Annotated in this window: 57 protein-coding genes; 9 read left to right on the top strand and 48 right to left on the bottom strand. The window is 33.1% G+C overall.

What is annotated here, in order from left to right; genetic code table 11:
* Window positions 1-143 precede the first annotated feature (143 nt).
* The 5 genes from ACFCYN_RS19325 to ACFCYN_RS19345 all read right to left on the bottom strand — a co-directional run bounded on the left by ACFCYN_RS19325 (window position 144) and on the right by ACFCYN_RS19345 (window position 3,435).
* The gene (locus ACFCYN_RS19325; protein ID WP_375951118.1) at window positions 144-926 is read right to left on the bottom strand and encodes an SDR family NAD(P)-dependent oxidoreductase; all 783 of its coding nucleotides are present in this window, start codon (window positions 924-926) and stop codon (window positions 144-146) included.
* 117 nt (window positions 927-1,043) lie between these two features.
* Complete coding sequence (locus ACFCYN_RS19330; protein WP_375951120.1) at window positions 1,044-1,211, bottom strand: DUF4083 family protein; 168 nt, start codon at window positions 1,209-1,211, stop codon at window positions 1,044-1,046.
* A 190-nt stretch (window positions 1,212-1,401) separates the two neighbouring features.
* Complete coding sequence (locus ACFCYN_RS19335; RefSeq protein ID WP_069034156.1) at window positions 1,402-1,812, bottom strand: Fur family transcriptional regulator; 411 nt, start codon at window positions 1,810-1,812, stop codon at window positions 1,402-1,404.
* A gap of 7 nt (window positions 1,813-1,819) precedes the next feature.
* A complete protein-coding gene (locus tag ACFCYN_RS19340; RefSeq protein WP_172443849.1) occupies window positions 1,820-2,656 on the bottom strand; it encodes a metal ABC transporter permease in 837 nt (278 codons plus the stop codon).
* Window positions 2,653-3,435, bottom strand: coding sequence for a metal ABC transporter ATP-binding protein (locus ACFCYN_RS19345; protein ID WP_172443848.1), 783 nt, complete (start codon window positions 3,433-3,435; stop codon window positions 2,653-2,655). The genes ACFCYN_RS19340 and ACFCYN_RS19345 overlap by 4 nt, the downstream gene beginning before the upstream one ends.
* Window positions 3,436-3,701: 266 nt before the next feature.
* Here ACFCYN_RS19345 and ACFCYN_RS19350 point away from each other — a divergent pair, with 266 nt between their 5' ends.
* Window positions 3,702-4,571: a YitT family protein gene (locus tag ACFCYN_RS19350; RefSeq protein WP_172443847.1), complete on the top strand. Its 870-nt coding sequence runs from the start codon at window positions 3,702-3,704 to the stop codon at window positions 4,569-4,571.
* Window positions 4,572-4,648: 77 nt separating this feature from the next.
* Here the strand turns inward: ACFCYN_RS19350 and ACFCYN_RS19355 are convergent, their stop codons facing one another.
* The gene (locus ACFCYN_RS19355) at window positions 4,649-5,575 is read right to left on the bottom strand and encodes an ABC transporter substrate-binding protein (protein WP_375951123.1); all 927 of its coding nucleotides are present in this window, start codon (window positions 5,573-5,575) and stop codon (window positions 4,649-4,651) included.
* A 377-nt stretch (window positions 5,576-5,952) separates the two neighbouring features.
* Here ACFCYN_RS19355 and ACFCYN_RS19360 point away from each other — a divergent pair, with 377 nt between their 5' ends.
* The 3 genes from ACFCYN_RS19360 to ACFCYN_RS19370 all read left to right on the top strand — a co-directional run bounded on the left by ACFCYN_RS19360 (window position 5,953) and on the right by ACFCYN_RS19370 (window position 7,197).
* Window positions 5,953-6,204: a DUF2624 family protein gene (locus ACFCYN_RS19360; RefSeq protein WP_172443845.1), complete on the top strand. Its 252-nt coding sequence runs from the start codon at window positions 5,953-5,955 to the stop codon at window positions 6,202-6,204.
* A 117-nt stretch (window positions 6,205-6,321) separates the two neighbouring features.
* Complete coding sequence (locus ACFCYN_RS19365) at window positions 6,322-6,621, top strand: hypothetical protein (RefSeq protein WP_098119999.1); 300 nt, start codon at window positions 6,322-6,324, stop codon at window positions 6,619-6,621.
* 228 nt (window positions 6,622-6,849) lie between these two features.
* Complete coding sequence (locus tag ACFCYN_RS19370) at window positions 6,850-7,197, top strand: hypothetical protein (RefSeq protein ID WP_172443844.1); 348 nt, start codon at window positions 6,850-6,852, stop codon at window positions 7,195-7,197.
* Window positions 7,198-7,492: 295 nt separating this feature from the next.
* On the opposite strand, the gene ACFCYN_RS19375 is transcribed toward ACFCYN_RS19370, so the two are convergent.
* Both ACFCYN_RS19375 and ACFCYN_RS19380 read right to left on the bottom strand, forming a co-directional pair.
* Complete coding sequence (locus ACFCYN_RS19375; protein ID WP_375951125.1) at window positions 7,493-8,386, bottom strand: deoxyribonuclease IV; 894 nt, start codon at window positions 8,384-8,386, stop codon at window positions 7,493-7,495.
* A gap of 203 nt (window positions 8,387-8,589) precedes the next feature.
* Window positions 8,590-9,897 (bottom strand): DEAD/DEAH box helicase, encoded by a 1,308-nt coding sequence (locus ACFCYN_RS19380; RefSeq protein ID WP_172443842.1) that lies wholly within the window; start codon window positions 9,895-9,897, stop codon window positions 8,590-8,592.
* A gap of 224 nt (window positions 9,898-10,121) precedes the next feature.
* Here ACFCYN_RS19380 and vrrA point away from each other — a divergent pair, with 224 nt between their 5' ends.
* A complete protein-coding gene (gene vrrA, locus ACFCYN_RS19385) occupies window positions 10,122-10,925 on the top strand; it encodes a VrrA/YqfQ family protein (RefSeq protein WP_375951128.1) in 804 nt (267 codons plus the stop codon).
* Between the two features lie 81 nt (window positions 10,926-11,006).
* Entirely contained in the window at window positions 11,007-11,951 is a 945-nt protein-coding gene (locus tag ACFCYN_RS19390) for a 4-hydroxy-3-methylbut-2-enyl diphosphate reductase (RefSeq protein WP_172443840.1), read from the top strand.
* Between the two features lie 48 nt (window positions 11,952-11,999).
* Here ACFCYN_RS19390 and ACFCYN_RS19395 read toward each other — a convergent pair whose 3' ends face one another.
* The 22 genes from ACFCYN_RS19395 to ACFCYN_RS19500 all read right to left on the bottom strand — a co-directional run bounded on the left by ACFCYN_RS19395 (window position 12,000) and on the right by ACFCYN_RS19500 (window position 32,530).
* Window positions 12,000-13,118 carry a Nif3-like dinuclear metal center hexameric protein gene (locus ACFCYN_RS19395; RefSeq protein ID WP_375951130.1) on the bottom strand — a complete coding sequence of 373 codons (1,119 nt, stop codon included), beginning with the start codon at window positions 13,116-13,118 and terminating at the stop codon, window positions 12,000-12,002.
* Window positions 13,115-13,822: a tRNA (adenine(22)-N(1))-methyltransferase gene (locus tag ACFCYN_RS19400; RefSeq protein ID WP_375951132.1), complete on the bottom strand. Its 708-nt coding sequence runs from the start codon at window positions 13,820-13,822 to the stop codon at window positions 13,115-13,117. The genes ACFCYN_RS19395 and ACFCYN_RS19400 overlap by 4 nt, the downstream gene beginning before the upstream one ends.
* A gap of 105 nt (window positions 13,823-13,927) precedes the next feature.
* Window positions 13,928-14,284, bottom strand: coding sequence for a cytochrome c550 (gene cccA, locus ACFCYN_RS19405; RefSeq protein ID WP_098119991.1), 357 nt, complete (start codon window positions 14,282-14,284; stop codon window positions 13,928-13,930).
* A gap of 784 nt (window positions 14,285-15,068) precedes the next feature.
* Window positions 15,069-16,187, bottom strand: coding sequence for an RNA polymerase sigma factor RpoD (gene rpoD / locus ACFCYN_RS19410; protein WP_056474947.1), 1,119 nt, complete (start codon window positions 16,185-16,187; stop codon window positions 15,069-15,071).
* A gap of 29 nt (window positions 16,188-16,216) precedes the next feature.
* A complete protein-coding gene (gene dnaG / locus ACFCYN_RS19415; RefSeq protein WP_375951134.1) occupies window positions 16,217-18,025 on the bottom strand; it encodes a DNA primase in 1,809 nt (602 codons plus the stop codon).
* A gap of 521 nt (window positions 18,026-18,546) precedes the next feature.
* Entirely contained in the window at window positions 18,547-19,359 is an 813-nt protein-coding gene (locus ACFCYN_RS19420) for a pyruvate, water dikinase regulatory protein (RefSeq protein WP_098171106.1), read from the bottom strand.
* Window positions 19,360-19,379: 20 nt separating this feature from the next.
* A complete protein-coding gene (gene ccpN, locus ACFCYN_RS19425) occupies window positions 19,380-20,018 on the bottom strand; it encodes a transcriptional regulator CcpN (protein ID WP_098171107.1) in 639 nt (212 codons plus the stop codon).
* A gap of 97 nt (window positions 20,019-20,115) precedes the next feature.
* Window positions 20,116-20,901, bottom strand: coding sequence for a DNA repair protein RecO (gene recO / locus ACFCYN_RS19430; protein WP_375951137.1), 786 nt, complete (start codon window positions 20,899-20,901; stop codon window positions 20,116-20,118).
* A gap of 27 nt (window positions 20,902-20,928) precedes the next feature.
* Window positions 20,929-21,072, bottom strand: coding sequence for a YqzL family protein (locus ACFCYN_RS19435; protein WP_172443834.1), 144 nt, complete (start codon window positions 21,070-21,072; stop codon window positions 20,929-20,931).
* A gap of 319 nt (window positions 21,073-21,391) precedes the next feature.
* Window positions 21,392-22,300: a GTPase Era gene (era, locus tag ACFCYN_RS19440; protein WP_375951139.1), complete on the bottom strand. Its 909-nt coding sequence runs from the start codon at window positions 22,298-22,300 to the stop codon at window positions 21,392-21,394.
* Window positions 22,293-22,691 (bottom strand): cytidine deaminase, encoded by a 399-nt coding sequence (locus ACFCYN_RS19445; RefSeq protein WP_098119984.1) that lies wholly within the window; start codon window positions 22,689-22,691, stop codon window positions 22,293-22,295. The genes era and ACFCYN_RS19445 overlap by 8 nt, the downstream gene beginning before the upstream one ends.
* 44 nt (window positions 22,692-22,735) lie before the next feature.
* Complete coding sequence (locus ACFCYN_RS19450) at window positions 22,736-23,116, bottom strand: diacylglycerol kinase family protein (protein WP_375951141.1); 381 nt, start codon at window positions 23,114-23,116, stop codon at window positions 22,736-22,738.
* Window positions 23,097-23,573, bottom strand: a complete 477-nt coding sequence (gene ybeY, locus ACFCYN_RS19455; RefSeq protein WP_375951143.1) for an rRNA maturation RNase YbeY — start codon at window positions 23,571-23,573, stop codon at window positions 23,097-23,099. Before ybeY ends, ACFCYN_RS19450 begins: the two co-directional genes overlap by 20 nt.
* A gap of 9 nt (window positions 23,574-23,582) precedes the next feature.
* Window positions 23,583-25,685: an HD family phosphohydrolase gene (locus tag ACFCYN_RS19460; protein WP_375951145.1), complete on the bottom strand. Its 2,103-nt coding sequence runs from the start codon at window positions 25,683-25,685 to the stop codon at window positions 23,583-23,585.
* Between the two features lie 75 nt (window positions 25,686-25,760).
* A complete protein-coding gene (locus ACFCYN_RS19465; RefSeq protein ID WP_098119981.1) occupies window positions 25,761-26,723 on the bottom strand; it encodes a PhoH family protein in 963 nt (320 codons plus the stop codon).
* A 3-nt stretch (window positions 26,724-26,726) separates the two neighbouring features.
* A complete protein-coding gene (yqfD, locus tag ACFCYN_RS19470; protein WP_375951147.1) occupies window positions 26,727-27,914 on the bottom strand; it encodes a sporulation protein YqfD in 1,188 nt (395 codons plus the stop codon).
* A gap of 48 nt (window positions 27,915-27,962) precedes the next feature.
* A complete protein-coding gene (gene yqfC, locus ACFCYN_RS19475; protein WP_098120095.1) occupies window positions 27,963-28,211 on the bottom strand; it encodes a sporulation protein YqfC in 249 nt (82 codons plus the stop codon).
* 684 nt (window positions 28,212-28,895) lie between these two features.
* A complete protein-coding gene (locus tag ACFCYN_RS19480; RefSeq protein ID WP_098119979.1) occupies window positions 28,896-29,345 on the bottom strand; it encodes a GatB/YqeY domain-containing protein in 450 nt (149 codons plus the stop codon).
* Between the two features lie 14 nt (window positions 29,346-29,359).
* Window positions 29,360-29,533: a 30S ribosomal protein S21 gene (gene rpsU / locus ACFCYN_RS19485; protein WP_003152957.1), complete on the bottom strand. Its 174-nt coding sequence runs from the start codon at window positions 29,531-29,533 to the stop codon at window positions 29,360-29,362.
* Between the two features lie 161 nt (window positions 29,534-29,694).
* The gene (gene deoC, locus ACFCYN_RS19490; protein WP_375951149.1) at window positions 29,695-30,366 is read right to left on the bottom strand and encodes a deoxyribose-phosphate aldolase; all 672 of its coding nucleotides are present in this window, start codon (window positions 30,364-30,366) and stop codon (window positions 29,695-29,697) included.
* 134 nt (window positions 30,367-30,500) lie between these two features.
* Window positions 30,501-31,718 carry an SLC45 family MFS transporter gene (locus ACFCYN_RS19495; protein WP_375951151.1) on the bottom strand — a complete coding sequence of 406 codons (1,218 nt, stop codon included), beginning with the start codon at window positions 31,716-31,718 and terminating at the stop codon, window positions 30,501-30,503.
* Window positions 31,719-31,918: 200 nt separating this feature from the next.
* Complete coding sequence (locus ACFCYN_RS19500) at window positions 31,919-32,530, bottom strand: sterol desaturase family protein (RefSeq protein WP_375951152.1); 612 nt, start codon at window positions 32,528-32,530, stop codon at window positions 31,919-31,921.
* Window positions 32,531-32,687: 157 nt separating this feature from the next.
* On the opposite strand from ACFCYN_RS19500, the gene ACFCYN_RS19505 reads away from it, so the two are divergent.
* Window positions 32,688-32,999 (top strand): hypothetical protein, encoded by a 312-nt coding sequence (locus ACFCYN_RS19505; RefSeq protein WP_375951154.1) that lies wholly within the window; start codon window positions 32,688-32,690, stop codon window positions 32,997-32,999.
* Between the two features lie 59 nt (window positions 33,000-33,058).
* Here ACFCYN_RS19505 and ACFCYN_RS19510 read toward each other — a convergent pair whose 3' ends face one another.
* The 12 genes from ACFCYN_RS19510 to ACFCYN_RS19565 all read right to left on the bottom strand — a co-directional run bounded on the left by ACFCYN_RS19510 (window position 33,059) and on the right by ACFCYN_RS19565 (window position 42,200).
* Complete coding sequence (locus ACFCYN_RS19510) at window positions 33,059-33,517, bottom strand: RDD family protein (RefSeq protein ID WP_375951156.1); 459 nt, start codon at window positions 33,515-33,517, stop codon at window positions 33,059-33,061.
* A 164-nt stretch (window positions 33,518-33,681) separates the two neighbouring features.
* On the bottom strand, window positions 33,682-34,392 hold the full coding sequence (locus ACFCYN_RS19515) for a WxL domain-containing protein (RefSeq protein ID WP_375951158.1): 711 nt from the start codon (window positions 34,390-34,392) through the stop codon (window positions 33,682-33,684).
* A 360-nt stretch (window positions 34,393-34,752) separates the two neighbouring features.
* On the bottom strand, window positions 34,753-35,595 hold the full coding sequence (locus ACFCYN_RS19520) for an SAM hydrolase/SAM-dependent halogenase family protein (protein ID WP_375951160.1): 843 nt from the start codon (window positions 35,593-35,595) through the stop codon (window positions 34,753-34,755).
* A gap of 278 nt (window positions 35,596-35,873) precedes the next feature.
* A complete protein-coding gene (locus ACFCYN_RS19525; RefSeq protein ID WP_098119971.1) occupies window positions 35,874-36,053 on the bottom strand; it encodes a tudor domain-containing protein in 180 nt (59 codons plus the stop codon).
* Between the two features lie 4 nt (window positions 36,054-36,057).
* The gene (locus ACFCYN_RS19530) at window positions 36,058-36,354 is read right to left on the bottom strand and encodes a ferredoxin family protein (protein WP_025568180.1); all 297 of its coding nucleotides are present in this window, start codon (window positions 36,352-36,354) and stop codon (window positions 36,058-36,060) included.
* Window positions 36,355-37,650, bottom strand: coding sequence for an FAD-dependent oxidoreductase (locus ACFCYN_RS19535; RefSeq protein WP_172443822.1), 1,296 nt, complete (start codon window positions 37,648-37,650; stop codon window positions 36,355-36,357).
* Window positions 37,634-38,674, bottom strand: coding sequence for an electron transfer flavoprotein subunit alpha/FixB family protein (locus tag ACFCYN_RS19540; RefSeq protein ID WP_375951162.1), 1,041 nt, complete (start codon window positions 38,672-38,674; stop codon window positions 37,634-37,636). Before ACFCYN_RS19540 ends, ACFCYN_RS19535 begins: the two co-directional genes overlap by 17 nt.
* On the bottom strand, window positions 38,675-39,502 hold the full coding sequence (locus ACFCYN_RS19545; RefSeq protein WP_375951163.1) for an electron transfer flavoprotein subunit beta/FixA family protein: 828 nt from the start codon (window positions 39,500-39,502) through the stop codon (window positions 38,675-38,677).
* A 153-nt stretch (window positions 39,503-39,655) separates the two neighbouring features.
* Window positions 39,656-40,510: a VOC family protein gene (locus ACFCYN_RS19550; RefSeq protein WP_375951165.1), complete on the bottom strand. Its 855-nt coding sequence runs from the start codon at window positions 40,508-40,510 to the stop codon at window positions 39,656-39,658.
* Window positions 40,507-40,866: a DoxX family protein gene (locus tag ACFCYN_RS19555; RefSeq protein WP_172443819.1), complete on the bottom strand. Its 360-nt coding sequence runs from the start codon at window positions 40,864-40,866 to the stop codon at window positions 40,507-40,509. The genes ACFCYN_RS19550 and ACFCYN_RS19555 overlap by 4 nt, the downstream gene beginning before the upstream one ends.
* 450 nt (window positions 40,867-41,316) lie before the next feature.
* The gene (locus ACFCYN_RS19560; protein WP_025568186.1) at window positions 41,317-41,766 is read right to left on the bottom strand and encodes an RrF2 family transcriptional regulator; all 450 of its coding nucleotides are present in this window, start codon (window positions 41,764-41,766) and stop codon (window positions 41,317-41,319) included.
* Between the two features lie 230 nt (window positions 41,767-41,996).
* Window positions 41,997-42,200, bottom strand: coding sequence for an alpha/beta-type small acid-soluble spore protein (locus tag ACFCYN_RS19565; RefSeq protein ID WP_056474875.1), 204 nt, complete (start codon window positions 42,198-42,200; stop codon window positions 41,997-41,999).
* A gap of 296 nt (window positions 42,201-42,496) precedes the next feature.
* Here ACFCYN_RS19565 and ACFCYN_RS19570 point away from each other — a divergent pair, with 296 nt between their 5' ends.
* Entirely contained in the window at window positions 42,497-43,537 is a 1,041-nt protein-coding gene (locus ACFCYN_RS19570) for an LLM class flavin-dependent oxidoreductase (RefSeq protein WP_375951168.1), read from the top strand.
* A gap of 45 nt (window positions 43,538-43,582) precedes the next feature.
* Here ACFCYN_RS19570 and ACFCYN_RS19575 read toward each other — a convergent pair whose 3' ends face one another.
* The 6 genes from ACFCYN_RS19575 to nagZ form a co-directional block, all read right to left on the bottom strand.
* Window positions 43,583-44,044, bottom strand: coding sequence for an SRPBCC family protein (locus ACFCYN_RS19575; RefSeq protein ID WP_375951170.1), 462 nt, complete (start codon window positions 44,042-44,044; stop codon window positions 43,583-43,585).
* Window positions 44,045-44,197: 153 nt separating this feature from the next.
* Complete coding sequence (locus tag ACFCYN_RS19580) at window positions 44,198-44,626, bottom strand: DUF4395 domain-containing protein (protein ID WP_375951172.1); 429 nt, start codon at window positions 44,624-44,626, stop codon at window positions 44,198-44,200.
* 297 nt (window positions 44,627-44,923) lie between these two features.
* Window positions 44,924-45,550: a sporulation-specific diadenylate cyclase CdaS gene (gene cdaS / locus ACFCYN_RS19585; RefSeq protein ID WP_375951174.1), complete on the bottom strand. Its 627-nt coding sequence runs from the start codon at window positions 45,548-45,550 to the stop codon at window positions 44,924-44,926.
* A 108-nt stretch (window positions 45,551-45,658) separates the two neighbouring features.
* A complete protein-coding gene (locus tag ACFCYN_RS19590) occupies window positions 45,659-46,045 on the bottom strand; it encodes a RidA family protein (RefSeq protein WP_172443815.1) in 387 nt (128 codons plus the stop codon).
* A 60-nt stretch (window positions 46,046-46,105) separates the two neighbouring features.
* Window positions 46,106-46,348: a hypothetical protein gene (locus ACFCYN_RS19595; RefSeq protein ID WP_098119960.1), complete on the bottom strand. Its 243-nt coding sequence runs from the start codon at window positions 46,346-46,348 to the stop codon at window positions 46,106-46,108.
* 98 nt (window positions 46,349-46,446) lie between these two features.
* Entirely contained in the window at window positions 46,447-48,078 is a 1,632-nt protein-coding gene (gene nagZ / locus ACFCYN_RS19600; protein ID WP_375951177.1) for a beta-N-acetylhexosaminidase, read from the bottom strand.
* A 193-nt stretch (window positions 48,079-48,271) separates the two neighbouring features.
* On the opposite strand from nagZ, the gene ACFCYN_RS19605 reads away from it, so the two are divergent.
* Window positions 48,272-49,186, top strand: coding sequence for an alpha/beta fold hydrolase (locus ACFCYN_RS19605; protein ID WP_375951179.1), 915 nt, complete (start codon window positions 48,272-48,274; stop codon window positions 49,184-49,186).
* Window positions 49,187-49,299: the final 113 nt, after the last annotated feature.

Here is a 49,299-nt window from a genome sequence, read left to right on the forward strand (position 1 = left end):
TTTATAAAAAAAAATAAAAAATATATTTTTAATTTATATATTAAACTTTCTTTTTTTTACAAATTTATTAAATCAAAACCAACACATTATAAATAAAAAAAAAACACGACTCGATCAAATATGACAGAGTCGTTTTTATACTATTATATTCTTCTTTGAATCGACCTTACGACGTTCGTGACTAATTTTCTTGGCATGAAACGAACAGATGTCGCAAGTATTTTATTAGTTACTCCAGGAATTACAATTGTCTTTTCATCATTAAATCCCTTATATGCTACTCTTGCAACATCTTTTACATTCCCTACTCCACTTTGGAATAATTTTGATTCATGCATGTTAGCACGATCTCCAAAATTTGTTTCAGTTGCTCCTGGGCAAACAGCTGTTATCTTTACATTTGTTCCTTTTAATTCATTCGAAAGTGCTTCGGAAAAGGAAAGTACATATGACTTTGTTGCATAATAAACTGCCATTAATGGTCCAGGTTGAAATGCGGCTGTAGATGCTATATTCATCACTCCACCTTTATTTCGCTCAACCATACCTTTTAAGAATAATTTTGTAAGATGTGTTACTGTACGGATATTTAAATCAATCATATTTAATTCTTCATCTAAACTTGTATTTACGAACTCTCCAAACAATCCGAACCCCGCATTATTCACTAAATAATCGATTTGAATTTTTTCTTCAATTAATTCTTTCTGTAGTGAAGTAATCTCATTTTCTTTTGATAAATCTTTTGAAAATAGATGAATCTTATTATTCGAATAAGATTCAATTTCACTTTTTACTTTCAGTAAATTTTCATACGATCTCGCAACTAAAACTAAATTATATCCATCTTTTGCAAATAGAAAAGCTAGTTCTTTTCCAATACCTCCAGATGCACCTGTAATTAAAACTGTCTCATATGATTTCATCATTATCTCCTATTTAAAGCTATTAATTTTTATATGATTATACGTTTAAACATTTAAACGTATATGATGAACATTACTATACCTTATAAACGAAAAAAAGACAATAATGTTTATTGTCTACTTTAGATTTTTATAGTTTTCGTTTATTTTATCAATTTTTGCCTCAAGTCTTTTCATTTGTAGCTTATATTTCTTAAAAGATCGAAAAATAAATACACAAAAAATAATAATAGCAATCGGTATTAAAATAACAATCAACTGATATATTAGATCTCCAATAGGCATATTTTCTCTCCTCTACTTTTCATAATAATCAAAATAAATATCACTTCTCATTAAAGTATAAATCAAATTGGAAATTTATGTAATCTTTTAAAAATAAATTAGTTTACTCGTTCATTAAAAATAAAAAGAGAGTACCTTCGTACTCTCTTCAAGTGTGCATACTATGTTCTTATTTTCAGACTTATTAACTTTAACTACATTCTGGACAAAGACCGTATATTTCAAATTTATGGCTTTGTACTGTATAGCCAGGTAAATCAACAGATAAATTGTCCATAGGGCATCTATATATACTTTTTGTATTTCCACAATCTAAGCAAATAAAATGATGGTGATGTTCTGATGAAGAACATTTTGAACGAAATCGTTTTTCTCCATCTAGTTCTGTAACTTCAACTACATCCACTTCGATAAATGTGGATAAATTACGATAAATTGTATCGAAGCTAAGCCCTTTGTATTTATCTTTAAGAGCTTGTTGAATATCTCTTGCAGTTACATATTTATTTTGCCTAAAAATATATTCAAGCATATCATATCGTTTAGGCGTGTTTTTAAATCCTCTTTCTTTTAATAGCTTTGATGCATCTGCTAATTTCATTTAATCACTACCTTTGACTTGTTCTTAATTTCTTCCAGCCTAAAGTTAAAATAAGAATAAGGATTTGCAGGATTACAATCGTACCACCAGGCGCTAGGTTTAAATTATAAGAAAGTAAAATACCTGCAACAACTGAAAGTTCTCCGAACATAATTGAAAAGAAAATAGTTTGTTTAAAACCTTTTGAAATTCGAATGCTTGATGCTACCGGTAACGTCATTAGAGAAGAGACTAATAGTACACCTACAACCCTCATTGAAATGGATACTACTAAAGCGACTAATAAGATAAATAAATAATGGATCCACTTTGCATTTATTCCAGAAGCAACTGCATATTCCTCATCGAATGATAAAAGGAATAATTCTTTGTAAAGTACTATGATAGATATTACTACAAATACAGCAATAATTATGACAGTTATTAAATCTTGACCAGAAACAGCACTGACACTACCAAATAAATAACTAAAAAGATCCGTATTAAATCCATTTGCTAATGAAATTAAAATAACGCCTAATCCCATTCCACCTGAAAGAATAATCGGAATTGCTAACTCTTGATAATGTTTATATACACTTCTTAATTTTTCGATTAAAAATGCTCCTGCAACTGAAAATGTCATCCCCATAAATAAAGGACTAATAAAACCTGAAGTAAAGAAATACTTTTCAAGTAATAGACTTGCTGCAACGCCTGATAATGTGACGTGACTTAAAGCATCAGAAATTAATGATAATCTTCTAAAGACAACGAATACACCTAATAATGGGGCCATTACTCCAATAATCATACCCGTGATTAGCGTATTTCTTAAAAAATCATAATGAAAAAAATCCATCATGTTCGATCACCTCCATCTTCATGTTCGTGATTATGAGACAGTACATGTACAGAGTGACCGTATAAAAGTGATAAATCCTTCTCTGTGGCATCTTTAAATTTCTCTCGACTACCATGGAAATGAAGTCTCTTATTTAAACATGCAACATGTGATACTTTATCAGTAATAATGCCTATATCATGAGAAACTAATAATAACGTAATACCAAGTTTCGAATTTAAGTCACTTAATAATTGGTAAAAGCTTTCGACATTTTCAGCATCTACTCCTACTGTTGGTTCGTCTAATATTAATAATTCCGGATCACTAACAAGTGCTCGAGCTATAAAAACACGCTGTTGCTGGCCACCTGATAGTTCACCAATATTACGGTTCGCAAACTCATACATTCCAACTGATTTTAATGCTTCGGCAACTTTTTGTTTATCAGATTTTTTAAATCCATTAAATAATCCAATTTTTGAAACAAGGCCTAAAGATACTACCTCAAAAACTGAAGCTGGAAAGCCTGAATTAAAACTGTTTGCTTTTTGCGAAACATATCCAATCTTATCCCAATTTTTCATCTTTCGAATATCTGTGCCGAATAATTCAATTTTTCCTTCATCCGGTTGTTGAATACCTAATATACATTTTAGAAGAGTTGATTTACCGCTGCCGTTCGGACCAACTAATCCTAAAAAGTCTCCTTTTTTTACAAGAAGATTTATGTCTTTTAATACCTTTTGGCGTTCATAACTATAAGACAAATCTTCAATTTTTATAATATCTTGACTCATTTATTTTAACACCTTCATCTATTTAGGAATAATTACGTTTTATCTCAAGTTCTTAGTATAAGAGAATACTTCCTATTTGTAAACAAAGAAAGCTCAGGAATTGACAGATAAACTTTCGATTAAATTCGTCTTTTTCTATTGTTTAAAACCCTTAATTTTATTGGTTGTTTTCTAACGTTTTTTTAATAATTCAAGCCTTTTCACTTTGTGACGAAATATACAATATGTTACAATTAACCTATAAATATAGATAAAGAGGTGGTTTTTTGAACGCAATTACACATCGTAAGCTTTCAAATTTTAAGATTATTAAACGGGGGTTTTTTATTACTTTAGGAGCTGCACTCATGGCAGTTTGCTTAAAAGCTTTCTTTATTCCAACTGATATCATTGATGGTGGAATCGTAGGTATCTCTTTGATCCTCTCCCATATTACTTCGATTAATCTCGGTATTTTTCTATTCTTATTAAATTTACCTTTTGTATTAGTAGGTTATAAGCAAATTGGTAAAACATTCGCAATTTCAACGTTATTTGGTATCACTGTACTCTCAGTATTTACCTCACTTTTTAAGGACATTCCTCATTTAACAAATGACCCATTATTAGCCGCATTATTTGGTGGACTAGGATTAGGAATTGGAGTAGGTTTAGTTATTCGTAATGGAGGTTCTCTTGATGGAACTGAAATTATAGGAATATTATTAACAAAATCATCACCTTTTTCAATTGGTGAAGTAGTTATGGCATTTAATGTATTTATTCTCGGAAGCGCAGGCTTTGTATTTGGATGGGATAATGCTATGTACTCATTAATTGCCTATTATGTAGCATTTAAAACGATTGATCTAACAATTGAAGGATTCCAAGATACTAAATCTGTATGGATTATAAGTGATTATGATAAAGAAATCGGCGATGCATTAAATGCCCGTTTAGGTCGAGGTGTTACGTATTTTCATGGTGAAGGCGGCTTTATGGGTGAAGATAAAAAAATTATCTTTACAGTTATCTCACGACTTGAAGAAGCAAAATTGAAATCAATTGTTGAAGATTATGATGAAAATGCCTTTATTGCAATTGGCAATATAGCAGATGTAAAAGGTGGAAAGTTTAAGAAGAAAGCCATTCACTAAATTAAAACAAAAGCTTGAATTCTATCATGAATTCAAGCTTTTATAGTTTAATAGATTGATTGATTACTTTTACTTAATTATTGTACCTTAACTAACTCATCATTCATAAATTTCAGTGCTTCAGTTATTCCAGTTCCAGGATTTACTGCAAATAAGTTTGGTGGTAAAAATATAATTTGATTCTTTTTAACTGCGTTTAATGTACTCCATGCTTTATTATGTAACATCTGCTTTTCAAATGCTTTTTTTGTAGCCTCTGGATCACCGTGCGAGATCATAAAAATGACATCTGGATTTTTTTCAATTATTCGTTCTGCACTAATTTGCGCATATCCTGGCATTGTTTTATCTTCAGTAAATTCTGAAGCAATGTTTTCACCACCAACTTTATCTAATACATCCCCTGAAAGAGAAGTTGGTAATGCTATTAGAAAGTCAGTTCCTGCACCATATACGATTAATGCCTTTGTTGTTTTTTTGTCTGAACCATATTCTTTCATTTGTTTATCTATTTGACTAGTTAAAACACTTGCTTCTTTATCTTTATTTAATACATTACCAATCAATGTAATACTTTGCTTAATTTCATTGATTGAATTGCCAGATGTTACAACAACCTTCGTTCCTTGTGACTCCACTTTATCTATGTTATTCGCAAATGCCTTACCTGCAAATAGTACATCAGCTTTAACACTAGCAATTTCTTCAAATTTGGGTTGATGGATATTCCCTATTTCTACAATGTCTTTTAATTCTGGATCTGTTGTAGGCATGATTGATGTTGGCCTACCTACAATTTTGCCACCTAATGATCTAACAATATCTAAATCCCCTGAACTTAAGACCGCAACGTTGTTAGGAGCCTCTTTGAATCCGTATGAACGCTTTGCTAAATCATATTGTTTTGTTGGTTTAACCGATGATTTAGATACCTCATTACTATTACATGCCGTTAATGTTAGCGCTAAACCTAATGACATAAAACTGAAAAATCGCTTTTTCATAGTTGAAATCTCTCCTTAAAATTTAATCACTCTAATTGATATCGATTATCAATTCCAATGAATTATATACAGTCTAGATGATATTGATTATCATTGTCAATTATATTTTTAATTAAATTTTAATTTTTTAATCCAAACAGAATCTATTAAATCAATAATTTTCCATTTTCAATGACTATTTCACTACTTAAAGATAGATTTAACTCGCAACTCTATACAAAAATACTACTTTCTTTCGTCTTTTACGTTTAATAAACTTTCCTAATTTCATTTACCTACGCTAAAAAATAATTGTAAACATTTTCCCTCATTCATTATTTATCGGGGTTCCTCATAAAATCTATTGATGTAGAATTTCATCTAAGAGGAGGCACAGAATGAATATTATCCAAACTCTCATAAATAAAAAGGTTAATAACATTACCCCAAAGGATCTTTTAAAATTAAGTCAGCAATACCAAGTTTATATTACGCCAGATCAAGCCAATAAAGTGGCAGTTATTTTAAACGGTAAAAACTATAATATTTATGATGCTGAACATAAAAAGCAAATCCTTACCCAAATTGCAAACGTAACCTCTAAAGCTACAGCACAACAGATCGATATTATTTTTCAAAAGCTAACTTAAGCTTGATTAAAATGTTCATTAAAAAGCTTTAATTAATAACTCTACTCATTTCACACATCATATAATGCTCATACAATGAATCACTACTTATTCTAAAACGAAATGAGAGGGATTAATATGGATTTGCATGAGCTACATTATGAAATTATTTATTTAGACAAAGAAACAGATGATGAAGTTAAATTCAAACACATGTTTCATATGGATGATTTAAGCCATGACTTAGCACTTAACATCGCTAGTAGTTTAATCACACGTGACAAGGCACATGTGGTCTATATTAAATTATTACATTTAGACGAACATGATCACGAACTAGTTAGTAATGTTGTAACTGTGAAAAGAATTAAAGATGGCAAAATAATTGCTTCATATTTGGATAGCAAATTAAAGAAGGTCGTAGAAATAGAATTATAAGTAAGAAAAATTGCCCCTAACGATTTTGTTAGGGGCTTTTTTTAATTTATGAATTCAAATTACTATCACAAATTTGCCTTTCAATCTTCACATACATTTCGTAAAGATCCTTCTTTTTTCAATACGATTAACATGTAAATAGAACAAGTTTTACATAAAAAATTAGAAAGGAATATTTATTTGTTTAGTAGAAAATTAAAAAATGTTTACTTTTGATAACCTATTTAAGTGCTTCAACAGCGAACAACTGCGAAAATTCAATTACTCCTTGAGTCCACATCAAACTCCCAAACCTATTCAATAAATACTTTTTCAACTTCTACATATTATTACTCGAAAATTATAAACAAAACTTCAACTGGCAATATTAAAAAAGGTGACTGGGTTCAAATTTACACAGGCTACCCAGCCCAAGAAACTGGTGAAGTCGATTCTTTCTCGTTTAGTACTTCCTCTAGTCATAACTTAACAGGAGCAATCAATGTTTCTTACTCATTAATAAGTGCTGAACTTGGTTATTCAATTGGTGCCCAAGAAACGTTTACTTCTCAGAAATCTTCTAGACCTTTAAAATAAGGCGAATATGTTAAAGCATCTTACATAAAAACCTTTAGTCGTACTATATTAAAACAACAAAAATTCTTTTATGATCTTGGTACTAGCTCTCTACAAAACCAATATGCGTCTGGATATTCCAATCGAGCGATTCTTCTTTTAATTAAATTTGAGTATTTCTCCTCAAAAAGATCAAATCCAGAAGTTGAATATTTCCAATTTGAATCTGGGGGGTATAGACAAGTGAGTGAAGATGACGTTAGAACTGTAGAATAAATCAAAAAACCAGCCCAATAATTGAGCTGGTTTCTTTTAGTTAAGCTTTCATTAATTCCTGAACTAAATTTTCATTGAATTCCTGATTGCGTAACATTTCAATTTCTAATTTATAAGGTGCCACTTTACTATTTTTATCTTCACCAACATATGGTGTTTCTAATATTTTAGGAACTTCCATTAATTGTGGATGATGAACGATATAGTTTAATGCTTTAAATCCGATCGTTCCAAAACCAATGTTTTCGTGTCGGTCTTTACGACTACCCATAGGATTCTTACTGTCATTAATATGTAGTACTTTTATTTTATCGATACCAACCAAATGATCGAATTGTTGCAAGACACCATCAAAATCATTCACAATATCGTATCCAGCGTCATTTATATGGCATGTGTCAAAACAAACTGATAGTTTATCGCTGTAATGAACCCCTTCCATAATTCTCGCTATTTCCTCAAATGTTTTACCACATTCTGAGCCTTTTCCTGCCATTGTTTCAAGCGCGATTTGTACTGGAGTATCCGCTGTTAATACTTCATTTAAACCTTGAATAATTCGATCAATACCAGCATCTTCACCTGCGCCGACATGAGCACCTGGATGCAATACGATTTGTTTTGCTCCTAATGCTGCTGTACGGTCTATTTCTTTTTGTAAAAATTCAACGCCTAGCTCATAAGTAGCCGGATTGGTTGTATTACCAATATTAATAATATATGGTGCATGGACAATAATATCAGCAATTCCATTTTCAGCCATATGTTTTAAACCTGCTTCAATATTTAAATCTTCAAGTGCTTTACGACGTGTATTTTGGGGTGCACCTGTGTATACCATAAATGTATTTGCACCATAACTTGCTGCTTCTTCACTAGCGGCTAAAAACATCTTTTTCCCGCTCATTGAAACATGAGATCCAATTCGTAACATAACGTCAACTCCTAGCTTAATTAATCATACTTATCATTTTAACATGAAAATAGAACATGGTTAAATGAATATACCCTGAAAGGTTAGTGTTCTATAAAAAACACCAGTAGTATCCCTTCTACTTTAAAACTCAATTAAAATAAAGGGCCACCCGTTTGTCAGTTACCCCGACTTTTTGGACAGCCCCCCTATTGCTTTATAAATTATCTTTCACTTTTTCGCTTTAATCTATTTTTAAAAGATTCTCTTTGGTCGTTCAGTTTACGCTTGTAGCCTGGTTTTACTTTAGAAGGCTTTTTAATTGTTTTATTTGCAACAGCATCTAAATTGCGATCTGTTCTTTTACGAAGCTTACGTTTAGCGCGTGGACCTAAATCAACCCACTCACCTTTTTTAAGTTCGCGATGCTCAAAAGTAATACCGCGTTCTTGAAGCTTGTCTAACGCTTGGTCATCTTCTTGATCATAAATTGTAATCGCTGTTCCATCAAAGTTTGCACGACCTGTACGACCTACACGGTGAACATAAAAGTCTAAATCTGCAGGTAATTCGATATTAACAACATGACTTACACCCTCAATATCAATGCCTCGTGATGCTAAATCAGTAGCAACAATATATTGGAACTCTAAGTCTTGGATTTGTTTCATCATTTTTTTACGTTCACGAGGACTTAAATCTCCATGAATTTGACCAACTTTTAAGCCATATGATGATAATTGAGTCGCAACTTCTTCTGCTTTTTTCTTTGTATTCGTAAAGATAATTGCTAAATAAGGCTGAAAACTTAATAAAATATCCTTTGCCATTTTAACTTTATCTTTATGACGACTTGGAACAATGATATGTTCAATTTTCTGAGCAGAAAGTTGTTTTGGATTAATATGAATATGTTCAGGATTTTCCATGTACTTTTTCAAGAATGGTTTAAGTTTTTCAGGAATTGTCGCAGAAAAAACAAGCATTTGTAATTTCTTTGGCATTTTTGATGCAACTTGGTCCACATCATGGATGAATCCCATATCTAACATTAAATCAGCTTCATCTACTACTAAATATTTCGTAGTATGAACTAATAAAACATTATCATTTACTAAGTCTTTAATACGACCTGTTGTACCGATCACAATATGCGGTTGTTTTTTTAGTTTTTCAACAGTACGTTTGTAGTCGGTACCACCAACGAAGTTTTTAGCAGTTAATTGCTGATCCTCAGGACAGCATTCAATAATCGCTTGAACATCGTTATAAATTTGAGTTGCTAATTCACGCGTTGGAGCAGTAATTACTAATTGCACTTGATCGACAGATGGATCTAATGTATTAATTGTCGGAATAAGGTATGCATGAGTCTTTCCTGACCCTGTTTGCGATTGACCTATCACACTACGTCCAGTTTTAACTTGAGGTATAATCTTTTGTTGAATTTCTGTTGGTTCTGTAAAGTGTTTCTTCTCTATCGCTTCCAAAATAAATGGTTTTAATTGATAATCTTTAAATGAAATTGCCATATAACTCACCTTCTTAATTTAAACTTTCTATGTAATAGAGGAGTTCATTTCCTCATACAAAATAGTTACAAATATCTATTATACAACAGAAGTACTAATAAAAGCTAATACTTATTTTTCTTTCTAATGATTAGGATTTTAATTTTTAGACTGTCCTATACTAACCTTTTCAAAGTAATTGCATAGCCTAAGTAATAAAGAGCATTTTGAAAGGAGGTATTAGGTTGGGAATACTTGATAAGTTTAAGAAAAAAAACAAACAACCTTTTCCAATGAACGGTCCAAATTATTTTAATGGTTATCAACAGCCTTATCAAAATATGCAAAATCCATACGGACCAAGACCAAATTTTGATCAAAGAATTCCATATCCTCAAGCACCGCAGCAACCATATCCACAACACTTTTACCAACCAACACATCAAATTGCGGGGCAACAAGGACATTATCAGCAACCAATAGCATATCAACCACAGTTAAACACTCATCAACCTCAGTTAAACGCGCATCAACAATATTTAATGCAAAATAAAATATTACAATCAGTACCATTTCAGAATCAACCAGTAATGCAGGCTCACAATGGCAGTAATTATCAACAACAAAGTGCACAAAATCCATATCCAATGACAGGGCAGCCCCCTGAAAAAGAAGATGACGGAAGTCCAGGATTTTTATCAAGGATCATGGGTGGCGATACTTCTATCACTGGAGTTATAGGTGGTATGCAAAGAGCTGTTCAAGCTGCACAGCAGGTCACACCAATGATTCAACAATACGTTCCTGCATTAAAAAACTTCCCTTCAATTTATAAAATTTTTAAAGCAGTCAATACTGATGAACTAATCGATCCAAAAAAAGCGAAAAAGAAGGATTCTAATGAAGCAGTTGATTTAGTCCCTATTAATGAGTCTAAACCAAAAACAAAAAAAAGAAAGAAAGTTTCAAGTGAATCCGAATTAGAACTAAATCCTATCCAAGAAGAAAGAGCTTCAAATAGAAATCCAAAACCAAAATTGTTTATGTAAATTTTCTTTTTCTTTGTATACTACCATCTCCCTCCTTTATAATAAAAAATGATAACAATATTATAAAGGAGGGGCTACTCCATGAAAGTTTTAAAAGTTACCCCACGAGGCTATTGCTACGGAGTCGTAGATGCAATGGTAATTGCTAGAAATGCAGCAAAAGATCCATCACTACCAAGACCGATTTATATCCTTGGTATGATTGTTCATAATAAACATGTTACAGATGCATTTGAAGAAGAAGGTATTATCACTTTAGATGGTCCAAGCAGATTAGATATTCTAGATAAAATTGACAAAGGAACTGTCATTTTCACTGCACATGGAGTTTCTCCTGAGGTAAAATCTAGAGCAATTAAAAAAGGACTAACGACAATTGATGCGACATGTCCAGATGTAACGAAGACTCATGATTTAATTAAAGAAAAAATGTCAGAAGGCTACCACTTTATTTATATCGGTAAAAAAGGGCATCCAGAGCCTGAAGGCGCAGTTGGAATCGCACCGTCAATCGTTCATTTGATTCAAAATAAAACTGATATTGATGTGTTAGAAATTCCGACTGAAAAAATTATCATTACAAATCAAACTACTATGAGTCAATGGGATGTAGTTGAATTAATTCAATATTCAATCAAAAAGTTTCCTACTGCACATGTTCACAAAGAAATTTGTATGGCTACTCAAGTACGTCAAGAAGCAATTGCTGATCAAGCAGGTCAAGCAGATTTAACAATTGTTGTCGGTGACCCGATGAGCAATAACTCAAATAGATTGGCACAAGTTTCGCATGAAATTGCCGGAACAAAAGCATTTCGTATTTCAGATATTACTGAGCTTCAGTTAAAATGGTTAGATGGTGTTGAGACTGTTGCTGTTACATCTGGAGCGTCTACACCAACTCCTATTACTCGTGAAGTGATTGCATTTTTAGAAAAGTACGATCCGAACGATGAAAGCACTTGGGATACAAAATCATCGGTTGAATTAGGTAAAATTCTTCCTAAGGTTAGAATCAAAGACTAAAGAAAAGGACTTTCGGAAATTATATCCGGAAGTCCTTATTTTTAATCATTAGATAAATGTAAAAGGATCAGTGTGAATTGTAGAAGCAATAATTTCACAATCCATATTTTTTTCTTTAAGTTTAGCATCTAAAAGACGCTTTACACCTGACTTCATTACTTTTTCAATATTATGTCCTGCATCAACAATATTTAAATTTAGCATTTTCCAATCCTGTGCGACATGATAATAAATGTCCCCACTCAAATACACATCCGCACCATTTCTTTTTGCATGATAGGCAAATTTATTTCCGTCTCCACCAACAATGGCAACTTTTCTTACTTTATCTCCTAAAGCCCCTACTACTCTTACGCCTTGTAGGTCTAATTTTTCTTTCACATATTTTGCAAATTCTTCTAATGAAAGATCTTCTTTAAGACTTCCGATTCTTCCAATACCGAAAGTTTTCCCTTCATTTTCTAATGTAAATGTATCATAAGCTACTTCTTCATATGGATGAGATTTTTGCATCGCTTTAAGAACATGCTTTAATTTTAGTTCTGGAACAATTGTTTCAAGCTTTACTTCCTCTACCTCTTCTAATTGTCCACGTTGACCGATATAAGGTGTTGTCCCTTCTAATGGCATAAATGTACCTTTGCCATTTGAACTAAAGCTACAATGACTATAATTGCCAATATGACCTGCCCCAGCATCACATAATGCATTTAAAACATTTTCAGCATGCGTTTTTGGTACAAATACTACTAATTTAATTAACTTTTCTACATAAGTAGGAGCGAGAACTTTCGTATTTTCTAATTGTAAAGCTTCTGCTAAAAAATCACTCACACCGATTTCTGCAATATCAACATTTGTATGTGCAGCAAAAACAGCAATATCATTTTTAATACAGAGTTCAACAATTTTACCAGGTTCACTGTCTGTTTCAATCTTTTTTAATGGTCGATAAATGATTGGATGATGTGCAATAATTAAATTCGCTCCGATTGAAATAGCTTCTTCAACAACCTCTTTTGTGACATCTAATGCAACTAAAGCCTTTGTCACCGATTTTGATAAAGTACCTATTTGAAGGCCGTTTGGATCTCCTTCTTCAGCTAGGTGTTTAGGGAATAGTTCATCAAACTGCTGTACAAGCTGAAAACCATTTATCGATTTCATGAAAGCACCTCTTTTATCCACTCTAGTTTCTGTTCAATTTCTTTCATTTTCTGAACCGATTCCTCTGTTTGCTTCGCTGATCCTAATTGAGATAAAATTCTCTCAAAATTTTTCTTTTCATGCTCCCATCTTTTCTGAAAGGCTTCATTCTTGTTTTTAAGTAAATAAGGACCAATAAATAGCTCCATTTCCTTCTTTTCACTATAAGCACTATTTTGATTTGACTTAGAAGCTATTAGAATTTCATAGATTTTACCATCCTCTTCTAATATATCTTCATCTACAAGGGAATATCCTTCTTTCTCAAGCCAAGTCCTGATTTGATGTGCACCTATATTTGGTTGTAATACTAAAGTTTCAACACCTTCAAGTTTTACTTTTCCATTCTCAAGAATGCTTGAGATTAAAGAGCCACCCATCCCAGCAATCGTAATGACATCTACCTCGTTTGGAACTAGAACCTCAAGTCCATCACCCATTCTTGCTTCAACTACACCTTCTAACCCACTTTGACGGATCGTAGAACGAGCTGAATTATATGGACCTTCAGTTATTTCTCCAACAATTGCCGATGTACATCTTTTATTTAAAACTGCATAACAAGGTAAATAAGCATGATCTGACCCAATATCAGCTAATTTTGTCCCTTCTGGTATGTAATCATATACTCTTTTTAAACGCTTTGATAAATTTACTTCATTCATAACAAAATCACCATTTCATTTTATTTTCATCGATATTATTTTACACTAAAATGCCTATAAACCAAAATGACCCCTTCATATGAAGAGGTCATTTTTTAAACTTGATTATTTTTTCTCAGATAACCATTTTGCAACAGCATCCAATTGTGCACCTTGTAGTAATCCAGCTGGCATTCCGCCTTCTTTACCGTTTTTAAGAATGTCTTTGATTTGATCTTCTGTGTATCTAGAACCTACTTTAGATATGTTTGGTCCTACTACCCCTTGTAATTGATCACCATGACAGCTAACACATGTTTGAGCATATATTTCATCTGGCTTAGTAGTTGCTGTTGCAGCCGGCTTTTTATCACCGTTAGCAATTTCATCAGCCTGTTTTGCCCCTTTTAATGAAATAATTAGCATGACTGCGATTCCTAGTGCTGCAATAAGAGCAAAAGGAATTAATGGATTTCGTTTCATTATGATCCCCCTTATGTAACCCCTTAAAAAATAAAATTAATGACTATAACATTATTATTGTATACGATTAAAAACAATAAAAAAAGTATTAAGTTGGATAAATTTAAAAATTGTTAAACGATTTCATAAATATATAAACCTTCCTACTGTAAAGGATTACATTGAATATAGCATATTTCCAATTTCTAAATAAAAATAAGCAATCCTTTGAATTAACTAAATAAGTAAGTTTTTTTAAGAAACCATTTAATTGCAAAGTCATCCATTTAACTTTTAATTTGCTCCAAATCATATTTGAAAAAGATTGGTAATATTTCCAATCCATTCTGAAGAGTAAGAAAATAATTGCAAAAGCGATATAGGTAATTTGTCTCCATACTACTTTTTAGATTATTAGGAGTATTGAACTAAAGATAAAATATTAAAAAAAGTAGGATAAATGAGTGTTTGCAAATTTAAAGACAATTCTGTAAAATAAAGTAAATAGCTTTCTAAAAGTATTAAATGGTGGAATTACTACTAGATTTATGATATCCATTTTTGCTTAAAATATCCTTTGTTTTATCTTCTGAATAATTTTATTAAACGTTAATGTAACATTTTTAGATTTGGATGAATTTCATACTCCGAATGTAGCATAGCACTACTTGTAAAATTTTAGTACCGACATTCGATATATTTTGACAAATATATTTTATATGACATATTTACTATTTAAAACGTTTTCATAATTTTTTTTAGCAAAAAAAAGTTTACCCAACTAAGGATAAACTTTTTGAACTTCCTATTCTAAGAAATCTTTTAAACGTTTACTACGGCTTGGATGACGTAATTTACGTAGAGCCTTAGCCTCGATTTGACGGATACGCTCACGTGTTACACCAAATACTTTACCAACTTCTTCTAATGTACGAGTACGTCCATCATCTAAACCAAATCGTAATCGTAAAACATTTTCTTCACGATCTGTAAGTGTATCAAGAACATCTTCTAATTGCTCTTTTAGCATTTCATAAGCTGCATGTTCAGCTGGAGAAGTAGCTTCAGAATCTTCAATGAAATCACCTAAATGTGAATCATCTTCTTCACCAATTGGAGTTTCTAATGAAACTGGTTCTTGAGCAATTTTAAGGATTTCTCGTACCTTTTCGGGTGGTAAATCCATTTCTTCACCAATCTCTTCAGGAGATGGTTCGCGACCTAAATCTTGAAGTAATTGACGTTGAACTCGAATTAATTTGTTGATTGTTTCCACCATATGAACTGGAATACGAATTGTTCTCGCTTGGTCAGCAATAGCACGAGTAATTGCTTGACGAATCCACCAAGTTGCATATGTACTAAATTTATAACCTTTACGATAATCGAACTTCTCTACGGCTTTAATTAAACCCATATTTCCTTCTTGAATAAGGTCTAAGAAAAGCATACCGCGACCAACATAACGTTTTGCAATACTTACTACTAAACGTAAGTTAGCTTCTGCAAGACGACGCTTAGCTTCTTCATCGCCTTCTTCAATTCGCTTCGCTAAGTTGATTTCATCTTGTCCAGAAAGTAAATCAACTCGACCAATTTCTTTTAAGTACATACGTACAGGGTCATTAATTTTAACACCAGGAGGAACACTTAAATCATTTAAGTCAAATTCTTCTTCCTTCTCTAATTGAGCTCCTCTAGGCTCATCATCAGCATCACCAACAATATCAATGCCTTGTTCACCTAATTGCTCATAAAATTCTTCCAATTGATCTGAATCAATTTCAAAACCATTTAAGCGGTCTGCAATCTCTTCATATGTAATTACACCACGTTTTTTACCATTTTCAATTAATAATGCTTTTACTTGATCAAGTGTTACTTCTGTTTCCGTATCTTTAGAACGAGCCGATTTATCAGCCATCTGTTCCCCTCCTTCGAAAAGTTCGCGAATCATTTAACATATTTCATACTAGATCTTAGCTGAGTAATTTGTTGAAGGATCGTTGCAGCTTTTACAAAATCTCCTTCACGTTCAGCTTTTTTAAGATCCATTTCTTTTTCACGTATACGTTGTTGTTTATCATAGTTGTTTAATGCATCTAAATAATCCTTTAACTCTCGCTCTGTTAGTTCAGGTGCTAACTGTAAATTGACAATTTTTGAAACTACTTCAAGTAACCCTTTTGAAGGAAGGTAATTCATAAATTTACTAATATTAGACTCATTGCCCTCTTCATAATAAGCATAAAGATGGATTATAATCTCGGAATAATCATTATTGTAGAATAGACCCTGATATTGTGATCTTACTTTTTCTGTCACTTCTCTGCTATTAAGCATATGAGCCAAAAGTAATTGTTCAGCTCTTACATGCGCAGGAAGAAGCGTCTTAGAAGTAATATCGCGTTTGATATCAGTTTTTACTTCTGTTACATTAGATATACGATTTGCCTGATTACTATATTGTCCAAATTCCTTCTTAAGTACTTCAATCGAAATAGAAAACTCTTTTGAAAGTTGATTTAAGTAATAATCCTGTTCGATCAGTTGACTTAGTTTAGCAATTTCTTGTAGCATTTCTTTTAAATACTGAAATTTAACAGTTTCATCTAAAAGATTTTTTCCTTTTCGATGATATTGCATTTTAAAACTCATTAATGATACACTAGCTTCAATAATAGAGGTATTAAATTTTTCTGGACCAAATTGTCTAATATATTCGTCAGGATCTAAGCCGTCTGGCATTTGAGCAACTTTAATTGTAAATCCTTCTTTTTGAAGAATTTTAGCTGCTTTCTCTGCTGCATTAATACCAGCTTGATCTGAGTCGTAACAAATGATAATTTGATCAACAGAAGTTTTCAAGACTTTTGCTTGATCCTCCGTTAAAGAAGTTCCCATTGTTGCAACGGCATCATGGACGCCAGCCTTAAAGGCCGATATGACATCTGCAAAACCTTCCATTAATATAGCCCGATTTTGCTTTCGCATGACATTTTTTGCTTGGTAAAACTGATATAATAATTTTCCTTTATGGAAAATTGATGATTCAGGACTATTTAAATATTTTGGTGACCCTTCACCCATTATTCTTCCACTGAATGCAACAATTTTTCCTTGATGGTTATGAATTGGAAAAATTAATCGATTTCTAAATCGATCATAGTAATTACCATCACGTTCACTTCGAACAACTAGACCAGCTTTTTCCATGATCGGCATTGAATAGCCACGTTTTTCTAATACCTTCGTAACAGCATCCCAAGAATCTAAAGCAACACCAAGCTCGAAATGCTTTATTTCTTCTCTTGAAATTCCTCTGTTATTTAAGTATTCTAACGCTTGTTTACCTTCTGTTGTGTTAACTAATAGATGATGATAGTACTTTTTAACAAACTCATGAGCTTCAAGCATAATGGCTAGCTCAGTAGATTGCGGATTCTTTACTGTGTCAATTGTATCTGTTGGTAAAGTGACATTTGTCTTCTTTGCAAGCTGATGGACTGATTCTTGAAAATTTAGCCCTTCAAGCTGCATAATGAAAGAAATCGCATTACCACCAGCACCGCATCCAAAACAATGAAAAATTTGTTTTTCAGGAGACACAGAAAAAGATGGTGTGCTTTCTCCATGAAATGGACATAGTCCAAAATAATTTCTTCCTTGTTTTTTCAGAGGAACATATTCACTCACTACATCAACTATGTCAACTGACTGACGAACTTGTTCGACAAGCTCATCGGGAATTCTGTTTCCCATACTGACAGCTCCATATACTATTTTATTCGATAAAACTCACTGTATTCCTTCATGATTCGACAAATATATTTCCATATTTTCCACTTAATTTTTAAAAGCTTTTTTTAAGTCAAATATGAATTAATAATTATTCTGAAAAAAGAAGTGTTACAGTAGTTCATAAGCATCGCATCCAACTGCTAGTTCTGGTTTTCCTTAACCCATTTATTTATCGCTTATGATTAATTTCTACACGTCTTTTGTAATTCCTTCAAAACATGTATCGATTTATGTAGTTTTATTTCCATCCTTCAATAAACTAGGAAGCACATATTCATAGTTTATTCGTAAGTATAAAAAGTTAAACCTATTATTAGTTCATTTCATACAATTTTTTATTATAATCTATTTCATCCAGGAAATCTAGCAATAAGCACTGAAGATTTATTATCTTTTTAAAAGTTTATCTTTTACCATAAAAAGATGAAAACACATTAGAATAATCTAATGTGTTAGCCTCGAGAGATCATCAACTAAAAAAATTAACGAATCTGTTTATTTTGGTAATAATAATTTAAAATTACATTAGCCGATTCTTCTACAGCTTTACTTGAAACGTCTACTACTTTACAACCGATTTGTTTAACAACATTATTAAAATGCTTTAGCTCTTCTTCAATTCTAGAAATATTAGCATAGCTAGCACCGTCATGAAGTCCTAATGAAATCAATCTTTCTTTTCGAATATGGTTTAATTTTTCTGGTGAAATCATTAAGCCAATGCATTTTTCTTTAGGCACTTTTAACAATTGTTCTGGTGGGTCTACTTCTGGAACTAAAGGTACATTGGCAACTTTAAATCCTTTATGAGCTAAATATTGAGATAAAGGCGTCTTAGATGTTCGTGACACACCTATTAATACGATATCCGCTTTTTCAATCCCTCTAGGATCTCTTCCATCATCATATTTAACCGCAAATTCAATTGCTTCAATACGTTGGAAATAATCTTCATCTAGTTTACGAACAACACCGGGTTCATTTCTAGGTTCAAGTTTATGAGTTGTTGAAATTTTATCGATTAATGGACCAATTAAATCGTAAACGATCACTCCAGCACTTTGCGCTTCATCCAACAATTTCTTTCTCATGTCAGGTTTAACTAACGTAAATACAATAATTCCATTATTCTCTTTTGCTACTTGAACGATTTCAATTAATGTTGCATTATCTTCAACGTATGGTACACGTCTAATCTCGAATTTTTGATGAAATTGACTAATTGCCGCCTTTACGACATGCTCAGCTGTTTCACCAACAGAATCTGATACAACATAAACGATTGAATTGCCCATATGTTCACCTCTTAACTTTACTAAAACATATCATTGTTCATTAAGTCTACAATCGCACGAGTAAAATTTGTTTTTGTAAATCGACCAATTACCTCAAGTCCATGCTCACTTTCACGAACAACAGGGACAGCATCAATTTGTTTTTCAATTAAACTCTTAGCTACATTATAAATTGTATCATCTTTATAACAAATTGTAATGTTTGGCATCCTCGTCATAATAATATCTACTGGTAATGTATGCAAATCTTTATTCCCTATGCTTGCACGGAGTAAATCTTTTCTTGAAAGTACTCCTGTTAATACCGAATTTTGATCAACAACAAATAAAGTACCTACGTCTTCAAGAAACATTGTAACTATAGCGTCATACACTGACGAACTTCGATCTACTACAACAGGAATCGCTTGAAACTCTTTTACCGTTAGTTTTTTTATTCGATCAATTACTTGAGCACCACTTGTTCTTCCAGTGTAATAATATCCAACTCGAGGTCTTGCCTCTAAAAAGCCAGTCATTGTAAGAATAGCTAAATCCGGGCGAAGCGTAGCTCTAGTAAGAGCTAGCTTATCTGCTATATGTTCACCTGTAATTGGTCCATTGTTTTTTACAATTTCAAGAATTTGAGTTTGTCTTTTTGTCAGTTCGATCTTCCTCACCCCTAACTATCCAATATGTTATACTCTCTAATAAATATTATATACTATTTTTACAATTTAAAAAAGAAAGAAGGAAATAGTTAGCCTATTTCCTTCCTCAGGTTTCAGAATCTTTATTATTTTTCAGAAAATTATCCATAACTTTTAATTGCTCTAAAAATTTACGTGATTTTAAATAGATCCCGCTATATTCATCATAATAAGAAAATAAGATTTGTTGTAAATTTTTCTTCGTCGCTTCACTGACCTCGATTTTCCCAAGACGATTTACATCAAAGTGATAAAACAGTCTCATTAATTTCACTGACTTTTCAGTAACAGCAAAAGCATAAGGATCAGTATGTTTACAACGCTGACATAAAAAGCCACCATCTTTCACAGAAAAAGCAACAAAGATATTTTCATTTGCACTACATCTACAATTCACACAATGATCAAAAAACGGGTGATATCCTAAAACAGGAATCATTTTCGTCATAAATAAATAAGTCAACACTTCAGCGTCTGCTCCTTCATTCATATGTTGTAGCAATTGAAGAACTAACTCAAATAAATACGGATTATTTTTCTTCTCATCCACCGCTTTATCTGTCAGCTCAACAACAATCGAAGCGTAGGCAGTTGCAATTAAATCACCTCTTAAATCACGAAATGAATCAATTAACTCTCCTTGACTTAATGTGCCTAATCCTGAGCCTTTTTGAATTAAAAACGACCCATATGTAAAGAGTTGTGTAACAGAAGCAAGTCGACTATTCGTCTTCTTTGCCCCTCTTGCCACAACTCCTATCTTACCTAATTCTCTTGTTAAGAGAGTAATGATAACATTTGATTCTCCATAAGCGTTTGCCCGTAATACAATTCCTTCTACACGCTGTAACAAATAACTCACCATCCAATTGGATGAAGGTTAAGTATGTAGGGAATCAATATCAGCTATTTCTTCATCAATGTAACTTTTCTGATCCGTATGTTCTTGTTCAAGCTGCTTAAACAATAAATATGTCTCAACATTTCCAGTTTTAGAAAAGACATCCCAGGTAAAATTCAACATTGAGAAACCACCTTTCAAGAATAGCTACAACTCATTGCTCATTACCTATAGCCAATTACTTTCCCTGCTTACTTATAATGTGACCTTCTCTCCCGGTTTTCATGTGTATAAAATTTACTAAAATAAAAAATAAAAAGCTTGCAAAACTCAAGGAAATGTGTTTGGTTATTAAAATAATAAGATTAAGCCTGTTAAAACTTAGAACCATAGCCTAAGAACTACAAATCTTGGTCTTTACCCTTGACCAATAGCCTTAGAACTCCAGGTCTTAGGCTTAAATTTCCTCCTATTCTCTAACCCTTACTCCTTACTAACGCTCTTAATACTCATCCTCACGGAACCCTAAATCTCTTAATTGAGACATACGGTTGCGCCAATCCTTTTGAACTTTAACCCATAATTCTAGGAATACTTTCGTATCAAGTAAATTCTCTATATCTAATCGAGCACGTTTGCCAACCTCTTTTAACATGCTTCCTTGCTTACCGATAATAATTCCTTTTTGGGAAGATCTTTCAACGACGATCGTTGCATTTACATAAATTGCATTACCTTCAGGACGTCTTTCAATTTGTTCGATAATAACTGCAATCGAATGAGGTACTTCTTCCCTCGTTAAATGCAACACTTTTTCTCTAATTAACTCAGAAATAATAAATCTTTCTGGATGATCTGTCACTTGATTTGCTGGATAATATTGCGGTCCTTCTGGTAAATAAGTTTTGATAACTTGCAATAAACGATCAACGTTATTACCTTGCAATGCTGATATCGGAACAATTTCAGCAAAGTCATATAAGTCTTTATATTTATTAATTAGTTCGAATAATTCATCAGGATGAATTGTATCAATTTTATTTATTACTAAAATGACTGGACTGCGGCTACCTTGTAGCTTCTCGATAATAAATTCATCTCCACGACCAAAACCTTCATTAGCATTAATCATAAATAACGTAGCATCAACGTCTTTTATTGAGTCTTGAGCTACTTTTACCATGAAATCACCAAGTTTGTGCTTTGGCTTATGAATACCTGGCGTATCAATAAAGACAATTTGTGCATCATCTTCTGTGAACACACCTTGAATTTTATTACGAGTTGTTTGAGGTTTGTCACTCATTATAGCGATTTTTTGACCAACAACACGATTAAGGAATGTACTTTTCCCAACATTTGGTCTACCTATAATTGAAACAAAACCTGATTTATAACTTACTTTATTCATTCAAATCCTCCGATGTAAATGCTCCTGGCAATAATTCTTTTACTGTTGTTTCTTGGATTACTCCATTTAAGTTCGATAAATATACTACTGTATCTGGACCACAAAGTTCAAATAAAACTTGACGACATGCACCACAAGGTGGGACAGGTCTCTTAGTATCCGCGACGACAGCTACAGCTGTAAACTCCGTAATTCCATCAGAATAAGCTTTAAATAATGCCGTACGTTCTGCACAATTTGTAAGGCCATACGATGCATTTTCTATGTTACAGCCACGAATAACTTGACCATCCTTTGTAAGCAATGCAGCACCAACTTGAAACTTCGAATATGGTACATATGCATTTACTCTAGCTTTGATTGCCTCATTAATAAGTTCTTGTTTATCCATTTATGTAGCCTCCTAATATCGCCCGAATACGAAGTGGGGTCTTATTAACGTAGTATAGTAAAATACGGAAAAAATAGCAAAGCTCCAATAATGATTGAAATGATTGCAGCGACTAATACTGCACCTGCTGCCACATCTTTCGCTTTTTTTGCTAAAGGATGCTGATCAGGTGATGCTAAGTCTACAACTGCTTCAATTGCAGAATTAACAAGTTCAAGCGAAATGACAATTGTAATGATCAGCATAAGTATAAGCCAATCAATTCGACTAATTTGAAAATAAATTGCAAGTCCGACTGAAACTAGTGCTGCAAATAAGTGAATTTTTATATTTCTTTCTTCCTTAATTACTTTAAAAATGCCACTAAATGCATATCCAAAAGAACTAACTAATGGCGATCTTTTTTTAAAGTCTTTCAAGGCCATATTTTTCTAATATTTCCTTTTGTTTTGTAAACATTACTTTTTCATCAGCTTCATTCATATGATCGTAACCAAGTAAATGTAAACATCCGTGAACAGCTAAAAATCCTAATTCACGTCGGAATGAGTGACCATACTCTTCAGCTTGTCTTTTTGTAGTAGGAATCGATATAACGATATCACCTAGAGTACGTGGTAAATCAACACCAACGATTTCAATTTCACCTTCACCTAACTCTTCCATAGGAAATGAAATGACATCAGTAGCACGATCTTTTTCTCGATATTCTTTATTAATTTCATGAATTCTTTCATCATCCACAAATGAAATTGAAATTTCAACTTCTCCTGATACACCCTCATACTCAAGAGCACACTCTATTAACCCTGTTAAATCAGATTGTTGTTCTTCTGTAACCTCTTTCGTTTCATCTATAAAATCAATTTCTAATTGAACCATTACCTCACCTTATCTTTCATCTGGATACTGTATTCTTGAATGGAAAGTACCTTTTAAAGTCTCACACAATGATTTCTCAACAATATGTAATTCTTTTAAGTTTAATTCACACATTGAAAATTGACCATCATTCAAACGATCATTAACGATTGAAGAAACTAATGCTTCGATTTTTTCCATATTCGGGTCTTTTAACGAACGCACTGCAGCTTCAACACTATCAGCAATTCCAACAATTGCAGATTCCTTCGAATGAGCTTTTGGTCCTGGGTATCGAAAATCAATTTCCTTTACATCAGGATTGTTTTCTTTTTCTTTATAATAAAAAAACTTTAATAAAGTTGTCCCATGATGCTCTGCTGCAATATCAATAATATCTTTTGGCAAATTATATTTTTTTAGTATTTTTACTCCATCACTTACATGCCTAATAATAATATCCTTACTTCGAATCGGTTTAATTCGATCATGTGGATTATGACCACCCATTTGATTCTCAATAAAGTATCCTGGATTATTCGTTTTGCCTATATCATGATAATATGCACCGACTCTTGCTAATAAACCATTCGCTCCAATTGCTTCACATGCACCTTCAGCCAAATTTGCAACCATGATACTATGATGATATGTTCCTGGGGCCTCTAGTAAAATTTTTCTTAATAAAGGATGATTAGGACTACCTAATTCAACCAGTTTAAATGAAGATACCATCCCAAAAGAATCCTCAACAAATGGTAAAATCCCCATTGTAATTACACTTGATAAAACTCCGGAAGTTAAGCCCATTAATAAATAAATTCCGATCTCAACTGAAGAATATTGACCATTTCGAATTAGAATTAACGAAAATAAAGTGGCAATATTAACAAGCGAAATTAAGAAACCAGCATGTAAAATCATTGAACGTTTATTTTTTACCTCATTTAAAAATAAAACAGCGATTGAACTAAACAAAATATATATTCCAGTCGAGTAATTAATCGCACCATTCACATCTTCATTAAACATCAGACTTCCACAAATGGAGAAAATAATCGACGACACCATTAAATATCGATTACCTAATAAAAACTTAATTAACAATGTTCCTATTGCAACTGGAGCTACATATACGAGACCAGAAAATTCAACCTTTTGAAACAAACTAACAATTTTCAAAATTAAAATCGTAAAAATAATGATCATGTAATATGCAACAATATAAACATTACCCTTTTCTTTTAACGTTTCAGTTTGCTTCACTACAAAATACATTAATACGCCAATTAATAAAATTAAGCCGATATACGGTTGAATTGATTGTTTACTTTGAATTAATCCGACTAATTTTAATTGATCATATTTTTCCTTCGTAATTGTTTCACCAGCTTTTACTAAAACTTGTCCTTGTAAAATATAAACACTATCTACACCTTCACTTTCGATGCGTCTTCTCTCTTTTGTCTCTTCTGCATCAAAAAAGTAGTTTGGAATAATAGCATATTCGCCAATTGAAATCATCGCATCTTTTAGTGAAGGATTCACACTAACGTATGATAATTCGTTTCTTAACTTACTACGCGAATCCTCAATTTGACTCGTTGTAATTTCTTCACTCATCACATTATTAATTGAAGTATTTAATGATGCTTTAGAAATATTTAACTGCTCTTCTGATGATCTTAATAAAGTACTATAGACACTGTCTTCAAAATTTTTACGAACATCGTCTGGTAATCGTTTCTTAACATCACTTATTTCTTTATCAAGAAGATCTTGTCCTTTTAATTTATCATCTTTTGCATTTTTAGTTTTTACTTCTGTTACAATATCAAAAATTGAATTTACTATGTCAATTCGGTTTTGCGTATAACCCTCTTCATATTTAAAAACGTCCTCTACTCTTGCTGAAGCTTCTTGACGCTTCTTATATGTAGCTGCTTTATCTTCAATCGTAATTGGTGAATAAATAGTGTCACTCGCGATTGCTAAAAGCTCAATATCGTATTTTACCGGTCTAACATGACTAATTAAAAGAAGAAAACTTGTTAAGCCTAATGCAATAATACATAGTAATATGACAAGAGTCTGATTCTTAAAACGTAGAATTAAAGCTTGCAAACTATTCATTGTTTCCCCTTTCTAGAAATGCACCTCATCATAAAAATACGAAATGACCCTATCATATTGTAGGGTCACAACGAATCATTCTTTTGCTAAATCATAAGCTTGAATAATCTTTTGTACTAATGGGTGACGAACTACATCGGTTTGTTCTAATATCGTCATACCGATCCCCTCAACACCCTTAAGTGTATGTTGAGCCGAAATTAAACCGGACTTTACTCCTTTAGGTAAATCAAGCTGAGAAGGATCACCCGTTATCACCATTTTAGAACCAAATCCTAAACGAGTCAAAAACATCTTCATTTGAGCCATTGTCGTATTTTGAGCTTCATCTAGAATGACAAAGGCATCTTCCAAAGTGCGTCCCCTCATATAGGCTAAAGGTGCAATTTCAATCGTCCCTCTTTCAATTAATCGAACAGTATGCTCTTGTCCTAAAACATCATGAAGCGCATCGTATAGCGGCCTTAAGTAAGGGTCAACTTTTTCTTTTAAATCACCCGGTAAAAACCCTAAACTTTCTCCAGCTTCCACAGCAGGTCTCGTTAAAATAATTTTACTAACTTTATTATTTTTCAATGCTTGAACAGCCATGACAACTGCAAGATATGTTTTACCTGTACCAGCAGGCCCAATTCCAAATACTAAATCATTTGATTGAATAGCACGAAGATAATGTCTCTGTCCAAAAGTTTTAACACGAATTGGCTTCCCTTTTGAATTCTTTATTATTTCCTCGTCATACAACCTAGCAAATGAAGATAGCCGTCCCTCTTTAGCCATCTGAATTGAGTATGTCACATCCCTGGATGTAATACTCACTCCATTTCGAATAACCTCTAAAAGAGCTTGGATGATTTGCTCAACAGTTTTCACATTCTCATCCGCACCTGAAACCTGTACAGATTGTCCACGTGACACAATTTTAACATCAAGCAAATTTTCAATAACTTCCAGATGTTTATCATTTGTACCAAATAAGGCAATTGCTTCGTTTGGATCCTCTAGTTGTTGATTAATCGTTAGTAGTTGTTCTGGCATTACTCAGTCCCCTTGAACAATAGTTTTCGTTTTAGTGATATCTTCTAAAACTTTATAATACATTCTTAAATTAACTTTACCATTGTCTATTGACTCGTGCAAAACTTTTTCTTGTAAAATCTTGGCATCCGGGCTCAACTTTTTCATTAATTCCTTCCGACCGATTTGCTTTCCAAGTTCAGCAGCTTGCTCTTTAGAGTATGACCTAACAAAACCATTACTTTCAAGAATTGTTTTTTTAGTGAAATATATCGGTAATTTCCATTTTAAAAATTTAAATTGATACGAACTACTTTCCTTTTCAAAAGATTTATATTTATTCTTTTCAAAACCCCAAAATTTTATTTTATTTTCTTTAGTACCAATATAGTACCTCGTTTTTCTCTCTCCAGTTAGCAAAGTAAAAGGAGTATCCAAAGGAACACTAATAATTTCCTCTCGCCAAACTTCTCCCATAATTTTACCAACAGCCGGGACTAAAATAGGGTGTTCCTCCGTTCCAAGGACCCCGGATACTAATACTTGACCTTTTTTAACAAAATCATTTTTCACTACCATTGGCTTCCCTTTTTCAACAAACATACTTGCAATAACCGCTTCTTCACTAGCAATAATATCTCGTGGTTTTAACGCTTTCTCTGGCTTTGGAAGATGCTTCTCAACTACTTCGAAATGGAAGGTAGTCCCCTTTAACTGCACACCTACCCAAGTCAACGAAGGGTTATCATCTTGTAATTTCTTCTGGATGGTTTGCATTTTTGGTATTGAAAATTGAGAAGCTCCCGTCTTTACACCCATTGCCGTTAAATCTTTCCGAAGCTTATACTCAATTTCAGGAGATGCACCTTTTATATCAACGCGCCAAACCATATTTGAAAGCAAAAATAAAACAACCAAAAATCCAACAATCCCAACGACAAAACCAAAATACTTCCAAGCTCGTCTTATTTCAAAAGGCAGCCCCTTCCGGCCAATAAAGAAAACCCTATACTCCTTTTTACGAGGAATATTCTTAATCCGTTTATAATCCTTTAACTCAATCGTAAAAGTAATAGAATTTGTTCCACTTTTTTTCACATCCCGTAAAGGAATCCCTTTACGCATACAATCATTTAAAAAACGTTCTGGTCCAAGCCCCATTACTTTCACTTGAACCATCCCTGTTAAATTTGAAGTCCATTCGTTTTTCATCCTAATCCCCCATGTTCATTAGACTGATCATGGTGTATGTTCTAGATGCTATTCATTAATAAAATACACATGCTCAATTTCGCCTTCCAACAAAATCTCCTCAGGCAACATTGTCTTCAGCACAAAATCCTTCCCCTTAATCAATAACTGCCCTTGTTTCATTAACAAACGCAATTCATTATCCGTATAAACAAGTAAACCTCTATGATTTTCAATATAAATATGTAGTTGACCTAACATCGTAATACGTGGCAATTCCAAAAGAACATCTGGTGGTAAGTCCATCTTACTTGACATCCATGTTTTTAAACTATGCGCTAATCTTTTCAAGATAGACTCCTCCCCCTTTCATATCATATTTATGATGAATTTTAAGAAGGTATGATACAAATTGAAAAAGGAAATAGGAAATATAAGACGCATAAAATTTAGTTATTGAAATATTGAGGTGTATTGGTATGGGATTATTTAAGGGTTCTGGGATTAAGTCTTGATGGGTGGTGTTATGTGTGCCTTATTCAAAGAATGAGGTGAATAGGCTATCTAGAGAGTAGTGGGGGGCTTTTTTTGAGATGGGGGTGTGAACCCGCCGTTGGTAAGCGCGTGAACTTGTAGTAGGTGTTCTTTTTCTGTGATGGAAGAGTGCTCTCAGTTGGTAAGCGCAGGAACTTTTAGTGCGGTGCTCTTTTTCTGTGATGGAAGTCCGCTCTCTGTTTCTAAGCGCGGGAATTCGTAGTGTGGAACTCTTTTTCGGAGTGGGAACCTGGAATATGGTGTAAAAACTAACCCCTGGTTTGATCTTTTTTAATGGAAACAAGCAAATTTTTAGTGTTTTTGAATTAGTTTCGAAAAAATTTAAAATAATTACGCGATATAATGGCTGCTAACTTTACGATTCCTGGTCTTTATTTGCGATTCCCAGAATTTCTTTGCGTCACCTAATTAATTAAACAAAAAAAAATAAACGTCTAAAATAGACGTTTATTTTAACAGACTTGCTACAGCCTTATTCACAGAAGAGCCATCAGCTTGTCCTTTTACTTTAGGCATAACTGCACTCATTACTTTCCCCATGTCAGCTTTTGATGTAGCACCGACTTCTGAAATTGTAACGCGTACAATTTCAAGAAGTTCGTCTTCAGATAATTGTTGAGGCAAGTATTCTTCTAGAATCAGTAACTCTTGCTTTAATTTATCCACAAGGTCTTGACGACCAGCTTTTTCGAATTCCAGGAGGGAGTCTTTACGTTGTTTCACTTCACGAGTTAAAATTGTTAACTCTTGATCAGCTGACAATGTTACATTATTCCCTAAGTTAATTACTTCATTTTGCAATGATGCTTTCACCATTCGGATAACGGATAACTTGTCTTTATTTTTTTCCTTCATCGCTTGTTTCATATCTGAATTCAAACGTTCGAGAAGACTCATAGTAACACCCTCTCTTAGAATTTACGTTTTCTCGCTGCCTCTGATTTTTTCTTACGTTTTACACTTGGCTTTTCATAAAATTCGCGTTTTCTTGCTTCTTGAAGCGTACCAGTTTTAGAAACTGAACGTTTAAAACGACGAAGAGCATCTTCTAAAGATTCGTTTTTACGAACGACTGTTTTAGACATCTTACTTTTCCCTCCCTCCAAGCTACCACTTACAATCAATAAAACACTGCAAAAAAGAACACTTTTCTACATGTCTTTTACGATTATAATACATAAACTATTGATAGGTCAACAGGTAAATGTCAAGTTTGAAACTTAACACTCTTTTGCCATAAAAAGAATCAATAGCCTTCAGTTGCCACATTTCCTTGGACAATCGTTATTCCGTTACTCGTTCCAATTCGAGTTGCTCCTGCTTTAACCATTTCATTTACGCTTGCAAGATCGCGTACCCCTCCGGATGCTTTCACTCCGATATCAGGACCAACTGTTTTTCGCATTAATGCAACGTCTTCTACAGTTGCTCCACCAGTTGAAAATCCAGTTGAAGTTTTCACAAAATCTGCTCCTGCTTTAACAGAAAGCTTTGATGCCATTTCTTTTTCTTCGTTTGTTAAAAGACTTGTTTCAATAATTACTTTTACTAAAGCTTTACCCTTTGCGGCATTTACAACAGCTGCTATATCTTGTTCTACAGTGTCATAATCTTTATCTTTTAAGGCACCGATATTGATTACCATATCAACTTCCTGTGCTCCATTTTCAATTGCATTTTTCGTTTCAAACCCTTTTGTTTCTTTTGTATTAGCCCCTAAAGGGAATCCAATTACAGTACAAACTAAAACTTCTGTACCTTTTAACAAACTTGCACAAAGACTAACCCAAGTTGGATTCACACAAACCGAAGCAAAATTATGTTCCTTTGCTTCTTGACATAATTTTTCAATTTGAGCTTTAGTTGTTTCTGGTTTTAAAACTGTATGGTCAATCAATTTATTGATATTAGTTGTCATGTTGTAGTGCTCCTAACTAAAGTTTTTTCAAATTTTCCCCTTCAAAAGAAGACACTGAAATATCAGCATTATTTAGTATCTGTCATTTAAATAGTAAATATGTGAAAATGAGCTAATCAATAAAAGAAAAAAATTCAGATTGATGCATCCGAATTTTTTTTGAATGTAATATGATTTTCTTTTACTTTTAACATCATAAAAAATGAAATTGTTATAAATAAGCAACCATAAAGGAACATATACTTAAATCCAATTAAATCCATAATCCCACCTAGTAATGGTGGAGAGATGATATTGGAAATTGAAGAAAATAAGTAATATAGTCCCGTATACGTTCCTATAAATCCAATTGGTGCCATTTCAGTTAAAAAAGGATATGAATTAATATTTACTAATGCCCACAAGCATCCCATTACTAAAAAAACGATTCGAATTGTAAACAAATCCTTTAAGAAGAATAAAAAAATAAAACCAATCATAATGCCAAATATACCTATTAATATGCTACGTTTTTTGCCGATTTTTGTTCCGATGAATCCAGCTGGAATTGCAAAAAGTAAAAATGCTAATGAGATAAATGCAAATGAAAACGCAGCTGCACTTACTTTAACCCCCAAATAAACTTCTCCGTATCGCGTAAAAAAAGTTTCAATTCCATTAAAGCCAGTAAACCAACTTAGAATAGCTAATAATAAAAATAAAGCACTTTTATTTTGAATAGCAGAACGAAAACCTTCTTTTAATTTTACCTTTTCTTCAGCCACTTCATAATTTAAAACATCTCTTTTTTCTCTTATAAAATAAAAGAGAATTAAAAAGCTGACTAACATAAATGTCCCTGCTAAATAAAAAGGAAATCCTTTATTTTTATCCCACAAAATTGATCCAATAAAAAAAGCAATTAACGCACCAATTCCACCCATGAAATTAATGACACTATTTGCCTTACTACGTTGTTCAAGTCTTGTTAAATCAGGCATAAGTGCAATAACAGGTGAACGAAAAATACTCATACTTAAATTCATAAATAGAATAAAGAAGATTAACATGAAAAGCGTTTGATGAAAAGGAATTAAAAAAGTAAACAATGCTGCAAGAGGCATACCGACTATTAAAAATGGCATTCTTCTACCAAATCTTGTGTCTAGACGATCACTATACATCCCTACGGCTGGTTGTAAAAATAGTGCAAAATAATTATCAAAAGTCATGATAAATCCAATTAATGCAGACGACTTTATATAATCACTTAAAAGTTTTGGCATAAACGCATTATAAACTGACCAAGTAAGACTAATCGCAAAAAAACCAAATCCGAGCAACATTATTTTTTTGTAATTAAGTTTATCCATAGAAAATTCTCGTTACCATTATCTCTATATTTTTATTTTTCGTTCGAATCAATGACACAATTATCCCCCCTTATTTTCAGTATAGTTATTGAAATGTTCAAATATTTGCCCTTTTTTTAAAATTAATAAAAAATTAACACTGATTAAAATGGAAAAATGCACAGTAGAAATTACTGTGCATTTTAGATAAATATTTAATTTTACATTCTTTCCTCTAAAGTTTTCGCAGTATTACTTGTATCAACTTCTTTTTCATCTTTCAATGTACCAAAAATCCCATCAAATATTGGCGTAGATACACCATACCAATAGTTTTCATTTTTAAAGTGATGTAATATATGAAGTTTTTTTATATTTCGTCCTAATTTTGTTTTTGGCTTAATTGGTCGATGGGCAACGTAGTGCTTCCACTCATACACAAGCAACATAAAAATTAATCCTGAACCAAATGCTAAAGTTTGAATTGTATCTCTTGTAATTAAAAAGTAAATAATACAAAGTGTTCCAAGGTTCGGAATGCTATACCATATTGGTAAAAAAAGTAATTTCAAATCATCTGGATAAGTGTGATGATCATAATGAATTCGCTTCATAAATTTAAGAAATAGTTTATTTTTTGGTGCCTTTATGTGAAAAAAGAAGCGATGAGTTACATATTCACTAAACATAAAAAAGACTAAACCTAAAATAAAAATTAAAACAGTAAGCCAAGAAAAGTGAAAGCCTATACTATAAATTAATCCAATTAAAAAAAGTACCCCCATCACGATGATATCGAAATGAAGAAAAAAGTCTCGATAAAGTCCCTTCATATTCTATCCCCCTTTATTAACTACTTAACAATTGTAATATCAAATTTATATTTCAATATTATTTATGAAATTCCTTTTTGGAAATACTAATTTTGAATAAAGCAATTGTCTGAGAAGATAATAAAAAAGATAATCAATATTGAAAAGGGAGATATTTATGGAAAAAAGGAGATATTACGTATCAGTTCAAGCAAAAACAATTGTTCCAAATCAAGGTGATGCTGCATATGAGTTAGAGATCGACGGAACGATTGATGATAAACACAGACTCGAAAGAATTTTTCATCAAATTGACAATTACGATGAAGCTGCAGGGATACAAACTGCATTCATCATTCCAATTACAAACTGGAGCCAAGAAAACAATGATGGATACGACTATTTTTTAAAACAAGCGTATGAATTAATATATGAATTAGGAACAGAAGAAACTCGCGAACATATTCGCGAGATGAAAATTTTAAAATAAGCATGATGAATTTTATTAAAATAGTAATAAAAAAGAAAGCTTAAATGAGCTTTCTTTTTTTAAACATCAATAACCTTTGTTTTAGCAATTCGATCATGTAACGTTTTTCTTTCTAAAGTAAATATAAAAAATGGATCGATAAATGCAACAATACCTACAATAAATGTAAGATATTTTATTTTTACATATCCTAAAAATGAATAAATTGTTCTTACAAACATCGTACCCAAATTTACTTCTTGATTGTCTTCTTTTACTACTGCAATTTTTAACCAACGTTTTCCAATTGTTTGTCCTTTCCAAACATATGTTGGGATCAAAATATAGAATATAACAACACAAAGAATTGATATAATAGAATTCCCTACGCCTAATTTTTCTACCTTATTTAGATCAGTAAATGTTGAGAATTTAGCTATCCCTGTAATTAATAAAAAAACAAACCGGAAAAGAGCACTAATAAAAATATCGACTAATATTGCTAACAATCGACTTGATCTGCTTGCTAATGGTTCCAAAATATTCCACTCCTATAATTTCAGATGTAATAAATTATACTGAATGTTTTTCAATTTTTATAGATTGAATTCTCATTAAATACAATAAAAAAAGCCTGAAAAAATAACTTTTTTAAAGTATTTTATCAGGCCAATAATACGATTAGGCTTTTTTATGTAGACAATTATACTCCAGGGGCATCAAGAAGAGTCCAAGTAACAACAGCTTCATGATTTCCAACTGTAGCGGAGCCACCTGGAATTGTTAATGTAACATTATTGTTTTCTGCGCCATCATTTACATCTGGATTTGGACCTAACCATGTTGTAACCCAAGTTCCAAGACCAGTACCGGCTGCAGCAGTGACTACTGTCGCTGCAGTTGATCCATCTGTATTAAGAGTGATTGTTTGAGCAGGATTTGGAGCAGCTCCATCACCTGGTGAGACAGCTGTCCCATTCTTAAACGTAAGAACTGCACCAGGTAATGTGTCACTTGAACCACTTTTAAATTGACTAGCTTTTGCTGTTACTTTCCAACCGTTACCAGTTCCTCTCCTATCCGAAACTTGGATAAATGGCTTTTTAGATTTAGATGAATAAGTCATTGCACTACCAGAAATCTCTTTTGATCCAAATTGAACTGAAGAAACATAGTCTAAAGTTAATGAACCTGTCTCACCAGTTGGTGGATCAGTAGGATCAGTTGGACCAATTGGATCAAGCGGATTTGTTGGATCAGTTGGATCTACTGGTGTAACCGGACCAGAACCTGGAGTAAAACTAACGCCAGCTTTTGATTCTGCTTGAGAGGTAACAGCCGCAAAAGTTGTGTTTGTTGCCCCTATAAAAGATGCACTTACTAATCCAACCGCTACAATTTTTGATACTTTCATTTAATCAAAACCCCTTAAAATAAATTCTTCAAATGATGTTTTTTAATAAATGTTCTAAATCTGACTTGAAGTTAGTGCCAATTATAGTAAAGAAAAAATCAAATGTCTGTGAAATAATTGTGAAAACATTAACTAAAATTTTACCTTTAATTTTACAAATATCCGTAAAATTAGAAAATTAACATAGTAATAAATGATTTTTTTGTGAAAATAATCTTAAACAACTAATTTCAAATGAATGATATTTTAATTATCAATCCAAATTTTACACAAAAAAAAGAAGTCCACTTATATATAAGTAAACTCCTGAGCTAAACTTTTATTTAAAAAATTACTAAAATCTTTAATTCTTTCCTGTTCTCAACCCTTGCCTTTAATTTTTATCTCCCATTCAATACCTGTATCAATTCCGTATTCATCTGTAAAAGACCCTTGATTTACTGCAACTGCCATTTGATCAAGGCTGTTTGCATATAGAATTGGTTCACCAATTGCCACGTCTGCAAATGATTTTCCATATTTAACTTCTTGTTTGTATACTTTTCTTCCTTGATGAGTAATGAATACTTCAACTGAGTCTCCATGTGTAATGCCTAGTTTTAAAAAGTCTGTTCGACCAATATTTGTCCAAATGCTACCATATCGAACATCAAGTATGTCAATCGTTCCAGTTATCGAATTGTTTTCGCTATGGCATTCTTTTATTGGTAATTGTATGTATGAATTTGGATCCACTTCTGGTCCTATATTTTCGAAATCAATTTTCCCAGAAGCCAATCTTGCACCTGTAAAGGCAAATATATCTCTACCATGGAAAGTATAGGATTCGCTTGAATTTGGTAGTCTATTAATTTCTTCATCAATGACTCTTAATTGACTAAAACCATATACTTTGCCAATGTGAGTTAATGTTCCATTGTCAGGTGTTATAATAAAGTGATTCGTGTTTGTTCGAGCAACTATACTTCTGCGATCTGAACCTACACCTGGATCTACCACTGAAACGAAAACCGTTCCAATCGGCCAGTAATTCATTGCTTGCACAAGTCGATAAGAAGCTTCCCAAATATTGTATTGGGGTATATCATGGGTCAGGTCGTAAATTTTAATATCATCATCTACGCTACAAGAAACACCATACATAGCGCTAACTGCTCCATCTAATAATCCAAAATCTGACTGAAACACTAATGCATTCCCCATCTAAACACTCCTATTATTTGAATATTTAAAATTAAATATAAATTCAATCTATTTTTTAGTCAATCATATTATTCTAAATTTTATTTAATTTATCATGATTGAATTGTAGAAAGTGGCAAATTCCATTTCTTTTATAACTGATGTGGTATAAATACGAGTTGTCTCATATTATTTCAAAAATAAAAAAAGATATAGTTTTTAGATACTATATCTTTTAATAGTCTCACATATTTTATACGTTCTTTTATATTTACATTATTAAAATAGTAGTAAAAAAATTATTTTGGAGTGAAGATTTGAATTAATTCAGCACAACTTATTTTCCTTAGAAGGTCGAAAGTTGCCCAGCTGCAAACTCGATCCTCCCAAGCTACTAAGCATTTATTGTCTTTAGTTTCCATAACCGTTCCCACAGCACCATCTAAGCTAAACATAACATAGTTGCCTATCGAGAACATCTTATCACCCCAATCTAAAGATAATTCCGTGCCCACCTTTCGGATATTCCCATTTAATGTTCTGATGAGGACAGCCTATTCTACAGCTTCCACATTCATGACAACCTTCGTATCCAACATGCATTCGAATGTTTTCCCACTTGTAAACTTCCGCTGGACAGAAAATCGTGCAGATTTTATCAGGACATTTTGTCATACAAATATCGGAATCCAATACAGTTAAGTGCGATTTTGTATCAGCATTAAAACGAACGAGATATTGTTTTTCTTCGATAGTACTTTCTTTTTTTGTCTCACTCATTTATTTCATCACCTTCCATGCTTTATATACGTCTTTCGCTAGCTTAAACTTAGCTTTTGCTCCTCCTAAATTACTCATAATATTCTTTTGCTTTTCCCATTTAGACTTGCCATCTACTGTAAACATTTGGCTTGCTGATTTATTTAATAGTGGAATATATTGCTCGAAATATTGAGGGAATTTTTCAAAATGATGAGTTGCATCCTTATATTTCTTCAAATCCTGCCCAACGAAACTAGCTAGTAATTTATCAGCATATGATTTTAATACTACATCAGAATAATTATCAAGTGCTTTAGCTTCGACAATCGTCTCTGCTGCTAATCTTCCAGAAGTCATTGCCATATTTGAACCTTCACGATGAATTGCGTTAACTAACTGCGCTGCATCACCAATTACCAATACTCCATTTCCTACTAATTTAGGAATAGATTTATAACCACCTTCAGGAATTAAATGTGCTAGATATTCTTGAGGCTCACTTCCTTGAATATATGGTCTAATCATTGGGTGATTCTTTACATATTCAAGTAAGTCATATGGTTTTATTTTCTGCTCAATCATCCCTGATAATAATGTACCGACACCAATGCTTAGCGAGTCTTTATTTGTATATAAAAATCCTGTTCCGACGATCCCTTTTGTCGCATCTCCAAAAAGCTCGATTGCGACCCCTTGATTTCCTTCTAGTCCAAACCGATCTTGAATAATTTTACTGTCTAGTTTTAAAATTTCCATCGTTGCTAATGCTACTTCATCTGGTCTCCATTCTTTATGGAAGCCTAATGATTTTCCTAAAAGTGAATTTACCCCATCAGCAAGAACAACAACATCTGCATATAAATCACCATCTGGACGATCTGTTCTTACCCCAATTACTACATCATTTTCGACGATACACTCTAGTACAACCGTTTCATTGATTAATAGTGCACCTTGTTCTACTGCTTTTTGAGCGAACCATTGATCAAACTTCGAGCGAAGAACAGTAAAGTTATTGAAAGGTTCTTCAGCAAACTCAAGCCCTTTATACCCAAATGTTGTAGCTGATTGTTTATCGAGCATCATAACCCGTTGTTCAACAATAACACGTTCAATTGGAGCATCCTTCCAAAACTCAGGTATAACGTCCTCCATCATTTTTCGATATAAGACGCCACCCATAACATTTTTTGAACCGGGATATTCCCCTCTTTCAATAAGGACAACACTAACACCTTTTTTGGCGAGCTCGTATGCACATGATATACCTGCTGGGCCTGCTCCAACGACAATTACATCAAATTTTTCCGGCATGATCGTGATTTTCCTCCTTTAAAGATAAACTTTCTTGGAATTGGTTAATTAGCATTGGTACAATTTCAAATGCGTCTCCTACGATGCCGTAATGACAAGATTGAAAAATTGCCGCATTCGGATCCTTATTTATCGCAATAATAAGGCCTGAATTTTGCATTCCAACAATATGTTGAATTGCGCCAGATATCCCTATAGCAAAATAAATTTTAGGTGTCACGGTCACACCCGTCTGACCGACTTGATGATGATGTTCAACCCAGCCAGCTTCTACAACATCACGACTAGCTCCAACAGCTGCGCCAATTGTTTCAGCAAATAGATTGATTAGCTGAAAACCTTCCTTACTTCCCAGCCCTTTACCGCCTGCCACGATAATATCCGCTTCATCAATTCGAACCTTTTTAGTTGTTGCACGTACAATTTCTAATACTTTTGTACGAATATCTTCTTCTTTTAAATCAATTTCCTCTTCAATTACAACCCCTTCAGCACCAGGAGTAGGGGTGAGCGCTTTCATAACCTTTGGACGAACTGTAGCCATTTGTGGTCTATATTTCTTACAAAGAATTGTTGCCATAATATTCCCACCAAAAGCTGGTCGACTAGCTAGCAAAAGCCCAGTATCTTCTTCAACATCTAATACAGTCGTATCCGCCGTTAAGCCAGTAGGTAAATCAGTAGCTACAGCGCTTGCCAAATCTTTTCCTTTTGAAGTTGCACCGTATAGTAAAATTTCAGGCTTATATTTATTAGAGCATTCAAGTACTGCTTTCATAAAAGATTCTGTACGATAATCTTTAAAAATTGGATCATCATATACGTAAACGATGTCAGCACCATATTCAAATAACGTAGGGGCCAACGATTTCACATTCTCACCAATTAATAATCCTGCTAGTTCACATCCACGCTTTTCTGCTAATTCTTTACCAGCACCGAGAAGTTCTAGCGATACCGGTGCTATGACTTTTTCGTTTTCTTCAATAAATACCCAAATACCTTTGTACTCTGAGAAATCCACTTATACCCCTCCTTTCACTTCAAATAATGCTTTCTTCTCATTTAAAATTTTCATCAGTTCATTTACTTTCTCTAGTGATGTTCCTTCAAAAATCGTTCCACCTTTGGCCTTTGGCGGAGCCCAAACTTTTGATACAATTGTCGGTGAACCTTTTAACCCTAATTGTTTAATATCAATATTCTCTAAATCCTTAACAGCCCAAATCGTTGGATTATACCTTGCAGCTTTAATTAAATTTGGAAGCGGTGAATATGGAACTTCATTTATTTCCTTTTCAACCGCGAATAAACAAGGTATTGTCGTCTTTATCACTTCATGTCCATCTTCAATTTTCCGATGAACAATTGCATATCCATCATCTTTATTTATTTCTTGAACCTTTTTAACAGAAGTTAACGGTGGAATATCTAAACGACGTGCAATACCTGGTCCAACTTGTCCAGTATCACCGTCAATTGTCATCTTTCCACATATAATTAAATCAACCGCTTGAATTTGTCCTATTTTCTCAATTGCTTTTGTCAACGCATAGCTTGTCGCTAAAGTATCAGCTCCTGCAAATGCACGATCTGAAATCATATATCCTTCATCTGCACCAATTTCGATACATTTTCGAATTGCCTTTACTGCTGGCGGTGGCCCCATCGTAATGACTGATACCTTTCCTCCATATTTATTTTTAATTCGAACAGCTTCCTCAACTGCATGAGCATCATATGGATTTAAAATCGCAGGCGCACTTGCACGATCCATCGTATTTGTTTTCGGATTCATCTTAATGATTTTCGTATCAGGAACTTGTTTAATACAAACCACAATATGTAACACTTTTTCACTCCCCTTTTTATTCCCCTCACCCAAAGTTAGTAAATGTACATGTTGTTCAAATATATTATTTTTAATGAAAAAATATGATAGAAATAAACGAAAAAAAGAGACATCCTCAAACAGATAAACTGTTGAAAATGTCTCTTTCTTTTCTTAACCAACTAATAATTGAATTGTTATGCCTGAAGGATCCTTCGTAAATGTAGTTCCATCTTCTACAAATACTGTCGCTCCCATATCTTTTAATCGATTTACAATTTTTAATTTTTCTTCTTCACTTGGATATAACAAAGTAAAATTCTTTAATCCTGCACTACTCTCACTTGCTGCAGAACCCCCTGCACTATGCCATGTATTTAATCCGATATGATGATGATAACGACCTGTAGAGATAAATAATGCCTGTGCACCGTACTTCGTCACAACATCAAATCCAAGTCCCTCGCAATAAAACTTCTCCGTACTAGCCAAATCAGAAACTTGTAAATGGATATGTCCCATAATCGTTCCTTTAGGTAATCCAGTAAAAGATTCATTCTCAGCTAGAGCTAATAATCCCTCTACATCTAATCGTTTACTATCCATCACAACATACTCATTATGCCATTGCCAATTCTCAGATGGACGATCTACATAAATCTCAATACCATTCATATCTGGATCCGCTAAATAAATCGCTTCACTAACTAAATGATCCGAACCACCTTGAAGCGGATTTCTAGTTTCAATTAAATGCCTTAGCACGATTCCTAAATCTTTTCTAGTTGGTACTAATAACGCTAAATGGTACAAACCAGTATTTCGCTCATCTCTAGGTGTAAGATTATCTGGCTGATCTAATTTAATTAAAACATTTACCCCATCAGCTGTTAAACTAGCTGTTGTTGTTGAATGCTCCAATACTTTTAAACCAATAACCTCTTGATAAAACGCTAACGAACGCTCTAAACTTGCAACTTTCAATCCAACCGTTGGAGCATAAACTTGTGGCTTTTCATGAAAATTCATTTTAATTTACCTCCTCTTGAAAATAGAACAATTAATGTTAACACTAACAGAATAAATGGAGCCATTGCAACACTCACGCCTTGACCTGCATGTAAATGAGTAAATACCGCACCTACCATAATAATGACTAATCCAATTGAAGCAAGCTTACCTACAAACGTCTTCCAATAACCAACTAATAAACCAATCGCACCTAGCACCTCAAACGAACCAATCGTATACATCATACCCTTTGAATAACCGTAAACCTCTTTAAAATCTTGCAACATCTGGGCATTACCACTCAGTTTTACAAACCCAGACATTAAGAATGCAATAATTAAAACTCCTTGAATAATTCTAGTGAACCATTTCATGTAAATTCTCTCCCTTTATTTGATATTATTGTTTTACTGAACTTAATTTGAGTGCAGTTAAGTATAAAATTGACTATTGAACTTATTGTGAGAACAGTATAGATTATAGTTTTTTACTGAACTTGATTTAGGAACAGTATGGATTAAAGCTGATTAGTTTATTGATTTAATAGAGTTCAGATTAAATCTGATTACTTTATTAAAGAACGGTGCAGATAAAAAAAGTGTAATAAAATCAAGTGGTTACTTTTTGTAAGTAATTAACTTAATGTTAGTATATTCTATAACTGTTCTCATATCAAGTGCATTTTTGATTTTTCATTGGATTAGTATAAATTATTGTTGAAAGAGGCCTATTTAAGAGGATTTAGGTCGATTACCCCATATAATTTGCGATCACAAAACCCCACAAAAAAATAAAAATATCGTACATCCAAATGTACGATATTTTCAAAGTGATTCGATTGTTTTATGACTGGCACGTCTTACAAAATCGGCTAAAGTATAGTTACATAAAAAACCAAGTAAGTGTTCTTCTGCTTCAATTGCAAAGTCTGAAAATACATTGTTCATTACACGTCCGCTAGTACAGTCAGAAGTGGATTCGATTAGTGCAGTTGATAGAGGTTCTGTCATTTGTAGGGCAATATAGACTTGTTTTAAGGTAATTTCCTCAGGTGACTTGGCTAATAAGTAGCCACCGTCTCGTCCTTCTCTTGCTTCTACTATTTTTTCTTTTACGAGAGGAGCCATGATTCTTCTCATAAAAGAAACACCTGATCTAATATGTTTTGCGATTGCTTTACTTGGTGTAACCCCTTCTGTTGTTGCTAGTAAAACTAATGCCTGAATAGCAAATCCGAACCACTTAGGTGTGACGGAATTTTTACAACTTGACATATTAATCACCATCCAGTGACATTATTATCTCCCGTTTTTGTATCCCTTGCAAGTATATAGTAGTTTCATTCTTATATAAATACTAGGAAATAACAGTTTTGTTGGATGGAAGTAGTAGTTTAAACTCGGCAATTAGCAAGCCTTTGCATCTAAAATTCTTCACTGGTGCTAATATAAAAATGTACAAAAAAAAAAGGATAGAAAGTTTTCTTTCCATCCTTACTTTTTATTTAACGAGCATATCCGCCTAGGCTTTGTTCTGCCATTTGAACTAGACGCTTAGTAATTTCGCCACCAACTGAACCGTTAGCGCGTGAAGTTGTGTCTGGTCCTAAGTGCACTCCAAATTCAGAAGCTATTTCGAACTTCATTTGCTCAATTGCTGAATTTGCATTTGGTGAAGCATATTGATTTGAAGATCTTCTGTTTGCCATGTTGTTGACTCCTTTGTCTTTTGGATGCTCTGATTGTTTATCAGATTAAAGATAGTATGATTCTTAAAAATTATTCTATACATTTATTTACAAATTTTTTTCTTTTTTCCAAAAGTACTTTATGTTCCCAAAAGTAGGTTTTATTGTATAAATATTTTCAAGTTCAAAAACTTGTATTATGTCCTTAGATTTTCTATAATCTTAGCATACTGTATATAATTCAAACACAGTTTTTCTAGTATAAAAAGTCTCGATATTTCCATATATTAAATAATGTTTTTTAGGAGGAAAATTTTATGATGAATAATCGTTTCCAAGATAAAGTTGCTAAGAAATTAAATGAAATACCTTTATCTGTGTTAGACTTAGCTCCTGTTGTTGAAGGAAGCACTCCTGCTGATGCTTTTAAAAATAGCCTTGATTTAGCACAGCATGCTGAAAAATGGGGATATCACCGTTACTGGTTTGCTGAACATCATAATATGCCAGCTGTTGCAAGTTCAGCAACTTCAGTTGTGATTGGACATATCGCAAGTGGGACATCAACTATTCGAGTTGGTTCTGGAGGAATCATGCTACCAAATCATGCTCCTTTAGTTATAGCTGAACAGTTTGGTACATTAGAATCATTACATCCAGGTCGAATAGATCTTGGATTAGGTCGTGCTCCTGGTAGTGATATGTCAACGACTAGGGCATTACGTAGAGATTTACGTAGTCATGAGGACTTCCCTGCTCAATTAGAAGAATTACAAAACTACTTCAATCCTCCTGGTGGATTAGGAAGTTTAACAGTTCAAGCTGTGCCCGGTGAAGGATTAAATATACCAATTTGGCTTCTAGGATCAAGCGGTTTTAGTGCTCAACTAGCTGCTGAATTAGGTTTACCATTTGCTTTTGCAGCGCACTTTGCGCCAGACTACACAGTTCAAGCTATGCAAATGTATCATAATAACTTTAAACCATCTGAATTTTTAGATGAACCATATGCAATGATCGGATTAAATGTAGTTGTTGCTGATACAGATAAAGAAGCAAAAAAACTTTTCACAACACAACAACAATCATTTTTAAATTTAGTTCGCGGTGGTAAACCAGCATTATTAAAACCGCCAGTTGACGATATGGAAGAGATTTGGAGTCCGTATGAAAAACAAACTTTAGAAAATCAAATGAGACTGTCTGCGATTGGAACGGTTGATACTGTAACCGAAAAGCTACAAGCAATTTTAAACATGACAAAAGCTGATGAAATCATGGTAAACGCTACTGTTTTCGATCATAATGCGCGTTTAAATTCTTATGAGTTGTTAAGCAAAGTTTCAAATCAATCATAAAAAAGGAGAGCACACTGCTCTCCTTTTTGTTCGTTATGAGATACCCTATTCCTGCTCTTTTAATGCCTCTTGTTCCACTCGTTGTAAAAATTCATGAACAGCTTTTAAATTATTTCCCTTTGGATTAGCAAGTTTTAACATTGCTCGTCCCATAAAATTAACCCCGGTATTCGTACCTTCATAAGTAAATTTCGTGTGTGTGTCGTCAATTTTTTCTAGAATAAACGTCAAATTCGATTCAAATGCATTCGCTAAAACGAACTGAATCTGCTTTTTCTTATATGTTTCTGTATCCTCATATGATAAAGTTTCAACGATATAGCTTTCTACACGTTTACCTTCACGATAACTCTGATGATGCTTTGCCCCTACTTCATTCTCGTTCTTATCGATTAAATTATGCTCATCAACTTTTGGCATTATTTTCTTAATATTTTTATCTAAAAATAAACTCCACACTTTCTCGATATTTGTATCAATCATAATGTCTTCTTTCCATTGAATCATTTCAATTCTCCCTCCTGATGCAGTAAATTCATCTATTTTATTTTTCTTCAATTCTATTTTAATTTTTTTCGTTTAATATTCAATAACTAGTATACCGAATTTTGTTTACAATACACAAAAATAGCCCTCCCATTTAATGAGAAGACTCCGATTTTACCTCAAGCTCTTGCGATATTTATATTGGTTCCATTGAAAATGAATATAGCATCCGACGCAAAATCCGTTGATTGCAATAAACGATGCCAATGCGACCATTATTGAAAACACATAAAACAATACGTTCCAACCAAGTAATGCTCCGATCAATGAAAGTGACAAACATGAGACTGCAATTGTTTGATTAAAATTTTGTTGAACTTTATCCTCTTGCGGGTAGCTTGATGGTTGCTTTTTTAAAAATTGTTTCGCAAACTTTATGATTGGATGATAATCAAAGAGTAAACCACTAACGCCACTAATCAAAGGAATAAGTAATAGCCAGTACTGGCCCGTGATCCAAGTTAAAATAACAGAAATAAAGATCGTCCATTGATTTGTACGAACTAAAGGTAATGGGATTGTATTTAATTTTGGAGTAGACATACCAAAAACCAACCTTTCGTATCGGATTAATTAAGTATAATCATAATATGATTCGAAAGACAATACAATCCATAAAATTTTAAAAAAATAAAAAAACGATCTTTTTGATCGTTTCAGTGTGTAGACAAAATAAAAAAACTTGATTTTCAGACTGTTTGCAAGCGTTTGTCTTTCGAGGCGCGAAGACTGCTGAGGAGCGGAGTTACCCTCAAACGGTAATGAGCACCGCAGACAGTCGAAGCAACGAAGAAAGCGAGCGTTTGTCAACAGTCTGAAACGATCTTTTTGATCGTTTTTTTAATTAATCGGTGCACCATATTGAACAGGATACAAACTTCCTTTAAAAGCAAAGGAAATATTCCCTGTTTCTTCTGATACAACTAAAGCAAGTGCATCGCTTTGCTCGGATATTCCAATTGCAGCTCGATGCCTTGTTCCAAGTTTTTTGTTATCATATGTTGTTTTAGAAAGTGGGAGCACATTACCCGCAGAAATGATCATATTATTGTCAATGAGTACAGCTCCGTCATGTAATGGGCTACCTGGATAAAAAATTGATTCTAATAAGGCCGGGGATAAATTTGCACCGACGTGAATCCCTGAACTCATTAATTCTTCAAGAGAGTCATCTCTTTTTACAACAATCAATCCACCATGCTTACGTTTGGATAGGTTTTGTACGGAAATTGTCAGTTCTTCAAAGATATCCGTATAAGGTGAAAGATAGGAATTTAAATAAAATGATGCAGCATCCATTTGTAAATTATTAAAAACGCGATGTATATTCTCAAATTCAGTTAAAATGCCGCATCCTTTATTTTCAATTCTGCCAATCATACCTTCTATTCTTGTATTAAGCTGAGTTAATGTTTGAGTTATATTTTTCCTTATAATAGGATTTAATTGAGACTCGAATTCTTCCATTTCAATTATTCATCTCGCTTTCAAACCGATTACCTCCACTTAAGTTTCCCAAAGCACTTTATGTTATACCAGTCATTACCATGAGTAATTTATGTACAATCAAATTGATTATCTTGCTGCCCAAGCTTCGACTTCAATTTTAATGTTTGGATTTACTAAAGATGATACATAGGCATATGTTGTTGCAGGCGGGTTACCTGCGTGAAACTGACCCCAACAGTCTAAAAAGAATTGGCGATTGATATTCTCTGTTAGCCAAAAATTAATTTTAAAGATGTTGTTTAAATCGATTTTTTCACTTTCAAGTATCCTTTTAATATTTTCAAGCGCATTCGCGAATTGGCTTTCGATATCCTTTGGTAAATTTCCATTTTTGTCGTTCCCCACTTGTCCTGATAATACAACAAGTTCTGCATTTCTTGGGACGATTGTTATATGACTATATTGTCCAAGTGGTGCAGCTACTGCTTCAGGGTTTACTTTTTTGATTTCCACTTTTTCTCCTCCTTTTTTTCTGTCAAAAAACCTCAAATGTCTAAAACATTTGAGGTTAGTTCATCTTAACAGATCAATTACTCTTGCTAAACCTGTAGGTGTTATTGACACTTTATATAATGAAGCTATTTCCTTTTGATCTATGTCACTTTTGATCCATATTAAACCGCTAATAAAACCATTCATCTCTAGTTCAATTAATGCAGATTCGACGTCATCAATTGGTACTCCAACATCATTATGGAGTCCTTTATCAAAGTCCGGCTCTTTTTCTTGAAGCTCATTAAAAATAGCTAAAAGCATTAGCCCTGCATCTGAAATCTTTGTAGACAGAAAAAACACCACCTTTTTAGGTTATTAATTCGCCAGAAGGTGGTATTTTCCTTTTTTTGCTAATTTTTCTATTTAGTTAATAATTTATTTGTTTTTTCAGCTAGCTGTCGAGTATCCGTCAGGTTTACTGGATTATTATTTAGTTTATATTTTTGTTTGAGTAAAATAATTCTTTTTACGCTCTCATTTATTCGTTCCTCTGAGATTGTTTTATTGTTTACAGCTGTTTCAATTGCTTTAAATACAGCTTTTGTTTTGTTTGGATCATGAGCAACCATAACAATATCGCTTCCAGCTAAAATTGAAGTAACCGCTGCTTTTTCCAAATTATAATGATTACCAATTGCCGACATTGTCATATCATCCGTCATAACTACCCCATTATATTTTAAATCATTTCTTAATATGGAAGAAATGACCACCTTTGACATAGATGCAGGGTAGTTAGAATCAATTTTAGGTAATAAAATATGCGCGATCATAACAGCATCTGCATGTTGACTAATAGCATCTTTAAACGGGATTAATTCTAGCGATTTTAAATCTTTATACGATTTGTTTACAACGGGTAACTCTAAATGTGAATCAACAGAAGTATCACCGTGACCCGGAAAATGCTTTACGACTGGAATAATATTTTCTGATTGAATACCCTTCATTGTTTGGATGCCTAATTTACTAACAGTTTCCGGATTATTACTAAATGACCTGTCGCCAATAACTGGATTATTAGGATTACTATTTACATCTAAAACTGGTGCGAAGTCCATATTTAAGCCAAAAGCCTGTAACTGCTCTCCAAGAATTTGGCCAATTTCAAATGAGAAAGTCCCATCATTTTTCTTTCCAATTTGTTCATTTGTCGGTATCTTTCCAATGTTTCCTGGTAAACGAGATACCCTTCCACCTTCTTGGTCGACTCCAAATAATATTGGTAAGTGATTATTTTTGTTCGAAACTTTGATCGAATTAACTAGATTCACTGTTTGAGAATTATTATTTAAATTTTCATTGTAAAAAATAAATCCTCCAATATGATATTGTTCAACTAGTTCTTTTAAACTATTAGAGTAATTTGGTCCATTAAATCCGGCTATAATCATTTGACCTATTTTTTCTTGAAGTGACATCTCATTAATCATTTGATCAATCGTTGAGCCCATGCTTGGTTGTATTTGTTCAATGAGTAAGACTGAAGTATGATCAACTGCCGGATTCTCATTTTCCTTGGTTGGCTTCGGTAAAATAAATTTCAATTCATAGTTGTTTGGCAATTTGTAAATTAAAATAATTTGATCAACTTCTTGATCCTTATAATATTTAACCTCACTTGGGTTATTTAATTGATTAATAATATCGTTATAGTGAACTTGTTTTAAATTAGGATCGTATGATCTTACTTCAAAAATTCGATTTTCGTTGTCATATCCTACTGAAAATTTTTGTAATTGATAGGTTAAATAGGTGCCGTTAGCAACCTCTGCTTTCTCTACAGGCTCACCAAATTGATTTTTTATATCCTTTAATAAAGTCTTCCCGACTGTTATTTTATTTTGATTTGGTATTTCCCCTTGTTTAGCACTTGTCATAATTCCATTTAATACTTCTTCAGTTGAAAGATAATTATTATGACTAGTTTCCACTTCATTTTGATGATGTGAATTTTGAGCCGGTGTTTCTTTAAATACTTTATCTTTCACTGCAAAATAAATGCTAGTACAAACGACTAACACAACAACAATTAAAAAAACAGCTTTTTTAATAATAATCTCCTCCTAAACTATTTATTTAATTTTAGAAAACCTTTACATTCATTTTCAATAACTAGAATGGGCACCTTCTAACAAACAGGTGCATACGATGAGAAAGATTAACGAGGAGGGACTAATTAGCATGACCAGTAAAAAATCCCATGAATTAAATCATCCTACTAACTACAATCATCGAAATATGCATCCTAACTTAAATAACCCTTATTATTATCACCAAAATTGGCATAACGAATATCAGCCATATCCTATACAGCAAGAGTATCATTTAAATGATAAAGCCGACTTTTTTTACCGTCAACATGCTCAACTTATTTTTGTACTAGTTCACGGTTCATGGGTTGATCCATTCTTCTGGCACGGGATTACACGTGAATTACAAAAAATGGGGCATATTGTTCATACACCTCAATTACCTGGGCATGGAACAGATAAAGATAAAAATGTAAATCATGAAATCCTCACGAAGCAAGTTGTACATTATATAACTTCAAATAAACTTAATAATATCATTTTAGTAGGTCATAACCTTGGCGGAACAGTCATACAAAAAGTTGCTGAACATCTGCACGACAGAATTAAACGACTAGTATTCTGGAATGCTTTTGTTTTAAATGATGGTGAAAGCTTAGCTGATCAATATCCAGCACAAGCACAAAAATTCCTTTTAGGTTTAGCACAACAATCTACTGACAATACAATAAAACTACCATTCCAATATTTCAGAGATGTATTTGTTAATTTAGCTGATCTACAAACGGCACAGCAAATTTATAGCGCGACCACCCCAGAACCGGCTACTCCGCTTTTTGAAAAACTGGATTTAAAAACCTTTTACCAATTATCTATCCCTAGAAGCTTTATTAATTTACAAGAAGATACAGCTGTTCCTGCGGGCGAAAACTCTGGCTGGTACCCCTATATGGCTAGTAAATTAGGAGTTTATCGGTTTATTCAAGGAAGTGGCGATCATATGTCTACGGCAAAATTGTATTCAAGACGAATTGCCCAGCTTATTGTAATTGCCTCCCGAGACTAAAAAAGACTTTACTAGCTTATGATTGTAGCACTAAATTTATTTACCTTTAAGTGAAGTGACTTATCAAACTTCATTTAAAGGTAATTTAAAGTATTTTTAATTCTATTAATATA

The organism is Gottfriedia sp. NPDC056225, from assembly GCF_042267765.1.
GTDB lineage: Bacteria > Bacillota > Bacilli > Bacillales > Bacillaceae_G > Gottfriedia.

Coding starts and splice junctions, on each gene's coding strand:
- ACFCYN_RS19555 (WP_172443819.1), bottom strand. CDS start 40,866: ATGAAATGGTTCACTAGAATTATTCAAGGAGTTTTAATTATTGCATTC.
- rpoD (WP_056474947.1), bottom strand. CDS start 16,187: ATGGCTGATAAATCGGCTCGTTCTAAAGATACGGAAACAGAAGTAACA.
- yqfC (WP_098120095.1), bottom strand. CDS start 28,211: ATGTCAAGTAAGATGGACTTACCACCAGATGTTCTTTTGGAATTGCCA.
- ACFCYN_RS19605 (WP_375951179.1), top strand. CDS start 48,272: ATGACCAGTAAAAAATCCCATGAATTAAATCATCCTACTAACTACAAT.
- ACFCYN_RS19340 (WP_172443849.1), bottom strand. CDS start 2,656: ATGATGGATTTTTTTCATTATGATTTTTTAAGAAATACGCTAATCACG.
- yqfD (WP_375951147.1), bottom strand. CDS start 27,914: ATGAAAAACGAATGGACTTCAAATTTAACAGGGATGGTTCAAGTGAAA.
- ACFCYN_RS19445 (WP_098119984.1), bottom strand. CDS start 22,691: ATGGATAAACAAGAACTTATTAATGAGGCAATCAAAGCTAGAGTAAAT.
- ACFCYN_RS19400 (WP_375951132.1), bottom strand. CDS start 13,822: ATGAATGAAGTAAATTTATCAAAGCGTTTAAAAAGAGTATATGATTAC.
- cdaS (WP_375951174.1), bottom strand. CDS start 45,550: ATGGAAGAATTCGAGTCTCAATTAAATCCTATTATAAGGAAAAATATA.
- ACFCYN_RS19575 (WP_375951170.1), bottom strand. CDS start 44,044: ATGATTCAATGGAAAGAAGACATTATGATTGATACAAATATCGAGAAA.
- ACFCYN_RS19450 (WP_375951141.1), bottom strand. CDS start 23,116: ATGGCCTTGAAAGACTTTAAAAAAAGATCGCCATTAGTTAGTTCTTTT.
- ACFCYN_RS19495 (WP_375951151.1), bottom strand. CDS start 31,718: ATGGATAAACTTAATTACAAAAAAATAATGTTGCTCGGATTTGGTTTT.
- ACFCYN_RS19560 (WP_025568186.1), bottom strand. CDS start 41,766: ATGTCAAGTTGTAAAAATTCCGTCACACCTAAGTGGTTCGGATTTGCT.
- ACFCYN_RS19480 (WP_098119979.1), bottom strand. CDS start 29,345: ATGAGTCTTCTCGAACGTTTGAATTCAGATATGAAACAAGCGATGAAG.
- ACFCYN_RS19360 (WP_172443845.1), top strand. CDS start 5,953: ATGAATATTATCCAAACTCTCATAAATAAAAAGGTTAATAACATTACC.
- ACFCYN_RS19550 (WP_375951165.1), bottom strand. CDS start 40,510: ATGAATTTTCATGAAAAGCCACAAGTTTATGCTCCAACGGTTGGATTG.
- ACFCYN_RS19335 (WP_069034156.1), bottom strand. CDS start 1,812: ATGAAATTAGCAGATGCATCAAAGCTATTAAAAGAAAGAGGATTTAAA.
- ACFCYN_RS19355 (WP_375951123.1), bottom strand. CDS start 5,575: ATGAAAAAGCGATTTTTCAGTTTTATGTCATTAGGTTTAGCGCTAACA.
- ACFCYN_RS19420 (WP_098171106.1), bottom strand. CDS start 19,359: ATGGGCAATTCAATCGTTTATGTTGTATCAGATTCTGTTGGTGAAACA.
- ACFCYN_RS19565 (WP_056474875.1), bottom strand. CDS start 42,200: ATGGCAAACAGAAGATCTTCAAATCAATATGCTTCACCAAATGCAAAT.
- ACFCYN_RS19570 (WP_375951168.1), top strand. CDS start 42,497: ATGATGAATAATCGTTTCCAAGATAAAGTTGCTAAGAAATTAAATGAA.
- ACFCYN_RS19465 (WP_098119981.1), bottom strand. CDS start 26,723: ATGCCAGAACAACTACTAACGATTAATCAACAACTAGAGGATCCAAAC.
- ACFCYN_RS19460 (WP_375951145.1), bottom strand. CDS start 25,685: ATGAATAGTTTGCAAGCTTTAATTCTACGTTTTAAGAATCAGACTCTT.
- ACFCYN_RS19365 (WP_098119999.1), top strand. CDS start 6,322: ATGGATTTGCATGAGCTACATTATGAAATTATTTATTTAGACAAAGAA.
- ACFCYN_RS19390 (WP_172443840.1), top strand. CDS start 11,007: ATGAAAGTTTTAAAAGTTACCCCACGAGGCTATTGCTACGGAGTCGTA.
- ACFCYN_RS19500 (WP_375951152.1), bottom strand. CDS start 32,530: ATGAAGGGACTTTATCGAGACTTTTTTCTTCATTTCGATATCATCGTG.
- dnaG (WP_375951134.1), bottom strand. CDS start 18,025: ATGGGAAACAGAATTCCCGATGAGCTTGTCGAACAAGTTCGTCAGTCA.
- ACFCYN_RS19525 (WP_098119971.1), bottom strand. CDS start 36,053: ATGTTCTCGATAGGCAACTATGTTATGTTTAGCTTAGATGGTGCTGTG.
- deoC (WP_375951149.1), bottom strand. CDS start 30,366: ATGACAACTAATATCAATAAATTGATTGACCATACAGTTTTAAAACCA.
- ACFCYN_RS19375 (WP_375951125.1), bottom strand. CDS start 8,386: ATGTTACGAATTGGATCTCATGTTTCAATGAGCGGGAAAAAGATGTTT.
- ACFCYN_RS19395 (WP_375951130.1), bottom strand. CDS start 13,118: ATGAAATCGATAAATGGTTTTCAGCTTGTACAGCAGTTTGATGAACTA.
- ACFCYN_RS19580 (WP_375951172.1), bottom strand. CDS start 44,626: ATGTCTACTCCAAAATTAAATACAATCCCATTACCTTTAGTTCGTACA.
- ACFCYN_RS19535 (WP_172443822.1), bottom strand. CDS start 37,650: ATGCCGGAAAAATTTGATGTAATTGTCGTTGGAGCAGGCCCAGCAGGT.
- ybeY (WP_375951143.1), bottom strand. CDS start 23,573: ATGGTTCAATTAGAAATTGATTTTATAGATGAAACGAAAGAGGTTACA.
- ACFCYN_RS19435 (WP_172443834.1), bottom strand. CDS start 21,072: ATGTTGAATTTTACCTGGGATGTCTTTTCTAAAACTGGAAATGTTGAG.
- ACFCYN_RS19520 (WP_375951160.1), bottom strand. CDS start 35,595: ATGGGGAATGCATTAGTGTTTCAGTCAGATTTTGGATTATTAGATGGA.
- ACFCYN_RS19530 (WP_025568180.1), bottom strand. CDS start 36,354: ATGAGTGAGACAAAAAAAGAAAGTACTATCGAAGAAAAACAATATCTC.
- ACFCYN_RS19325 (WP_375951118.1), bottom strand. CDS start 926: ATGAAATCATATGAGACAGTTTTAATTACAGGTGCATCTGGAGGTATT.
- rpsU (WP_003152957.1), bottom strand. CDS start 29,533: ATGTCTAAAACAGTCGTTCGTAAAAACGAATCTTTAGAAGATGCTCTT.
- ACFCYN_RS19380 (WP_172443842.1), bottom strand. CDS start 9,897: ATGGCAATTTCATTTAAAGATTATCAATTAAAACCATTTATTTTGGAA.
- ACFCYN_RS19595 (WP_098119960.1), bottom strand. CDS start 46,348: ATGCTTTTAGCTATTTTTAATGAGCTTCAAGAAAAAGAGCCGGACTTT.
- ACFCYN_RS19515 (WP_375951158.1), bottom strand. CDS start 34,392: ATGAAAGTATCAAAAATTGTAGCGGTTGGATTAGTAAGTGCATCTTTT.
- ACFCYN_RS19330 (WP_375951120.1), bottom strand. CDS start 1,211: ATGCCTATTGGAGATCTAATATATCAGTTGATTGTTATTTTAATACCG.
- ACFCYN_RS19505 (WP_375951154.1), top strand. CDS start 32,688: ATGGAAAAAAGGAGATATTACGTATCAGTTCAAGCAAAAACAATTGTT.
- cccA (WP_098119991.1), bottom strand. CDS start 14,284: ATGAAACGAAATCCATTAATTCCTTTTGCTCTTATTGCAGCACTAGGA.
- era (WP_375951139.1), bottom strand. CDS start 22,300: ATGAATAAAGTAAGTTATAAATCAGGTTTTGTTTCAATTATAGGTAGA.
- ACFCYN_RS19345 (WP_172443848.1), bottom strand. CDS start 3,435: ATGAGTCAAGATATTATAAAAATTGAAGATTTGTCTTATAGTTATGAA.